The organism is Streptomyces sp. NPDC004752 (genome assembly GCF_053601275.1).
In genome coordinates this window covers 1-51428 of sequence record NZ_JBSGBN010000068.1, presented here as the reverse complement: position 1 = coordinate 51428, position 51428 = coordinate 1, and the positions used below count along the sequence as shown (strand labels likewise).

The window sequence follows — 51428 nt, the reverse complement described above, 5'->3', positions numbered from 1 at the left end:
CGCCGCGGACCGGAGCGCCCTTGGGCAGCGGCCCAACCTGCCCTCGTCCGCCCGGAGTCGGCGGCCTTCTTCACCCTGCTAGCCGAGGGCGGAGAAGGCGGGCGCCTGGCTGCCCGGGTTCGCCGCGGCCCGCGGCGTGGACGAGGGCCGGGCCCGCCGGTACCGGCCGCTGCGCGGCTGCCGGCCCTGTCCGGCCTGCGTCGCCCGGCTCGCCCGCAACGCCGGACCGCCGGGGTCGCGCTCGCGCTGACCGCCAACTTCGCGGTTCGGGCCGGGTATTGCGCCCGGATCGCGGACTCGCCGCGCCGTCCCCACGGCTTGCGCGCGCAGGCCCGCGCCTGCCTCGGGTTCTCCGCGCAGCCGTCCCCGGACCCCGACGCGCGGGCGACCCAAGCGGTGCGGGCGGTCGCGGATGTGCGGGATGCCGTGCGGAGGGGCGCGCCCGCAGCCGCGGGCGCCGGCTCCCGGCGTACGAGGCGAGACCCTGGGCCGTGTGGGCCCATGCGTCGTGAGTGGGGCGGCGGGAGTCGCGTGGGCGGCGGCGGACCGCTGCCGGTGTCGGACCGTTCCTGCTACGGTGCTCCGCTGCCGGTGCCGGACCGTTCCTGCTACGGTGCTCCGCTGCCGGTGCCGGACCGTTCCCGCTACGGTGCTCCGCTGCTGTGGGCGATGCAGGCCACATCGATGCGGTCGGCCAGCTTCGCGAGTTCGATCGTCAGCGCGGCCACCGTGTCCTCGTCCAGCCCGTCCTGCCCGGCCTCGACGAGCCGCAGCCACCGGCCGCCCACCGTGCGGAGCAGCTTGCTCACGTCGGCCGCCGCCACCTGCAAGGCACCGCGGTCGTCGACGATCAGAGGCAGAGTCACTTCGCGGTTCACAGATCGGATCGTAGCCCCGGAAGCGTCACGCGCCCTGCCACACCGTGGTGATGTTGCAGAACTCGCGGATCCCGTGCCCGGACAGCTCACGCCCGTACCCGGACCGCTTGACCCCGCCGAAGGGGAATGCCGGATGGGACGCGGTCATCCCGTTCACATACACGCTGCCCGCCTCCAGGTCCCGCACGAACCGGTCGATCTCGGCCTCGTCCCGCGTCCACACGTTCGAGCTGAGCCCGAACGGCGTGTCGTTGGCGATGAGCACCGCTTCGTCGAGTCCGTCGGCCCGGTACAGCGTGGCGACCGGTCCGAACGCCTCCTCGCGGTGGATGCGCATCTCGCGGGTGACCCGCGCGAGTACGGTCGGCAGGTAGTACCAGCCGGGTCCCTCCGGGCGGTGACCGCCGCACAGCACCATCGCCCCGCCGCGCCGGGCGTCGTCGACGAGTTCCTCCAGGCCGGCCCGCCCCTGTTCGGTGGAGAGCGGGCCGACGTCGGTGTCCCGCGCCATCGGGTCGCCGACCGTCAGCGCCCGCATCCCGGCGACGAACCGTTCGGCGAAGGCGTCGTAGACGTCCGTGTGCACGATGAACCGCTTGGCGGCGATGCACGACTGCCCGTTGTTCTGCACCCGCGCGGTCACCGCGACCCGCGCGGCCCGGTCGAGGTCAGCCGACGGCATGACCACGTACGGATCGCTGCCGCCCAGCTCCAGCACCGTCTTCTTCACCAGGTCCCCGGCGACGGAGGCGACGGCCCGGCCGGCGGGTTCGCTGCCGGTCAGGGTGGCCGCCTTTACCCGCTCGTCGCGCAGCACGTCCGCGACCGCCCCGGAGCCGATGAGCAGCGTCTGGAAGCAGCCGTCGGTGAAGCCCGCCCGGTGGAAGAGATCCTCCAGGTAGAGGGCGGTCTGCGGCACGTTGGAGGCGTGCTTGAGCAGGCCGACGTTGCCCGCCATCAGGGCTGGGGCGGCGAACCGGATCACCTGCCACAACGGGAAGTTCCACGGCATCACCGCGAGCACCGGCCCGAGCGGCCGGTAGCGCACCCGCACGCGTGCCGCGCCGGAGTCCCGCACTTCGGAGTCGGCTGGCTCCTCGTCGGCCAGCAGCTCCTCGGCGTGCTCGGCGTACCAACGCATCGCCCTGGCGCACTTCGCCGCCTCCGCGCGGGCCTGCTCGACCGGCTTGCCCATCTCGGTGGTCATGGTCCGCGCGATGTCCTCCCGGTCCTCGTCCAGCAGGTGTGCGGCCTGGAGCAGCAGCCGCCCGCGGTCCGTGAAGCCGCTCGACCGGTAGGTACGGAACGTGGCCTCGGCGAGCTGGAGCCGGCGCTCGATCTCCTCCTCGCCCATGGGCTCGTACGTCTTGAGCGTCTCGCCGTTCGCCGGGTTCACCGTCGCGATGGGCATGGCCGACCTCCCTCGGAACGGGCTGTGCTACGACCTTCCCGCGCGCCGGAGGGCTCCGCAACGCGTGCGGCCTGGTACCGGACCGCCACCCCGCGGGGCGGTGCTCGGGGGTCTTGGCGTTGTTCCCGGGGTACCGGCGCCCGGCGCCCGGCGCCCGGGGCCCGAGGGAGGGCCGCCGCTCACCGGCCGGCCGTGTGCTCCGCCAGCCGGTCGAGGAACGCGGCCTGCGCCGTCACGATCAGCCGCCCGGCCCGGTCGAGCCCGAACCACTCCACCCGGTCCAGCTCCGGGAACTCCCGGACCTGTCCCGAGCGTGGCGGCCACTGCATCCGGAAGGTGCCGGGTACGACGGCCGCCGGGTCCAGATCCGCCTCCACCGCCCACGCCGTGACGACCTTGCCGCCCGTCTGCCTGACCTCGCCGAGCGGCACGGCCGCACCGTCCGGCGGCGGCAGGCCCAGCTCCTCCCGGAACTCGCGCCGGGCCGCGTCCCAGGCGCTCTCGTCGGACCCGTACTCGCCCTTCGGGATGGTCCACGCCCCGGCGTCCTGCCGGGCGAAGAAGGGGCCGCCCAGGTGACCGAGCAGCACCTGCCAGCCGTCCTCGGCGTGCCGGAACAGGAGCAGGCCCGCGCTCCGCCGGCCCGTCACGGCCGGACCTCGGGGTGCGCGGCGAGCAGCGACTCGACGGTGTCGGCCTGCTCCGGCCGCTTGTCCTCGCGGTAACGGACCACACGGGCGAAGCGCAGGGTGACGCCGGCCGGATAGCGGGAGGACCGCTGCAGGCCGTCGTAGGCGATCTCGACGACGAGTTCGGGGCGTACGGTGACCACCCAGCCGTCGTCCGTGACGGCCAGCTCCCGCAGCCGCTCGGTCTGCCGGCGAAGCATCGCATCGGTCATGCCCTTGAACGTCTTGCCGAGCATGACGAAGCCGCCGTCCGGGCCGCGCGCGCCCAGATGCAGGTTGGAGAGCCTGCCGGTGCGGCGGCCATGTCCCCATTCGGCGGCCAGGACCACCAGGTCCAGGGTGTGCACGGGCTTGACCTTCAGCCAGGACGCCCCGCGCCGGCCCGCGTTGTAGGGCGCGTCCAGGGCCTTCACCACGACGCCCTCGTGGCCGCGCTCCAGCGTCTCGGCGAGGAACCGCTCCGCCTCCCGGACGTCCTCGGGTCCGGACACCAGGGTCCGGCGCACCCGCAGCGGCGCGGGCACCAGCCGGGCCAGCTCCGCGTGCCGTTCGGCGAACGGCAGGTCCAGCAGGTCACGGTCGCCGACCGCGAGGGCGTCGAAGAACACCGGGGAGAGGGGGACCTCCCGGGCCGCCCGTGCCACGTCCACCCGGGAGCCGACCCGCCCGGCCGTCTCCTGGAAGGACCGGGGCCGACCCGCCGGGCCGAAGGCGATCACCTCGCCGTCCAGGATGAACCGCTCGCCCGTCAGCTCCAGAGCGGCGGCCGTCACCTCGGGCAGCCGGTCGGTGATGTCGTCGAGCGTACGGGTGTGGACGCGCACCGAGTCGCCGTCCCGGTGCAGTTGGACGCGGATGCCGTCGAGCTTCTCCTCGACCGCGCAGGCGCCCAGCTTCTCGACCGCCGCCGTGACCGAGGCGGCGGTCCGCGCCAGCATCGGCTGCACCGGGCGGCCGACGGTGAGCCGGAAACGGTCCAGCGCCCCGGGGCCGTCCGCGAGCAGCGCCGCGGCGACCGCCTGGAGCGACCCGGCGAGCATCACCGCCCGCCGGACCTCCGCCGGGTCCGCCCCGGTCGCCTGAGCGAGCCCTTCCACGGCGACGGCGTCCAGGGCGCCCTGCCGCACCTCGCCGGTGAGCAGTCCGAGCAGGAAGCGCTGCTCGTCCTCGGTGGCCGCGCCGAGCAGCGCACCTACCAGCCGGATCCGCTCCGCCTGCGAGCCGGGTCCGGAGAGCTTGCCCAGCTCGGTGAGGCGGGCGTCCACCTCGCGCACGGTGAGGGACGGCTCGGCGGCCGGGGGCACATGCCGGGCGAGCACCTTCCAGCCGACGCCGAGCCGGCCCTGCGGCAGCCGGCCCGCCAGACAGGGGATGACGATCGGTACGTCGTCCGGCTCCGTGTTCCGGAGCAAGTCGGCGAGCAGGGCGGTCTTCCGGGACCGGGCCGCGGTCGCGGCGACCTCCCGGGACACCTGGGCGAGCCGGGCCAACAGCATGCAGCCATGGTGCAACGAGGGCGCCGGGACCACACCCCGACGGCCGCGTCGAGATCGGCGAGGAGCGGGTACCCGTTGATCGCCGCGCCCGCCCGGTGACCGCGGCTCGCCGCGTCACCGTGGACGTTCATCGGGGACGTGGCGAGCGCGCCGAACGCCCCACGCTTCCCCGCCATGGCAGTGCGTGTAGTACAAGCAGTGCGATGCGTCGCGGCCGAAGCGCTCGGCGAGCCCGTCGACCGCGCCCGCGTACTGCCGCATTGGCAAGCGTGTTTGCCCAAACTGCAAGGGCCCATGAGTATGAACCCATGAGTGGCGCGAACGACCATGTGCAGGACCGTGCGGGCGACGACACGGACGAGGTGCTCGCCGAGGTCGGCCCGCGGCTGCGGCGGATCCGCAAGGAGCGGGGTGCCACGCTCGCCGGGCTCTCGGTGGCGACCGGCATCTCGGTGAGCACCCTGTCGCGGCTGGAGGCGGGCCTGCGCAAGCCCTCCCTGGAGCTGCTGCTGCCGATCGCGCGGGCGCACCAGGTGCCGCTGGACGAGCTGGTGGGCGCCCCGCCCGTCGGGGACCCGCGGGTGGGGGCGACCGAGCCGATCGTGCGGTTCGGGCGCAAGCACTGGCCGCTGACCCGCCAACCGGGCGGGCTGCAGGCGTTCAAGGTGCTCGAACCGCGGCGCCGCCAGGAGCCCGACCCGCGCACGCACGAGGGCTATGAGTGGCTCTATGTGCTGTCCGGGCGGCTGCGGCTGGTGCTCGGCGAGCACGACGTGGTGCTCGACGCGGGGGAGGCGGCGGAGTTCGACACCCGGGTCCCGCACTGGTTCGGGTCGACGGGGGAGGGGCCGGTGGAGTTCCTCAGCCTCTTCGGGCCGCAGGGCGAGCGGATGCATGTGCGGGCGCGGCCGTCCCGGCGCGCCGCGGACGGCTGAGACGGCTGACGGCGGCTGTTCCCTGCTGGGCAAGCGACTGCTTAGTATGTGATCGAGTCCGGTCAGGCGACGCAGTTCCGTGGAGGCCCCGCATGCAGGCATGGCAAGTGCACTCGCTCGGCGAACCGAGCGAGGTGATGCGGCTGACGGAGACGGAGCGGCCCACGCCCGGCGAGGGCCAGGTCCTGCTGCGGGTGCGGGCCGCGAACGTCAACTTCCCGGACGCGCTGATGTGCCGCGGCCAGTACCAGGTCCGCCCGCCGCTGCCGTTCACCCCGGGGGTGGAGATCTGTGGCCAGACCGCGGACGGCCGACGGGTGATCGCCAGCCCGGCGCTGCCGCACGGCGGCTTCGCCGAGTACGCCGTCGCCGACGCCGCCGCCCTGCTGCCCGCGCCCGACGCGCTGGACGACGCCGAGGCCGCAGCGCTGCACATCGGCTACCAGACGGGCTGGTTCGGCCTGCACCGCCGGGCCTGCCTGCGGTCCGGCGAGACGCTGCTCGTGCACGCCGCCGCGGGCGGGGTCGGCAGCGCGGCCGTACAGCTCGGCAAGGCGGCCGGGGCCACGGTCATCGGCGTCGTGGGCGGCGCCGACAAGGCCGCCGTCGCCCGGGAACTGGGCTGCGACACGGTCGTCGACCGGCACGCCGACGATGTCGTCGCCGCGGTCAAGCAGGTCACCGGCGGCCGGGGCGCCGACGTGGTCTACGACCCGGTCGGCGGGGACGCGTACACCCAGTCCGCGAAGACCGTCGCCTTCGAGGGCCGCATCCTCGTCGTCGGCTTCGCGAGCGGCACCGTCCCGAGCCCCGCGCTCCACCACGCCCTGGTGAAGAACTACTCGATCCTCGGCCTGCACTGGGGCCTGTACCGCACCAGGAACCCCCAGCTGGTCCGGCACTGCCACGAACAGCTCACCGAACTGGCCGCGCGGGGCGCGATCCGGCCGCTGGTGAGCGCGCGGGTGCCGCTGGACGAGGCCGCGGCGGCCGTCCAGCGGGTCGCCGACGGGGTGACCACCGGCCGGGTCGCCGTCGTACCGACACCGGAGAACAGCGCCGTCGCATGACCACGAGCACTCAACCGGTACCCGCGGAAAGGACGGTGGACCAGTGACCGACGCCGCGCAGCCGCGCCACCGTACCCGCGCGGCGACGGCCGAACCGGTCGACCTGCGCGGCCCCTGACCCGGCCCGGCGGCACCCGGCGGCAGCCCGTCCCACCGGGGCGGGCCGTCCCGCGTGTCCCATCGCGGCGAAGTGAACGCACGACGGCGGTCCGGCCAACTCCCCGCAGGGACAGGTCACTCGGGCCACGACGGCACGCATACTCCCTTCGGTCCCACCCGGCCCTACCAGGGAGGCAGAGCATGGCCCTCACCACCCGCCGCAGAGCCCTCACGACCCTCGGTGCCGCCCTCACGGGCGCGGTCGCCCTGCCCGCCGCACAGGCGTGGGCGGGCGACGCCTCGCGCGGCCCGCGCCCGTTGTGGCACGCCCACGCCCACAACGACTACGAGCATCCGCGCCCCCTCTTCGACGCCCTCGACCACCGCTTCGGCAGCGTCGAGGCCGACATCTTCCTCGTCGGCGACCAACTCCTCATCGGCCACGACGTGACCGATCTCGACCCGTCCCGCACCCTCGAATCCCTCTACCTCGACCCGCTCGCCGCCCGCGTCCGGGCCAACCACGGCGCGGTGTACCGGGGCGCGCGGGGGCCGCTGCAACTCCTCATCGACATCAAGACCGAGGGCTCCTCGACCTATCTCGAACTCGACCGTCATCTGCGGCGCTACAAGCACCTGTTCACCACCTACGCGCACGGGCGCGTGCACCCCGGGCCGGTCACCGCGGTGATCTCCGGCGACCGTGCCGCCCGTACGCCGATGGCGGCCCAGAGCGAGCGCCACGCGTTCTACGACGGCCGGCTGGCCGATCTCGGCAGCTCGGCACCGGCCTCCTTCATCCCGCTGATCAGCGACAACTGGACGCTCAACTTCAGCTGGTCGGGCGTGGGCCCGTTCCCGGACGCCGAGCGGCAGAAGCTGCGCGGCATCGTGGGGGCGGCACACGCGCGCGGACAGCAGATCCGCTTCTGGGCCACCCCGGACGCGGCGGGCCCGGCCCGGGACGCGCTGTGGGCCGAACTGCTCGCCGCCGGCGTCGACTACCTCAACACCGACGACCTCGCGGGGCTCGAAGCGTTCCTGGACGCCCACGCCGGGGCGTAGCGGCACCTGGAGCACCACTCGATCGGGGGACATGTCAGCCGCCCGGACGAACCCTCCGCTACGCCACACTTGCGGCCGAATGCCGCGAACTGGCGTGGCGGAGGAGGTTCGCGATGGCCGTTTCCATCTCTGTGGTGCTGCTGCTCCTGATCCTGGCCGTGGTCTTCCTGCGCAATGGCGCGTTGAAGATCTCCCACGCCCTGGTCTGTGTGCTGCTCGGTTTCTACCTGGCCAGCACGAGCATGGCCCCGACCATCCAGAGCGGGCTCACCGCGACCGCGGACCTGGTGAGCGGCCTGCGGCCGTGACCTTCTGACGCGTGACCCGCCGGCGCTTGAGCCGCGCAGCAGGCCGGGGTGCTCGTCGGGCACAGACACCGTGCGCGCGCCGGGCACCCGGCGACCGGTGCCGTCGAACCGCCGCCCTCCGGGCTGAACGCGCCGACCGCGCCCAACCTCCTCATCCCGTCCGCCACTTCGGCGATGGTCGGGCCGCCGCGGTGCCGCTGTGGTGCCGCTGCGGTGAGCAGCGGCAGGCGCCGTACGCCGTCCGCGATGCCGACGGCGGTACGCACCGCGGCGGTGGCACCGTCGAGGCCCGGCAGCGGCCGCTCCGCGCCGTAGGCCGCGATCGTGGCGAGGTCGCGGCGGCAGACGGCGCGAGCGTGGCGGGCCCGGACCACGCGGGCGTGGGCGCGCAGCGGCGCGACCATCGCCCGGGGCCGGGAGCCGGACGCTGTGCAGCGCCGCTGTCGGTCGCAGAGCGGGGAACCACCGCGCTGGACGCCGAGGCGCTGCGGGGGATGGTGTTCCGGGGGCCGTGTCGTGCCCGCCCTGCCTCGGTGGTACCGCCCGTGCAATGCCGCGCTGGATGCCGTCCGGCCGGAGGTCGACCGCTGTGACGCCGGACTGTGTGCCCTGTACGGGCGGGACGGACCCGGCCGTACGGCCGAGGCGCTGCGGGGGTTGGCGTGCTGGGAGCCGTGACGTCCACGCCCCCGCCCGCCGGCGGGCCCGCGTCGGCGGATGCGGGTCTGCCACCGGCAGAGAGACCATGGACGTAGCGTCACGTCGGCCATCGCCCGGGGCCGGGAGTCGGACGCTGTGCAGCGCCATCCGCTGCCGGACGGAGGGAGAGACCGGGATGACTGCCGAATCCTTCCGGGCCGACGGCATTCTGCGGAGCGCCGGATCGCGCCAGCGGTACGGGCTCCTCGACGTCCTCGGCGTCGCCGCGGTGGTACTGGACTCCGACGGCCGCATCGTGTTCTGGAGCGGCCCCGCCGAGGAGCTGTTCGGCTACGGCGCCGAGGAGGCGCTCGGCGAGTACGCGACCCGGCTGTTCGTGCACGAGGCGGACCCGGACCTGGTGAAGGCCCTGTTCACCGAGGTGATGGAGACGGGTGTCAGCTGGGCCGGAGCCTTCCCGATCCGGCACAAGGACGGCAGCACCCGGCTGGTCGAGTTCCGCAACATGCGGTTGCTGGACCGCCTGGGAAACGTCTACGCCCTGGGCATCGCCGCCGACCACGACGCCCTCCAGCGGGTCGAGACCGACCTGGCCCTGTCCGAGCGCCTGGTGTCCCAGTCCCCGATCGGGCTGTCCATCAGCGACACGGACCTGCGGTACCTGACCGTGAACCCGGCGCTGGAGCGGATCAACGGCGTCCCCGCCGAGTCCTGCATCGGCCGTCCACTGCGCGACGTCCTGCCGGAGCTGGACGTCGACGCCATCGAAGCCGCCCTGCACCGGGTGCTGGACACCGGCCACCCGTTCATCGAGCGGTACACGGTCGGCCGCACGCCCGCCGACCCCGACCACGACCACGCCTGGTCCGTCTCCTACTTCCGGCTGGAGGACTCCGGCGGGCGGGTGCTCGGGGTCGCCGGGGCCATCGTGGACATCACCGAACGCCACCGCGCCGCCCTGGAGGCCGAGCGGGCGCACAAGCGCCTCGCCCTGATCGCCGAAGCTTCCACACGGGTCGGCACCACCCTGGACGTCAACCAGACCGCCCGTGAACTCGCCGAGGTCACCGTGCCCGAACTCGCGGACATCGCGGCGGTCGACGTCCTCGACTCGGTCCTGTCCTGCCATCCCACCGCGCACACCGGCGGCCCCGCGCTGTTCCGCGCCCTCGCCCTGGTCGCCGGCTACCCGACCGGCGCCACCCTGGCCGCCGACCCGCCCGGGGAACTGGCCGCCTACGCCGCCGACCGGCTGGTCAGCGAGTGCGTCCGCACCGCCCGGCCGGTCCTGGTGCCGCATGTGACCGACCGCGACCTGACGCGCATCGGCCGCGACCCCGACACCGTCACGCTGCTCGCCCGGGCCGGTGTGCACTCCTACCTCGCGGTGCCGCTGATCGCCCGCGGCGAGGTGCTCGGGGCCCTGGACCTCAAACGGGCCCGCAACCCGCTGCCGTTCGGCGAGGACGATGTCGTACTGGCCGGGGAACTGGCCGCCCGCGCCGCGGTCAGCATCGACAACGCCCGCTGGTTCCAGTGCGTGCGCAACACCGCAGTCACCCTCCAGCGCAGCCTGCTGCCCGAGGACCCGCCGCGGCTGGTGGGCCTGGAGGTCGCCGCCCGCTACCGCCCCGCCTACGCCGCCAGCGAGGTGGGCGGCGACTGGTTCGACGCCATCGCCCTCGGCGACGGCAGGACCGTGCTGGTCGTCGGTGACGTGATGGGCAGCGGCATCGACGCGGCGGCCACCATGGGTCGGCTGCGCACCGCCGCCCGCACGCTGGCCGACCTCGACTTCGACCCGGCGCAGGTGCTCCAGCACCTGGACCAGACCGCCAGCGGTCTTGAGCACTACATCGCGACCTGCCTCTACGCCGTCTACGACCCCGACCGTGGGGAGTGCCATCTCGCCAACGCCGGACACCTGCCGCCCGTCCTGGTACGCGCCGGCGGCCCTCCGCAGCTGCTGGACCTGCCCACCGGTGCGCCGCTGGGCGTCGGCGGGGTCACGTTCCTCAGCAGCACCGTCGACCTCGACCCCGGTGATCTGCTCGTCCTCTACACCGACGGCCTGGTCGAAACCCGCCATGACGCCATCGACGACCGCCTCGACGCCCTGCTCGGAGTCCTGGACGGCCCCGACCGCTCCCTGGAGGACACCTGCGACCGGCTGCTCGACGCGCTGCGCGCCCCGGACTGCCGGGACGACGCCACCCTGCTCATCGCCCGGACGCGCGCTGCCGAATAGTGCCCCAACAGGATCATATTGTCGTACTGAGGATGGGATAGATGGCATCTGGGCGAAACGGTTCCGAAGCGCCTCCGACCGCAGGGCCGCGCGATCTCTTCGACGCGTCCAACGACGCGGTGGCGGTGATCTCCGCGCGGGGCACCGTCGTCGGGTGGACCAGCGGCGCACAGGCGCTGCTCGGCTATGCCGCCCCGGAGGTCGTCGGCCGCTCCGGCGCCCGTCTGCTGGCCCTGGCCGGGGATCCGCTGCGGCTTGCCGGGATCGTGGAGCGGTGCCGCGAGGGCATGGGCTGGAACGGCCTGATCGCGCTGCGCCACCGGGACGGTCACCGCATGGAGGCCGACCTGCGGGTGTCGGCGTCGTTTCGGATCGGCGAGGACGAGTGCTTCCTGGTCTCGTCCCGGGAACAGCTGCCGCAGTGGACGATGGGCCAGTCCGTCCTCGACGGCTTCCTGACCCGCTCCCCGGTCGGCATGGCCGTGATGGACCCCGAGCTGCGCTACCTCTGGCTCAACGACACCCTGGAGCGGTTCGGCGGTGTGCCCCGTGAGCAGCGGCTCGGCAAGCGGCTGAGCGAGCTGCTGCCCGGTCTGCAGGCGGAGACGCTGGAAGGTCTGATGCGCAAGGTGATGGCGACCGGGATCCCGGTCACCGACTATGAGTACGAGGGCTGGAGCTGGGCCGATCCGCACCGCCGGCACGCCTACTCCTCGTCGTTCTTCCCGCTGGTCGACGGCGGCGGCTCGGTCGCCGGCGTCTGCTACCTGGTCCTGGACATCACCGAGCGCTGGCACGCGCGCCGGCTCCTGTCGATGGTCAACGAGGCCGGGAGCAGCGTCGGCAGGACCCTCGACGTGATGCGCACCGCGCAGGAACTGGCCGACTTCGCCGTCCCCCGCTTCGCCGACTTCGTCGCCGTCGACCTGCTGGAGCCCGTGCTGAGCACCCAGGGGCACGGGGCGTGGCTGTCCGATGCCGGACCGGCCACCGCGCGGCCCGTGATGCGCCGGGCCGGCATGAGTTCGGTGCGGGACGGCTGCCCGGAGGCGGTCGCGCAGATCGCGGAGCGGGCGGACGTCCTCCCCCCGCCCCACGACGTGAACCTGCTCGTCGACGGCGACCCGATCTTCATCCCCGTCCTCGACCCCGCCGACCCGCTGTGGGCGTGCGGGGCGCCCGCCCGCGCGGCCCGGATGCGCGAGTACGGACTGCACTCCATGATCGCCGTGCCGATGCGGGCCCGGAACACCGTCCTGGGCCTCACGACGTTCATGCGCTCGCTCAACCCGGTCTCCTTCCACCCGGACGATGTCCTGCTGGCCCGGGAGCTGGTCGCGCGGGCCGCGCTCTGTGTCGACAACGCCCGCCGCTACAGCCGGGAGCACACGGCGGCGGTCACGCTGCAGCGCAGTCTGCTGCCGCACGTCCTGACCGGCGGCACGGCCATGGAGGTGGCCTCCTCCTATCTGCCGGCCAACGCGACCGGCGGGGTCGGCGGTGACTGGTTCGACGTGATCCCGCTCTCCGGCGCGCGGGTGGGCCTCGTCGTCGGCGACGTCGTCGGGCACGGCATCGCCGCCGCCGCGACCATGGGCCGGCTGCGCACCGCCGTGCAGACCCTCGCCGACATGGAGATGCCGCCCGACGAGCTGCTGGCCCACCTGGACGACCTGGTGCTGCGACTGAGCGAGGAGGAACCCGACGACGAGGCGTCCCAGCAGACCGTGACGACGTTCCTCGGGGCGACCTGCCTGTACGCCGTCTACGATCCGGTGACCCGGCGGTGCGCGATGGCCCGCGCGGGCCATCCGCCCCCGGTGGTGGTCACCCCCGACGGTCAGGTCTCCTTTCCGGAGCTGCCCGCGGGCCCGCCGCTCGGACTGGGCGGGGTGGCCTTCGAGGCGACGGAGATCGAACTCGCCGAGGACAGTCTGCTCGGCCTGTACACCGACGGCCTGGTCGACGGACCGGCCCGCGACATGGGCGTGGGCATGGCCCGGCTCGGCCGGCTGCTGTCCCGGCCCGGGCTCGACATCGACACCCTGTGCCGCGGCGCCGTGCAGCAGCTGGTCCCCAACCCGCAACTCGACGACATCGCGCTGCTGCTGGCGCGCACGCACGGGCTGGGCGACGACCGGGTCGCCTCCTGGGAGGTGCCCCTCGACCCGGCGGCCGTCGCTGACCTGCGCACCCGTGCCACCCGGCAGGTGACCCGGTGGGGCTGCCCGGAACTGGCCATGACGACCGAACTCATCGTCAGTGAGCTGGTCACCAACGCGATCCGCTACGGCTCACCGCCCGTGCGCCTGCGGCTGATCCGCGACTCCCGGCTGACCTGCGAGGTCGCCGACGGCAGCAGCACCGCCCCGCGGCTGCGGCACGCCCGCAGCATGGACGAGGGCGGCCGGGGCCTGTTCCTGGTGGCCCAGCTCGCCCATCGATGGGGCGCCCGGTACGCGGCCGACGGCAAGATCATCTGGGCCGAGCAGGAGATCCCGCAGCCTCTCTGAGACCACCGAAGGCATGGCGAACTCGTGAAGAATTGACGGGAGTTGTGAAAGGTGACAAGAATTTGACTACTTCGCTGTGACGGAAGTGAGCGAAGGGGCGCGAGTGGCCAGGCGGCGTCCTCGCGCCCGCCACCTCCCCCGCATCGCTGCCGCAGAGGCTCATCCTGTTGCGTCCGCATCGCCCGACAACGCCTCCCTGCCACGGACGGAGGCGGGGTAGGAGTGCACCGGTCGGTCCGATCGTCGGGCGCCGCGACCCCGGAGCTGATCATTCGGGTGCGGCGAATCGGTTCGATCGCCGGGCGCCGCGGCCTCGGAGCTGATCATTCGTTGCGATCTGGAGAGGGTCGCCGCTCGGGGCGTACCGGAACGCCTTGTGGTGGCGTCCGCGGCTTGCTGGTGTGTGGTGTGGGGCCCCGTTCGGGTTGTGCGCCCGTGGGGGTGTCGGGGCCGAGCGGCGTCTCGCGGCGGACGGGGCCGTGCTGGTGGTGGACGGGGGGATGGTCGTCCTGGACGGTGGCACCGCGTGCCCGGAGTGGCCAGGGCACCGCGCGGCCGGCGGATCACCGTGCCGCCCCTGTCGCTGCCCGCGATCGACGCGTTCGCCGAACGGTCCCGGCCGGACCACCCTCCTCGTACCGGCCGGGCACCCCGCGTCCCGGCGAGGGGGCCTTTACCGGACGGCCGACCCTGGCCTCGCTCGCGCCTCCCCGTTTCGACACCGCCACCCCCGGCTGCTGCGGCCTGACCGCCGGGCAGGGGCTGACCGCGTACGACCTCGACGTCGCCGTCGAGCAGGCCGCGATCCAGGCGGTGCGGTGCAGCACAGTCGTGGCCGATGGGGCCGAGCCGTCCCGCACCGCCCATGCCTTCGTGGCGCCGGACGCCGCCCTCGGCAGCCTGGTCACCGACGTCACGGCCCCGCGGGCCGAGAGCGCGGCACTCGGCGCCGCCGGAGTGCCCCCGCGCACCGGGAGACCCGCCGAACTGCCGCCACGCACAACGAAGTTGATGTGAAAGGCTGGCGTCGGCCGACCACGGGCAAGGAGGCCGTGGCGGTCGCCGAGAGGAGAACGCAGCGTGAGACAGGACGGCTTCCGCGCCGAGGAGATCGACACCAGCAGGCCGCACCCCGCCCGGATCTACGACTATCTGCTGGGCGGTAAGGACAACTACCTGGTGGATCGCGACGCGGGCGACGCACTCGCCGCCGCGGCGCCCGAGGTGCGCATCGGCGTACAGGCCAACCGCGCCTTCCTGAGCCGGGCCGTCCGGTACGTCGTCGGCAGCGGAGTCCGCCAGATCCTGGACATCGGCACCGGGCTGCCCACCTCGCCCAACGTGCATGAGACGGCCCGGGAACTGGCCCCGGACGTCCGGGTCGCGTATGTCGACAACGATCCGATCGTGCACACGCACGCGGGCGCACTGCTCGGCGACTCCGGCGGGACCGGCGTCGTACTCGGGGACCTGCGCGACCCGCGGGCCATCGTGGACCACCCCGACGTCCGCCGGGTCATCGACTTCGACCAGCCCGTCGCCGTACTTCTGGTGGCCGTACTGCACTTCCTCACCGACGAGGAGAAGCCGGGGGAGGTCGTCGCCATCCTGCGGGACGCGCTCCCGGCCGGCAGTTGCCTGGTGCTCTCGCACGCCACAGGCGACTTCGCCGACCGCAGCGCCGCCCAGGCCGTCTACAGCAGGGCCAGCGCCACCCTGAACCTGCGCCCCCACGCCGCGGTCGAGCGGTTCTTCGACGGCTTCGAACTCGTCGAACCAGGCCTCGCCCAGGTCCCGTTCTGGCGTCCGGACGCCCCGCCGCCGACCGGCTCCGACGCGATCGGCTTCTACGGCGGCGTGGCCCGCAAGGCCGCCTGAACGGCCACCGAGTGCCGTCTTCTCGGCCACAATTGGCTGAAAATCGATGGCCTCTCGGACATGGAAGGTGGTCGAGGTGACGACCTATGGCCAGAGGAATGTGGAGCAACTGCTGTGAAATCTTGTACTTTTGGGGCAAATAGCCGATTGTCCACCAAGCGAACGCCCTAACACATGTTTCAGCTCGGGTGGCCAAATCCCGACGAAGTTCACTCCTGGGCGGAGTGTGTAGTTTGTCCGGCTTCTGTGGTCTGCGGGATGGCTAGCATGAGCCGGGTGCCGTCCGGACGGCCTCACTCCATCTGTGGAGCCGTCCCGACCTGCGGTCGATACATGTCGATCGACCTTGCCCAGCTCTCAAGGACCAGAGGGACCGCGGAATGTCAGTGCCTGCTCCCACCAGCCAGCCCCGGACCGCCAAGGCGTCCCGCACCGCACGAGCCGTACCTCCGGCCGTGCTGCTGGTGACCGCCGCGGCGGCCGGCGGCGTCGCGGCGGCGGCGCCCCAGGCCGCCCAGGGCTGGACACTGGCGGTGGCCGGGGCCTCCTGGGTCTGTGTGTCCTGCGCCGTCCTGGTCGCATCCCGGCTCTCGCGGCGCGCCCGCCGCACCGCCGACCAGCAGGCGGCACAGATCGGCGCCCTCAACGCCCAACTGGCCCAGCAGCACGCGGCCACCCTGCATGTGGCGAACGTCGCTCTGCCGACCGTGGCCAAGCAACTGCTGGACGGGGCGGGCGCCGACGAGGCCCTGGCCAACGCCGCCTCCGTCGCCGAACCCGAACTGCGGCGCATCACGCACACCTTCGCCGCCCTCCTGGAGGACGCCGTACGGCAGGCCGCCGCGATCCGGTCCGAGCACCACGAGGTCGATCGCGAGAGGGCGCTGGCCCTGGCGGAGCTGGAACAGCTGACGCGGCAGACGCTGCCCGCGGCGATCACCCGGCTGCGCGAGGGCGCCTCGGCGGACGTCGTGCTGGCCGAACTGGAGTGGCCGAGCCTGCCGTTGCTGCGCACGCCCGCGGAGGTGTTCGTACGGGAGATGGCCCTCAGCGAGCGGCGCGCCGCCGCCGCGCAGGCCGCCTCCGCCAAGGCCCTGAGCCGAGTCCAGGCCAAGGCCGTCAGCATGCTCGCCGACCTCCGCGAGATGCAGGAACGGCACGGGGAGGAGGTCTTCGGCGACCTGCTGCGCCTCGACCACAGCACCTCCCAGCTCGGCCTCATGACCGACCGCCTCGCCCTGCTCATGGGCGGGCGCTCCAGCCGCGCCTGGAACAAGCCCATCGTGATGGAGAGCATCCTGCGGGGCGCGGTCGGCCGGATCGCCGCCTACCAGCGGGTCCGCCTGCACTGCCCCACCACGGCCGCGATCTCCGGCTACGCGGCCGAGGGCGTCATGCACCTGCTCGCCGAACTGATGGACAACGCCGCCAACTTCTCGCCGCCCATCGACGAGGTCCACGTCTATGTGGAGGAACGTACCGCCGGAATCGTCGTGACCATCGAGGACAGCGGTCTGAAGATGGCCGATGCCGCGATGCGGCACGCCGAGAAGGCGGTGGCGGGGCAGACGGCCGACCTCGCCTCGCTCCAGGGCACCCGCCTCGGCCTCGCCGTGGTCGGCCGACTGGCCGCCAAGTACCGCGTCAGCGTCAATTTCCGGCCATCGTCGCGCGGTGGCACAGGCGTCGTCGTCCTGCTGCCGCCCCAACTGCTCGCCCAGCAGCGCGACCCCGCCCCCACCACGCCCGAACGCCGCGTGGAAGCGGTGATCCCCACCCCCGGACCCGCTCCCGCCGTGGAGAACGACCTGCTCGGTACGGACCGCCCGGACACCCCGCCCGCGACCGAACCGGAGCCGTTCTTGCCGCGCCCCGCCGATTCCACGCCCAACGGCCTGCCGGTGCGCGCCCCCGGCCGCACCATGGCCGAGGCCGAACTCGAACGCCGACAGCGCAAGGCGGCCGACGACGCCGCCGCGCGCGACGAGTCCCGCCCGGGCGCCCGCGACACCTCGCGGGACGCGGGCGCACGGTTCGGCGCCTTCCACCGTGGACGCCGGGCCGGCGCGGGCGGCGGCACCCCGTCCGGCGAGCCGGACTCGGAGCAGTCCGCCCCGGAGTAGAACCACGGCGTCTTCCGCACGGCGCCCAGAGCTTTGGCATCCCTGCCCCCTGTTCGCAAGATTGGAGGAACGGGCCGGTGACCGGACAACCGGGCACCACCGTCCCATCACCTGCCATGCAGACCACCGACAACAGCCTGACCTGGCTTCTGCAGAACCTCCTGGAACGCACCCCCGGGACGCGTCACTCCCTGGTGCTGTCCCGGGACGGCCTGAAGCTCTGCTGGACCGAGAACCTGACGCTGGATCAGGCCGACCAACTCTCCGCGATCTGTTCGGGCATCCAGGCCCTCGCCCAGGGCGCCTCCGTGGAGTTCGGCGACGGCACCGGCGGCGTCCGCCACTCCATGACCGAGTTCCACGGCGGGCTGCTGTTCATCGTGGAAGCGGGCGAGGGCGCGCACCTGGCCGTGGTGGCGGACGAGGACGCCGACCCGGGCGTGGTCGGCAACCAGATGACCGAACTCGTCGAGCAGATCGGCGAGCACCTGCGGGCCGAACCCCGCACACCCGTGGCAGGGAGTACCACCTCGTGATCCGCAGGCCGGTGGACACCGGTGATCCGGATCGGCTCTACACGGTCACGGGCGGGCGCAGCCGCACCGACGATTCCTTCGACCTGGTCACCCTGGTGGTCAGCGAGTGCGAGCCCACCGCCGGCATGCAGTCGGAACACGTCAGGATTCTCGAACTGTGCCGGCATCCCACGGCCGTGGTCGAGATCGCCGCGGAACTGAAACTGCCGATCACCGTGGTACGCATCCTGCTCGGCGACCTGCTGGCCACCAGCCGGATCACCGCACGCCACCCGCGCGCGGCGCAATCCTTCGCTTCGCTTCCCGAAACCGCCCTTCTCAAGGAGGTGCTCAATGGGCTCCGCAATCTCTGAGCTGCCTTCCAGCCGCGCGCCCTTGGCCGATGCCGCTGAGATCGGACTAAAGATCGTCGTCGTGGGCGGATTCGGGGTCGGAAAGACCACCTTGGTCCGCTCGGTGAGCGAGATCCGGCCGCTGAACACCGAGGAGGTCATGACGCAGGCCGGTGTCGGCGTCGACGAGATCAGCGGGGTGCGGGCGAAGACCACCACCACCGTGGCCTTCGACTTCGGCCGGATCAGCCTCAACGACCGCATGGTCCTGTACTTGTTCGGCGCCCCCGGACAGGAGCGCTTCTGGTTCCTGTGGGACCGGCTCTTCTCCGGCACGCTCGGCGCGGTCGTCCTGGTCGACACCCGGCGGATGGACGACTCCTGGTACGCGATCGACCGTCTCGAACAGCACAAGACGCCCTTCCTGGTGGCGGTCAACCGCTTCGACGACGACCAGGCCCGATACTCGCTGGACGAGATACGCCAGGCGCTCGCGCTGCCCGAACATGTGCCGCTGATCGAATGCGACGCGCGGGTACGGGCCTCGGGCAAGGACGTGCTGATCACCCTCGTGGATCACCTCTACCAGATGGCCGCGGTCAAGGAGAGCGCATCGTGACCGACAACGGATCCGACCCCACACCGCCCCCGGGCTGCCCCGCCCACGAGGGCGCGGTGCCGCTGGCAGGTCTCGAATACCAGCAGTCTCCGGAACAGATGTACCGGAGCCTGCGCCGCGAGCACGGCGCCGTCGCACCGGTGCTGCTGGACGGCGACATACCCGCCTGGCTCGTGCTCGGCTACACCGAGGTCAGCTATGTGACCAGCCATGACGAGCTGTTCGCCCGGGACTCGCGGCGCTGGAACCAGTGGCCGGCCATTCCCGAGGACTGGCCGCTGCTGCCCTTCGTCGGCTACCAGCCTTCGGTGCTGTTCACGGAGGGCGAGGAGCACCGGCGCCGGGCGGGCGTGATCACCCATGCGCTGGAGGGCATCGACCAGTTCGAACTCGCCCGTGACTGCCAGGTCATCGCCGACCGGCTCATCGCCTCGTTCGCCGGCAGCGGTCAGGCCGAGCTGATGAGCGCCTACGCACACGCCCTGCCGATGCGGGCCGCGGTGCAGATGTGCGGGATGCCGCACGAGGGCACCGACACCCAGCAACTCGTCGACGACCTGCGGATCTCGCTCGACGCCGCGGAGGGCGACGACCCGGTCGCGGCCTATGTCCGGGTGGGCGAACGCATCCAGCGGCTGGTCAAGGAGAAGCGGGACAAGCCGGGCCCGGACGTCACCTCCCGGATGCTCCTCGACCCGGCGGGACTGACCGACGAGGAGATCGTCCAGGACCTGATCTCCGTGATCGCCGCGGCCCAGCAGCCGACCGGCAACTGGATCGGCAACACGCTGCGGCTGCTGCTCACCGACGAGCGGTTCGCCCTGAACGTCTCGGGCGGCAGGCTCAGCGTCGGCGAGGCACTGAACGAGGTTCTCTGGCTGGACACGCCGACCCAGAACTTCATCGGCCGCTGGGCCGTACGGGACACCCAGCTCGGCGGACGGCAGATCCGGGCGGGTGACTGTGTCGTGCTGGGGCTGGCCGCGGCCAACACCGATCCGCAGATCTGGCCCGAATCCCATGTCGGCGCCGAGAACTCCGCCCATCTGTCGTTCAGCAACGGCGAGCACCGCTGCCCCTACCCGGCCCCGCTGCTCGCCGATGTCATCGCCCGTACGGCGGTCGAGACACTGCTGGAGCGGCTGCCGGACCTGGTGCTGGCGGTGGAACCGGAGGAGCTGACCTGGCGTCCATCCATCTGGATGCGCGGCCTGACGACCCTGCCGGCCCTCTTCACCCCGGTGGTGCAGTAGCGCACCGGCCCAAGGTAGTAGCGCACCCGCCCAAGGCAGTGGCGCACCCGCCCGAGACGGTGGCGCACCGGCCCGGGAGGGGGCGGCACGGCGGACCGGGTCACGACGGGCAGGTCGTGACCCGATCCGGCCGCGCGTCGGCCCGCCGACCCGGGCGGCGCGCAGCGTGAACCGGCGTCGGCTCGGGCGGCATACGGCCCGAACCGGAGGCGGCCCAGCGGCGTGCGGCTTGGTTCGGGCGGACTCAGGCGGCGGACGGTGTGAACCGCACCGGCAGCGACTGCGGCCCGCGGGTGAACACGCCCTGCTCCACCGGGTCGAACCCGTCGGCCAGCCGGGCATCGGGCATCGCGTCCAGCAACTGGTCCACGCCGACCTCGACCTCGGCCTTGGCCAGCAGCGCACCCACGCAGAAGTGCCGGCCGAGAGCGAAGGCCAGATGGTCGGCCGCGGCGGAGAAGGCGGTCGTCGTGGTCAGGTCCTCGCGGAAGATGTCGAACCGGTCGGGGTCGGCGTAGCGGCTCTCGTCGCGGTTGGCGGCGCCGATCAGACAGGTGACGGTCGCGCCCGCCGGTATGGTGCCACCGCTGAGCGTGACCTCGGCCGCCGACTGCCGCATGATCATGTGGACGGGCGGCGTGTACCGCAGCGTCTCGGCGAAGGCACGGGGGATCAGGCCGCGGTCCGCGCGGACGGCCGCCAACTGCTCGGGGTGCGCGAGCAGATTGGCGAAGATGCTGGCGATCGCCTTGTCGGTGGTCTCGCCGCCCGCGGCGAGCAGCAGGCTGCAGAAGGCCTTGATGTCGTCGTCGCTCATCCGCACGCCGTCGACCTCGGCGGCGCACAGCGTGGACAGCAGGTCGTCTCCGAGGTTCTCGCGGCGCTCCCGGATGATCGGGATCATGTACTCGGCGAACTCCACCCGGGTGCGCTCACCGGCCGCCGCGACCTCCGGGTCACCGGACAGGTTGCCCAGGAAGGCGATGACCGACGTGTACCAGCCGTGGAACCGCTCGTGGTCGCTCTTGTCCAGGCCCAGCATCTCCGCGATGACGTTGATCGGGAAACGGGACGCGTAGTCGTGGACCAGGTCAGCGGTGCCCGTGTGCCGGAAGGTGTCTATCAGTGCACGGGAGTTGCGCTCGATGACGGGCAGGAACTTCTCCTGTAGATCGCTGCCGCGGAAGGCCGGCGCGACCAGGGCCCGCCGTACGGAGTGCTCGCGACCGCTCAACTGCAGGATCGTCTTGCCGTGTACGGGCTCGAGCTGCCAGTCGTAGTTCTCGGTGGTGAACTCGCCGTTCTTGTCCTTGAAGACGCGCTCTACGTCCTCGTAACGCGAGATGATGTAGCTCTCGGTGACGTCGTGCCAGATGAGGGGCGCGCTCTCCCGCATCGCTTGGTAGGCCGGATAGGGGTTCTCTGCGAACTCGGGCGAGAGTATGTCGGGTACCTGTTGGGCGGTGGACATGGGTCTCCTAGAGTGAGTCGCGGCCTGCGGGCACAAGCTTATTGATCAACTAAGAATTCCCAACAGCCGGGTCTCCGCCTACTGGTGGCCTTACGACCACCTTTGACCGAAAACCGGCCACGGTCGCGCTGCCGGGCGGGCTCAGGAACCGTCGCTGCAGTCCGCGAAGTTTGGTCCGACGCCAACCAAGGGGGCCGGTTCGGCCCGCAGCGACCGAATGCGGGCGTCAACTCCCCTGGCGTTCCCGTGCTGTTTCGGCGACTCGTTCCGCATCGCGTATCAGTCCTTCCATCAGTAGCTTCCTGCTGTTGTGGCAGACCAGACGGGCCCGGAGCAGGGTGTTCAGTTCCCGCCGGGGCAGCGCGCCGGTCCCAGGCGGTGCCACGCCCAGGGCGCGCAGCAGCGCCTCCAACAGCTGTTCGGGACCGGCGGGCGTCTCGTCGTAACCATGGCAGTCCACGAACAGCGCACCGCCCGGGAACCAGCCGCGTCCCCGGGCCGCATGGGCGGGCCGCACCGCCGACGCGGTCTTGCCCACGCCGCCAGGACCGGCCACCGCGGTCACCGCGGCCGGGGTGCCGGCGGCGCCGGCCACCGCCAGCAGGGAAGCGAGTTCGTCCCCGCGGCCCGTGAACTCGGCCACCGCCGGCGGGAGCGCGTCCCCTACGTGCGGCATGGGCCCGTAATGGTGGTGATGTTCCACCTTCTTCCCGATCGCCTCGCCCCGGAAGGTTCCGTTTCTGAAGTCGATCCTGTCGCCGCCGTGGGTGTCCCCGCTCACAGGACTCATCATCACCCCGACCGGGCGCCTTCGCCACAGGTGTGCCGGACGCGTCAACGGCCCGCGGGGCCCCGGTGGTTCAGGCGAAGGTCAGCTCCGCCGTGGCATGGCTCGGTACCGCGTGGGGGTCAGGGCAGGAGCCGGACGACCTGTGGGTCGTGGTCGCTGGCCCGGTCCGCGAACTCGGCGTTGACGTGGACGATGTCATAGTCGTACGAGGACAGCGAGGGGCTGGTCAGGATGTGGTCCAGCACCTGGGAGTTGCCCTGGTACACATACGTGTACCGCTCGCCGGACGGCAGCGTCGCGGGCAGATCGGTGAGTCCGGTGCCCGCGGTCAGGGTGGACAGGGTGCCGGAGAACTCGTAGTCGTTCAGGTCGCCGAGGACCATGACCCGGGCGCTCGGCTGCACCGCCAGGAGCTGCTTCACGAAGGTGTTCACCTGGGCCGCCTGCCGGCCGCGCTGTGTCTCGGAGCCGCGGGTGGGCGGCTGGACGCGGGCGTCCAGGGGCTGGTCGCCGCCCTTGGAGACGAAGTGGTTGGCGATCACGAAGACGGTCCTGCCCTGGAAGGTGAACTCGCCGGCCAGGGGCTTGCGGCTGCCGCTCCACGCGGAGTCGGCGGGGTTGATCCGGCCGGGCGAGTACGACAGGGCCGCGGTGCCGCCGTTGTTCACCACGGACACCGCGTTGCCGGAGGTGCCGCCGGGTCGGTCGGTGAAGCCGACGTGTGCCGGGTTGTAGAGGAAGCCGACCCGGATATTGCCGCCGGGCTCGCCGCCGTCCTGATTGTTGGCCGGGTTGATCTGACGGTAGGAGTACGTCGGGCCGCCGGCCGCGGTGATGGCGTTGATCAGCTTGGTGTAGGTCTGGTCGGCGGCGACCACGCCGTTGTTGGTGGCGCCGTTGTTGTCCTGGACCTCCTCCAGCGCCACGATGTCCGGGGCGGACAGATTGGTGACGATGCCGGCCGCGAGCCGGTCGAACTTGGCCTGCGGGTCGGTCGGGTCCAGGTTCTCCACGTTGTAGGTGGCGACGGCCAGTTCGCCTGCGCTCTGCGCCCGGGTGGTCTCATGGGCGAGGTTGTTGTCGCTGAGCGTGCCCAGCGTGGTGGCCTGGACGGTGTAGCCGCCGAAGCCGTCGTAGTCGAGTGGGCCCGCGGTGCTGCCGCCGAGGACGTCGCCCACGTCCGCGGTCGGGAAGGAGCCGGTCAGCGACATGACCTTGACGCGTCCGGTGTTCTGCGAGGTGTACGAGCCGTAGACGGTGCCGCCGCGGGGACTCGGGTGCTCGGTCGGCTTCGTGGTGACGAACAGCTCGTCGTAGTCGTTGCTCGCGCCGACGACGCGCGCGTTGTCGATCTGGACGCGCATGCCCTCCAGCGACTCGTACAGATCGAGCGCGTAGCGGGCGGGGTCCAGGGGGAGGCTTTCGAGGCTGCCGCCGGGGGCGTAGGCGGCGGGGACCGAGGCGGCGTCGAGTACGACGGGGGCCGGCAGCGGGTTGCCGGTGGAGGCGGTCGACTGGATCTGCGGCTGGGTCAGTTCGGTCAGGGACTGACCACCGGCCGAGGAGCCGCCCGGGTAGTACTCGGAGACCCTGCCCCGCACCGTGACCTTGTTGCCGACCTTGGTGGCGGGGGTGGTGGATCCCGTGTAGGCGAAGACGGCCTCGCTGGTGGCCGGGTTGCCGTCGCCGACGGGGTCCTGGATCCAGTAGCCGCGCGAGGATCCGGTGGAGCGGATCGCGGTGACGATCCCGCTGACCGTCACATCCTGGCCGCTGTACGGCGACTTGCGCATGCCGCCCTGAACGGCGGCGATGGTGACGGTGGCGGCCGACGCCGGTGTGGGCAGGGCGAGCAGTGTGGCAGTCAGTGCGCTGGTGAGCGCGGTGGCCGTGAGCAGGATGACGCGCGAGGGACGGTGAGTTCTGAGGCGGGACTTCATGACGGTGCCTTTCGCGATCGGAGCGGACGGGTCGCGAGCACCGCGTCAGGAGCGCCTGGGGGAACGCGCTGCGGCGGCAGGGAAGTTGTAGGCCCGCCAGGTGTCTCGGCGGCAACCGTCAGGTGTTCTCCCCATGTTGCTTCCACGCGCGTCGGCTCAGGGTGTGTCCGGCGGGTGTACGTCCGCTGAAGCGGACACCCGGGACACTCACGTCACCCCGCTCGGCACGGACGACGCCGGAAAGCCCGCTCCGCCGGGTCGGGCCGGAGTCCGGAATTCACCGGGGCCTGGTGTCCCGTACCCCCCGCCGCCAGGCTCCTGTTCACTCACCGTTCGGCTCCGTGTCGGCCGTTGGTCCGCGACCGACCCCGCCGCGTTCTGGATCAGCGGATTACCATGCGTATGCGATGGTGAGCGGCGCATGGGGGAGGCGTGATTGTCCGGCAGCTCGCGTGAAGGTGTGTCAGGCATGACGGCCCCTGGCATACGGGCCGTGGAAGACGGCCGGGGAGGGCTGGGGAGGCTGCCGCGCGGTGTGCGGCTGTACCGGCTGCGCTCCGACGGCTCCGTCGTCCTCGGCGACCGTGACGGCGCCCGGCAACTGGGGCCGGAGCGGGACCTGCTCCGGTTCATCGACGACGGGCAGTTCGCCCACTATCTCGTCGGGGACGCCACCACGTCCCCCGAGCGCCCCTCCAACGCCACCGTCAAACTCGGCATCGTAGGCCCGCGCAGCGCCTTCACCCCGCATGCGCACGGCGGGGAGCACTTCGTCCTCAGTCTGGGATACGCGGCCTGCGGCCTGTACGACGACGAGCGCGGCCGGGTCACCGAAGTCCCGCTCGCCCCCGGTGAGTTGATCAGGATCCCGGAGATGATGCCGCACTCCTTCGCCAACCGGGACACCACCCCGCTGACCATCCTGGCCGCCAACACCGGCTATGGCATCGACCACGAGGACTACGCGATCACCGCCCCCGAGGCGGAGCGCAGGGCAGCCGGGCCGTCGTACGGCACCCCCACGACCGCCGGGCCGCACACAGGCACCGGCACCCTCGCCCGTACCGACTATCTGGAACTCGCCGCCGCCCTGCGCGACATCGAGCGGGTCCAGCGGATACAGGGGCCGGGCGTCACCACCGTGCGGGAGCGGCTGGCCGCCCGGCTGCGTCGGCTCGCACAGCAACTGGAGGGCCGTCGATGATCTGCCCGCACTGCGAGAAGTCCCTGCTGCAAAAAGAACGCCCCGGCAACCGCTGTAGCAAGTGCGGACGTACCTACGCCCTGGACCCCAAGACCAACCCGCTGCGCCTGAGCGACCTCCGGGTCCGTCGGATCGTCGCCGGCCTCACCCAGGACGGTCAACTTCCCTGCACGACTGGGCAGTTGTGGTACGCGCTGTCCCGAAAGTCGCTGCGGGACACCCAGGTCGACACGGGCTGTGCCATCGTGTCGGCCGTCTTCGGCTCGATCGCCCTGTTCATCGCGCTCGGCTCGGAGATCGTGGCCTTCGGCGTCGTCGGCGGCTTGCTGCTGCTCACGGCGCTCGGCTTCGTGGCCGCGCGGGTCATGGGCGTCGGCCGGGGCCGTCCCCGGCTCACCCGGGTGGCCTTCCGCACCGGCCCGCTGGAGGAATGGAAGCGCGTCTACGGCTCGCTGCCGCCCGGGGTGATCGACGACAGCCGCTACCCGTCCCCGGGCGTCCACCCGACGCACGGCGGCGCGGCCCCGGCAGCGGCCCCGGCGACCCCGGCCGACGGGCTCGTGCTGGTCTGCCCCGACCGCTCCGTCGCCGTCTTTCTCGACGCGGCGGGTCTGACCACCCGGTACGGGCTCACTCTCGTCCCCGACGCGGCCGCCCTGCTCGCCGCACCCGGCGCCGGGCCCGTACTGGTGCTGCACGACGCCGACGCCCGCGGCCTGCTGCTCGCCCACCGCGTCCGCACCGCGCAGCCGGGGCGCCGGGTCATCGACATCGGTCTCCCGCTCGGCGCCGTGCACGGTCTCGCGCGGGCGGTGCCCGTGCGCGGCGAACCACCGGGGTCGAGCGTCATGGGGCCGCTCCGCACCAGCGGGGAGTTCAGCCGTGACCAACTGACGTGGCTGGCCAGGGGGTGGGGGTTCCCGCTCGTCGGAGTACCGCCCGCCAAGCTGCTGGCCGTCGTCACCCGGGCCGTCGAGCGGACCGGCGCGGCGGCCGACTCGCGGCGGCGGGCCGCCTCCGTCGGATTTCTCACCTGGCCCGAGGAACGCGGATGATCTGCCCGTCCTGCCGGGCCGCCCTGCCGCGCAAGGAACGCACGGGCAGCGTCTGCGCCAGCTGCGGGCGCGCCTTCGCCCTCGATCCCAAGGTGCACGGCCGCGGCATGCACGACACACGGATCCGGCGCATCGCCGAGAAGGCCACCGACCGGGGGCGACGGCGGGTCACCGTCACCCAGCTCTGCTACCTGGCCCGGACCGCCAACCGCACCTGGACGGCGGCTCCCGCGAGCGGACGCCCGGCGTGGATCGGCCGCTGGGTCGGGGTGGTCCTCATCGCCGGGCTGGTGGCGCTCGCGTTCCTCATCGGGGAAGGGCGCTTCGCCGGCCTCCTCTGGTGGGCGAGCGCGGCCGTCGCCGCCGTCGTGTACAAGGTGGCGAAGGGCAAGCCGCACCGTCCCGCGCGCCGCGCCGGTGCCTATCTGGCGCCCTCGCCACCGGACTTCCGGTCGATGATCTGCGGGCGCTGGGTCGCGGCGTACGGAAGCCTGCCGCCCGGGATCATCGACGACGAGAAGGTCCAGGTGGCGGGCGAGGGCACGGTGCGGCCCGCCGAAGCGGAACCGGGGCCGGCGACGGTCGGGCTGCTCTGCCCGGACCGGGCGGTCCGCGTCTTCCTGGCGGCGAACGGAATGCACCGGCGGCTGAACCTGACCCTCGCCGCCGAGTTGGAAGAACTCTCCGCCACCGAACCCGTCGTCGTGCTGCACGACGCGAGCGTGCGCGGCCTGCAGTTGGTCGCCGACGCCCGCGCGAGCCGGCCGCGACGGGTGGTCGTGGACGCCGGGCTGCCGGTACGGGCGGTCATCGGCAACAGCACGGCCGTGACGCTCCACGAGGAACCGCCCGCGAGTGTGCTGCGGGAACAGCCGCCCTGGCTGGCACGGATCGCCCGGGTCGCCCCCGCGGAGGCCGAATGGCTGATCCGGGGCTGGCGCAGTCCCGTCGCCGCGACCCCTCCCGCCCTGCTGGCCTCGGCCGTCGAGCGGGCCGTCCGAGAGGCCCGCGGCGATCTTGACCGGGAGCGGCAACTGGCTGCCACGGTCGGCTTCATGAGCTGGCCGCAGCCTCCGGAACCAGCGGCGACGAACGACGGGACCTGACATGCCGACCTCCACGCGATCCATGAGCCCGGTCGGCCGGCTGTTGCTGGAGCGGGCGATCACCGTCGCGGCCCGCCGCGCCGCCGCCCCCGGCGGCCTTCGCTTCACCGAGCGGCAGCTGTACTACGAGACCTGCCGCGTGCTGCGCCCGACACCCGCGCCGGTGCGGCGCATCCCGTACAGCCCGGCCCCGCCGCTGAGGCTGTCCCGGTTCACCGAGGTGCTGCGCGGCACAGAACCGGCCGGACTGCTGCCCGCTCCGGCCGCCGCCCCGACGATCGGCGGGCCCGCGAGCGAGCCCGACCTGTACGCGTACGGGCTGCCCCGGCTGTTGATCTGCCAGGACCGTGCCATCGCCCGGATGCTGCTGGCCAACCAGGTGCACCTGGAGGCGGGCTGCCCCGTGCTGAGCGCCGAGGACGATCTGCCGCTCGACCCCCGGCTGACGGCGGCCCTGGAGCAGGCCGGGGAGGCCACCGTGCACGTCCTGCACGACGCGAGCCCCGCCGGGATCGCTCTGCCCGCCAGGGTGCGCGAAGCGCTGGGTCCGGTGCCCGTCCGGGTCGCCTCGCTCGGGCTGGTGCCCCGGCACGCCCAGGCGCTGCGCCTGGTGTCCGGACGCAGACCCGGCCCGGTGCCGCCGCTCGGACCCGTGCCGCGCGGGCTCCGACCCTCGGAGGTCGACTGGCTCGCCGACGGCCGGTTCGCCGAAGTCGCCGCCGTGCCGCCCGCCCGGCTGCTGCGCGCCGTGCTGCGGCTCACCCGCGGGCCCCGGCCGGCCCGCCACACCGTCTGGAGCGATCTGCGCGATCTGCGCACCGCCGGCTTTCTGACTTGGCCCGATGTGTGACCGGGCCCGACGCATGACCCGGCCGACGCATGCCCCGGCCCGACGTATGACCTGCCCCCGCCCCCGCCCCGAGGACCGTATGCCCGAGCACCGCAGACCGAAGGACCGAAGCGCATGATCCGCCCACGCGAAATCGGCTACACGGACGAACTGCTCGCCGACGGCAGCGTCCACCGCACCTACGAGGACGGTCGGCAGGAATGGCGTCGGCGCGGCCCGGCCGGCCAGGTGCACTGGCGCGACGACCAGGGCGGCACGGGCACCGACGAACTGCTGGGCGACAAGATCGTCAAGCGTACGCACGCCGACGGCACGGTGACCTACGGGCGGGACATCGGCTACGGCCGGACCCTCTGGGGGCGCGGTGAAACCCTCATGATCAACCGGACCTCGTTCGGCGGCCGGATGGGGGCCGTCCTCGTCGGCCTCGGCGTGGCGGGACTCGCCGTCACCGCCGCCCAGCTTCCGCCGCTCAGCCTCACCCCGGACGAGGAGGAGGAACTGCGCCAGCAGGCGCGGGCCTCGTCTTCCGCAGGGGGCGACGGCGGCGGCGGTGACGGCGGCGGCAGCGACGGCGGTAGCGACGACGACTGGGACGGCGGGGACTGGAGCGACGACGGCGGCGGCTGGAGCGACGACGACTTCGGCTGACCTACGGCCCCTTTGGTCGGTGAAACGACTGGCCGGTGAAACGACGCGCGTACCCGGGCATCCGGGTACGCGGCAACAGGAAAGGACCCTCCGATGGCGCGCTTCTGCGTCTGTCTCGCGTCGGCACCCGGGCCCGCCGACGGTCGGCCCGGCGCGGCCGACCTGCACCTCGCCGCCATGGGAGCCTCGGCCGTCGCGCCGGGACTGGCGCTCGTGCGGGACGAACCCGGGCACGCCCGGGGACCGTTCGACGCGCACGGGATGCGAGCCGTCGGAGAGGTCACCCTGCACAACCGGGCCGAACTCCTCGCCGCCCTCACGGCCGACGGCGCCCCCGCCCCGCCCGACGCTGCCGACGGCGAGCTGCTGCTGCGCTGCTGGGCCCGGCTCGGCGCACCGGGAATCGCGCTGGCCGAGGGCATGTTCGCGCTCGCCGTCCTCGATGGCGACGACCTCGTGCTGATCCGCGACCACGTCGGCGCCCGCACCCTCTTCTACGCCCGTGCCGCAGGCGCCTGGGCGGCCACCACCTCCCTGCGCGCCCTGCGCCGCTGGCCCGCGCTGGGCACCCGCATGAACCTGTCCGCCGTACGCTCCTTCCTCACCTTCGCCTATCTGCCCGGCGACGAGACCCTGCTGGAGGGCGTACGCGAAGTGCTTCCCGGCCGGGTGCTGCGGCTCGCGGCCGACGGGACCGTGACCGAGACGGTCCACTGGGAACCCCGGGAGCGGCTCGACGGGCCGCCCGGGGAATCCGACGACCACGTCCTCACCCTGCGCGCCCTCCTCGAAGAGGCCACCGCACGGCGGCTGCCCGACGCCGAGGCCGTCGGCGTGCTGCTGTCCGGCGGGATCGACAGCTCGCTCGTCACCGCGCTCGCCGCGAAGCTGCACAGCCACCCGGTGCACACCTACTCCATCAGCTTCGGCGACGAACTCCCCAACGAACTCGGCTACTCGGGCCTGGTCGCCGCCCACTGCCACACCCGGCACCGGGTGCTGACGGTCTCCGGCACGGCGGTCGCCGCCCGGCTCGCCGACACGGCCGCCCTGCTCGACAGCCCGGTCGGCGACCCCCTGACGGTGCCGAACCTGATGCTCGCCGAGGCGGTCGCCGACGACGGGCTGCGCACCGTCCTCAACGGGGAGGGCGGAGACCCGGTGTTCGGCGGGCCGAAGAACCTCCCCATGCTGGTCCAGGAGATGCACGCCGGGACGCCGGGCACGGCCGGGTCGCCCTGGTACGAGGACCGGGCCACCGCCTATCTGCGGTCCTACCGCAAGTGCTGGACCGACCTCCCGGACCTGCTGACCGCCGACGCGCTGTCCGCGCTGGAGTCGGCGCCGCCCCCGCAACGCTTCGTCGAGCCCTACCTCACGGGCCCGGACCGGATGCCCCACCTCCTCAACCAACTGCTCCACTGCAATCTGCGGACCAAGGGCGCCCATCACATCCTCACCAAGGTGGAACGGCTGACCGCCTCCCAGGGGCTCCAGGGCCGTGCCCCGCTCTTCGACCGACGCGTGGTGGACCACGCCTTCGCCACCCCGCCCGCGCTCAAACTCCGGGGCACGGCCGAGAAGTGGGTGCTGAAGGAAGCCGTTCGGGACCTGCTGCCCGCCACCGTCGTGGACCGGCCCAAGAGCGGGATGCGGGTCCCGGTGCAGCAGTGGCTGAGCGGGCCGCTGCGCGAACTGGGCGGCGACCTGCTGCTCGGCCGGGCCGCACGACGACGGGGGCTGTTCCGGCCGGACACCGTACGGACCTGGATGCGTGGAGAGGGCACGCTGCTGCCCCGTCAGGGCGGCAAGCTGTGGCTGGTGCTCACCCTGGAGCTGTGGCTGCGGGCGTACGACCTGTGAACTTCCGCGAACGGACCGAGGAGACGAGCCACTCGTGAACACCACACTCATCGACCCCCGCACCGGCCGGGACCGGGGCACCGCCCCCGTGGCGCGCGAGAGCGAGGTGCGGTCGGCGGTCGAGGCCGCCCGCGCGGCCCTGCCCGGCTGGCGCCGCCTCACCCCCAGGGAACGGTCCCGCCGACTGGAACGGCTGGCCGCACTGGTGGAGGAACACGCCGACGCCTATGTCGCCCGGGAAGCCGCCGGGACCGGCAAGCCGGACACCGAGACGACGGGCGAGGTGGCACAGGTCGCGGACCTCTTCCGGTTCTACGCCTCCGCCGTCCGCGCCCAGTCGGCACCGGCCGCCGGACGGCTGGTCGACGGCCATGAGAGCTGGGTGCGCTGGGAACCCCTCGGGGTCGTGGGCGTCGTCGTGCCCTGGAACTACCCGCTGATGATGGCCGCCTGGCGGTGCGCCCCGGCCCTCGCCGCGGGCAACACGGTGGTGGCCAAACCCGCCGAGACCACCCCCGACACCCTGCGGCTCCTCGCCGAGCACGCCGCCGAGGCGCTCGGCCCTGCCGTCCTCGGCGTTCTTCCCGGCGACCGGCAGACCGGCCGGCTGCTGGTCGCGGCCGATGTGGACATGGTCGCGTTCACCGGCAGCGCGGCGGCCGGGGCCGAGGTGGCGGCGCGTGCCGCCGGGCGCCGGGTCAGTCTCGAACTCGGCGGCAACGCCCCCGCGCTCGTCCTGCCCGACGCGCCCGACGACACCTGGACCCAACTGGCCCGCGCCTGCGTCTACAACGCCGGGCAGAGCTGCGCCGCCCCCGCCCGGGTCATCACGCTGCGCGAGAACTACGAGCACACGGTGGAGCAACTGGCCGTCGCGGCACGGGAGTGCCTCGCGGGCCGTGACTTCGGCCCGCTCAACAACCCGGACCAGCTGGCCCGTTACGACGGCATCGTCAAGGCATCCGCCGCCGGGCGGCACATCGCCGCCGACATCGCGCCGCGGCCCGGCGAGGAGAACGGCTTCTGGCGGCCCGCCCGGATCCTGGCCGACCTCCCCGACGACGACCCGGCCGTGGTGGAGGAGGTCTTCGGCCCGCTGCTCACCGTGCAGTGGGCAAGCGACCTGGACGCGGCCGTGGCGCTGGCCGGCTCCGTCCCGCAGGCGCTGGCCGCGAGCGTGTGGACCGGCGACCTGGCCACCGGCCTGGATCTCGCCGGCTGGCTGAACGCGGGGGAGACCTGGCTCAACTGCCACCTGGTGCAGACCGCCGAACTCCCGCACGGCGGCCGGGGCGCCTCGGGCCACGGCACCGACCTGAGCACGCTGGCCCTGCACGAGTACCAGCGCCCCAAGACGATCACCGCCCGGCTGACCTCCGGACGCTGACGACGACGGCCCGGACGTGCACACCGGAAGCCATCGCGGAGAAAGGCTTCTGGCGGTCGGCGCTCCGCTCCCCGCGCGAGCGGGCACCGAGAAGGGCACCGCCGGACCGGCGGAAGCCGACCGTCGGCCCGGTCACCGCAGGCCGCCGCTGCCGTAGGGGGCGTACAGGTCCAGCAGCCGGGTGCGGGACGAGCGCAGACGGTGGGCGAGGACCTCGCCCACCCACTGGGCGACGCTCACACCGAGTGCGGGATCGTCCCTGCACATCGAGCGGACCGCGGTGGCGTCGAACTCATAAGCGCGCACCGGGCTGGTCGCCTCGGCACCCAGATGCCAGCAGTGCGGTGCGAACAGCCAGGACCAGCCGACGAGTTCGTTGTGCCGAAGCGTCTCGATGACGGCGGCGCTGCGGCCGGGCACGCGCATGTCGAGGTCGACGCTGCCGGTACGGATGACCCAGAACCGGTCGGCGCGGTAGCCCTCCTCCAAGAGACGGGTGCCCTGCGGGAACGACACCTCCCGGGCCAGCCGCATCAGCCGATGACGATGCTCGGCCGGCAACGCCTGAAGCATGCCGGCCGTGGCGGGAGCGTTCATGACGTGCCTCCAGTTCAGGGCGTACGAACCTGCGACCTCCAGCGTGCTCCTCTGCACCGTGTCGGACGAGGGGCCACCCGGCCCCGGGGCCGGGCCGCCCGGCACCGGCGCATGGGCAAGCCCGCCGGGATGCCGACCGGCCTCGGACCGAGGGACGTTCGGCCTGCCGTCCGGGCCCTGCGGGCCCTCTGCCGGGCGTCGACGACGCGGGACATTGAAGGAGCAACGAAAGCCGACCACATCCTGCGTGACACACCCTTCGGAAGGGACGAGCACCATGGCAGTGCACGATCACCCCCACTCGCACCGGGTACTCCGCTTCCCGTCCCCGCGCCGGGCCAGAACGGCTCCCGCCGGCACCGACGAGACGACCGCCGACGTGACGACCGCCGCCGACCTGACGAGCGCCGCCGCGTCGACGACCCGCGCATACGCGTTCGCCGGCCTCCGCATCCTGACGGGGTTCGTCTTCCTGTGGGCGTTCCTGGACAAGACGTTCGGCTTTGGTTACGCGACCCCGTCCGGCAAGGGCTGGATCGACGGCGGCTCACCCGCCAAGGGATTCCTCAGCGGTGTCGCCGCCGGACCGATGAGGTCCACCTTCCACGACTGGGCCGGGGCCGCCTGGGTGGACTGGCTGTTCATGCTCGGCCTGCTCGGCCTCGGCCTTGCCCTGATCGCGGGCATCGGCCTGCGGCTCGCCGCGGTCGCCGGCACCCTCATGATGGCGCTGATGTGGATCGCGGAGTGGCCGCCGGCCAAGCACCTGTCCGACGGCTCGGCGAGCATGTCGACCAACCCGTTCGCCGACTACCACGTGATCTACGCCGTCGTCCTGATAGCCCTCGCGGCCGCGGGCGCCGGCGCCACCTGGGGCCTGGGGAGGGCCTGGGCGCGACTGCCCTTCGTCAGCCGTAACCGCTGGCTGCTGTGACGGCCGCAGGTCCTTTCCACCGGGGCACCTCCGCTCGTGGGCGGAGATGCCCCGGACGCCGTACGGCTACGTGAGGCTGCTCCAGTACGGCCAGAAACGGGTGAGGACGAGCAGTGCGATCACGCCGTACCAGGCCGCCAGCAGCATCCAATGCGTGTCCCGCAGAACCTCCAGGACACCACGGGGCACGCGGACGACGCCCCGTTCCAGGCAGTGCAGGGTCACGCACCAGAACAGGCCGATGGTGACGACCCAGACGACCGCGCAGTAGGGGCAGATCTTGTTGAGCGCGTAGAGCGACTGCCCGATCAGCCAGTGGACGAACACCACACCCGCCAACGCCCCGGCACCCAGCGCGCGCCACAGTCCGCGGTGCAGGCGCGCACCCGTGAGCACGGCGACGCCCAAGGCGGCCACCACGGCGAACGCCCCCAGCCCGAGCAGCATGTTGGGGAAACCGAACAGGCGGCCCTGCCAACTGGACATGACCCCACCACAGTTGACGACGGGGCTGATGTTGCACGGCGGTTGATACGCGGGATCGCGAAGGAGCCGCCAGTCGTCCACGGTGAGTCGGAGGGAGACGAGCCAGCCGACGGTCCCGGTGAGAACCATCGCCCAGCCCGTTCGACGGCTCGCGCCCACTACCCGCGCGGGCCGGGCGCTCGTCACGTCCGCCGCGAGCGCGGGTTCGTGGCTCATGCGGCGTGCCGGACGCCGAAGACCGATCGGGTCCGGTGCGCGGCCGCCCGGGCCGCGGCCGGTGCAGCGCGCCGCCGGTAGACCGGGTAGGGGCGGACGAGGCAGCCGATCGGGAGGCTCCACACGTGGCCGAGGCGGGTGGCGGGCCGGGCGGCGAAGAGCAGGCACGCGGTCAGGACGTGCAGCCGGAACAGCAACGGGACGACGACCTTGAGCGGCCTCTCGTCACCGGTCTCGCCGAGGACGCGTTCGCGCATGTACGAGCGCAGCGCGGTGAGTTGCGTCAGTACCGCGATGACGACATCGATGTCCTCGGCGGTGAACACGGCGCGTCCGTCCGCGAACACCCCGCGGCGGGTGAGCAGCTCGCGGGCGGTCGGCGGCCAGTCCTCACCCGTGCGTGGCGCTGGACATCGTGTTTTCCGTTCGTTCTGCATGGCCCGGAACGTTAGAAGCCGCGGGCCGTGGCGAGCCTGGGGCGTGCGGTCCCCGCCGGACGGCTTTCCGGCCCCATCGGACCGGCCGCACAAGGGCCCAATGGTCCCCGTGGCGGGGCCCGGTCGGCCGGAGAGCCGGGTGTACCGGCGCTGCATGCTGGGCGGTGATCGGAATGCTTGGCGGTGATCGGACCGTAGATGTCCGTCCGTGTCATCGCACGCGGTCCCCGGGATCCTTCGGCCGCGGCTCGGTCGCCGCCGGCCCGAAGGCCACCTCCAACAGTCCAGCGGCGCACGGTCATTGCTCAAGTGGCCGTGCCCGCAGGCGCATCAGGAAAGAAGGACAACACGTCATGGACGGATCACACCGTCGAGCCGGCACCCTGCTCGGGACGGTCGGCATGGCATTGGGCGTCGCCGGACCGGTCATGGTGCTGCGCGGCCGCAGCGGCAGGAAGGAGATCCGTACCGAACTGGCCGCTCAGAAGATCACCTTCCCCGACCGCGGGCTGCCCGTGGAGCTCGCCGCCTACGCCGGCCGGCGCGTGGAAACCGGTTCCGACGCACACGCCTACGCCGAGTTCATCAAGGGCAACCTCGCCCGTGCGACCGGCGGTCGCACCTATGCCGAGATCACCGCTGAACTCCACGCCGGCGACGGCGAGGACGAGAAGCTCGCCAGGCTGCGCCAGAACGCGTTCATGGGCCAGTCCCTGCGCGCCGCACTGATGTCCGCCTCCCAGGCATGGCATCTCACGACCCTGGTCACCGGCCTGGGAGCCGCACTGACCGGCCTGGGTGTCGCCCTGGTGGCCACCGCGGACGCCCTCAACTCCCGCTCCCCGAACCGCTCCTGAACCGGCCCCGTGGAAGCGGACCATTTCCGCGACGAAGAGATCGCGACGAAGAGATCGCGACGAAGAGATCGCGACGAAGAGATCGCGACGAAGAGATCGCGACGAAGAGATCGCGACGAAGAGACCGCGACGAAGAGACCGCGACGAAGAAACAGGACGAAGAAAGAGGCGACCTCATGCGTACCCGAGCCGTGCTGGACCCTGCCACCGTGGAGTCGCTGCTGGCGGCCGCCGTCACGGCGCCGTCGATCCACAACACACAGCCCTGGCGCTTCCGCCTTGACCCCGACGGCCAGGTGCTGGAGGTCCGTTCGGTGCCGCAGCGCACACTGCCGCTGACCGATCCGACGCACCGCGCCCAGTATCTGTCCGTGGGCGCGGCGGTCTTCAACCTCCGGCTCGCCGCCGTACACCTGGGCCATCGAGCGGAGGTGAGGCTGCTGCCGGACCCGCACGAACCCGGCCTGCTGGCCGCCGTACGACTGTCCGGCCCGCTCGGCACGAACGACGAACCGCCGGACCCGGGTCTCCACGAGGCCATCGCACGGCGGCACACGAGCCGTCTGCCGTTCACCGGACGCCCGGTGCCCGAGCGGATCGTGACGGAGATGGCGGCGGCCGCGCACGCCGCCGCCGCACGCCTGCACATCCCGGATATCGCCGGTACGCGGCGGCTGCTGCGCCTGACCGCCGCGGCCGAAGCGCGCAACCAGGCCCACCCGGCACGTACAGCCGAAACCCTCGCCTGGATCACCGCGCCGGGAGCAACCACCCCCTACGGCATTCCCCTCACCGCCCTCGGCCCGCCCGACGCGGGCCGGCGGATACCGATGCGGGACTTCACCGGCCCGCTGCCCGTCGTCCGCCGGCCCGCCCTGTGGTTCGAACGCCATGTGCAGCTGGCCCTGCTGTGGACACCCCACGACCGGAGGGAGGACTGGCTGCGCGCAGGTCAGGCGCTGCAGTACGTGCTGCTCACGGCGACCGCCCACGGTCTGCGCACCTCACTGTTGCACCAGGCCATGGAATGGCCCGCGCTGCGGGCCGCGATGGCTCCGCCGCACCACAAGCGGTGCCATCCGCACATGCTGATCCGGTTCGGGTACGGCCCGGACGGCACCGGCACACCACGAGGTTCCGGGCAGGCCACTTTCGCCGTGGCCTGAAGTGGGCCCGTTGGACCCCATTCGAGGGCCGATCCGGGGCTGTTCGGCCCTATCTGCCCCAGGTACCGCTGCGGCGATCATGAGGCGGCGGCTGGGAAGGCCGGGTTCATACCCGCCCCCATGGCACTTCCCGGTTCGTCGCTCAATGGCAGAAGGGGAGGACACCGTCCGGTGGACGAGACGCAGCAACCGCAGGTGGAGACCGAGAGGCCGAGGGACAGGGCGGTGATCTCCGCGGCTGTGGGGACTTCCGGCCGCGGAGAGGAGGCGCCGCGCGCACGGCCGTCCTGGACGGACTGGCTGACGACCACCGACCACAAGAAGATCGGGACGTTGTATCTGGTCAGCGCGTTCGTGTTCTTCATCGTCGGCGGGGTGATGGCGCTGCTGATGCGCGCCGAGCTGGCCCGGCCGGGCCTGCAGTTCATGTCGAACGAGCAGTTCAACCAGGCATTCACGATGCATGGCTCGATCATGCTGCTGATGTTCGCGATGCCGCTGTTCACCGGCTTCGCCAACTGGATCATGCCGTTGCAGATCGGCGCGCCGGACGTCGCCTTTCCGCGGCTGAACATGCTGGCCTTCTGGTTCTTCCTGTTCGGCTCGTCGATCGCCGCCTTCGGCTTCCTCACCCCGGGCGGTGCCGCCGACTTCGGCTGGTTCCTCTACGCCCCGCTGTCGGACGCCGTCCACTCACCGGGCCTCGGTGCCGACCTGTGGATCATGGGCGTGGCGCTGTCCGGCTTCGGCTCGATCCTTGGCGCGGTCAACTTCATCACCACGATCGTGTGCATGCGCGCGCCGGGCATGACGATGTTCCGGATGCCGATCTTCGTGTGGAACGTCCTGCTGACCGCCCTGCTGATCCTGATCGTGTTCCCGGTCCTGGCCGCGGCGCTGTTCGCGCTCGAGTGCGACCGCAAGTTCGGCAGCCACGTCTTCGACGCGGCCAACGGCGGTGCGCTGCTGTGGCAGCACCTGTTCTGGTTCTTCGGCCATCCGGAGGTGTACATCCTGGCGTTGCCGTTCTTCGGCATCGTCTCCGAGGTCATCCCGGTCTTCAGCCGGAAGCCGATGTTCGGTTATTTGGGCCTGATCGCCGCGACCATCGCCATCGCCGGCCTGTCCGTGACGGTGTGGGCGCACCACATGTACGTCACCGGCGGCGTTCTGCTGCCGTTCTTCTCCTTCATGACGTTCCTGATCGCCGTGCCGACCGGCGTGAAGTTCTTCAACTGGATCGGCACCATGTGGAAGGGCTCACTGTCCTTCGAGACACCGATGCTGTGGACCACGGGCTTCCTGATCACGTTCGTCTTCGGTGGTCTGACCGGAGTGATCCTGGCGTCACCGCCGATGGACTTCCACGTCTCCGACTCGTACTTCGTCGTCGCACACTTCCACTACACCGTCTTCGGCACGGTCGTGTACGCGATGTTCGCCGGATTCCATTTCTGGTGGCCCAAGTTCACCGGCAAGATGCTCGACGAGCGCCTCGGGAAGATCACGTTCTGGACCCTCACGGTGGGCTTCCACCTCACGTTCCTGGTGCAGCACTGGCTGGGCGCCGAGGGCATGCCCCGCCGGTACGCCGACTATCTGGCGGCCGACGGCTTCACCGCACTCAACACCCTTTCCACGATAGGGGCGTTCCTGCTCGGCCTGTCGATCCTGCCCTTCTTCTACAACGTCTGGAAGACCGCGAAGTACGGCAAGCCGGTCGAGGTCGACGACCCCTGGGGCTACGGCCGTTCGCTGGAGTGGGCGACCTCCTGCCCGCCGCCGCGCCACAACTTCGCCCGACTCCCTCGTATCCGCAGCGAGTCCCCGGCATTCGACCTTCACCACCCCGAGATCGCCGCGTTCGATCAGCACCACCCCGAGATCGCCGCGTTCGAGGAGGCGAGGTAGACCATGCCCCAAGCGGTGCTCGCCCTGGGACTCGCGACGGTGACCGTGTCGGGCTCCGTCTGGTACCTGCCGGCTCTCGCGGACCTGCGCGCGGGAGCCGACCGGCCCGTCTCCCGGCGCGGCGCCGCGGCTGCCTGCCTCAGCGGCTGGACCACGAGCGGGCTCGTCGCGGTACTGCTGCTCGTCTCGAAGAACTGGTGGATACCGTGCGCGGCGGCAATGGCCGGTGCCGTCGCCACGGTGGGCCTGCGGGCCGGCGCGGCCGTCCAGCGCCGCCGCGAGACGCGTGAAACCGCCCGGGACTGGGCGGAGTTGGGCCGCACCGGGCAACCACCCGCCACGGCACGGGCCCGGACCGTCGTCGCCGCGCTGATCGGCTTCGGGCCGGTCGCCACCGTGGCGGCCCTCGGAGCGGTCGCACAGCCCGAGCACGGAACGGACCGGTGGGCCGTCGCCGTCCTGCCCGCCGCGGTGGTCGGGCTGTCGCTCGCCACCGCCGCCGCATACCTCCGGCTGACCCGGCGTACGAACCGCTGCCGCGCCGACGCGGTCGGCCGCCGCCGATGAACGGCACGGCACCGCGCTGGAGACCGGGAAGCCGACGGCCGGCGGTTCAGGGTGGCGCGCCGTCCGTGCGGCGGGCATGCGCAGAGCGGCGCGGGTACGCGAAGAACGGCGGGCATGTGCAGAGCGGCGGGCCGTGTCTCACCGCGTGGCGCGCGTTGCCCTGAGTTCGCGTCCGGTGACCATCTCGGACTCTCCGTACGAACACCGGTTCATGCAGGGGCATCCAGGACGACGGCCCGATCTGCGACAGACGCTCGTTCTCGACGGGATCGGTCACCACGGTGGCCCGTCCGGTGACGACCACGCTCCAGCCGGACCGGGTGGGCGCATCGAACTCGTCCGCCTCGAAGGCGACCACGACGCCGTCGATGGCGCGTACGAGGTCCGAGTCCGGCGAGCTGCTCAGGATGACGGAGGCGTCCGTGTCCAGGGAGAAGTTGACGGGGAGGACCGCGGGCAGCGCCTGCCGGGTGTAGACCACGCGACCGACCGGCACCTTGGCGAGCAGGCGCAGGGATTCCCGCCGGTCGAGTGCGCGAAAGGTGTCGTTCTGGAACATCGGTCCATCGTCGCCGCGGTCGTCGTGTCGGGGGTAGGGCCGACCGGCCCTACCCCCACACCGCGCAGGGTGGTCGATCGCGGCCGTTCCAGCACCGATGACAAGCGGGCCGCCGCGGAACGACGACCCGCTGATCCGGCGCGCATACGCCCACATCCGGTGCGCATACGTCCGCATGCGGTGCTCGGCGTCCCACTGACGCCCGCGCGGCCCGCGCAGTCGGCTCGGGGCAGCCGTGACCGACCAGTGGCCGGTCACGGCTGCCCCACGCGCGGGCCGACTACGCCGACCTGGTGCAACTCGGCTTCGACGTGGTCACTGCACGCCGGCTCCCTTGGCCACCTCGCCCAGCTCAATGCAGTTGGTGGGTTTGAAGTCGAGTTCGCACAGCTTCGCTCCGGCGAGGTCCTCGTCCGTGCTCAACACGGCCTCCCACGTGGAGTAGTAGTCCGTTCCGGCCTCCAGCGGGTCACCGGGGCCCACTCCCCCCACGCCCGGCCCCTGCCCGTTCTCGTCCACCTCGCTCTCGGAGAAGAAACGGGTGGCGTTGTCGAAGTAGCCGCTCATACAGTCGGACGTTGCGCATGCGCTGGGCACGACGCTCACCACCTGCTCGGCGGGGGCGAGAACGTTCCGGACGGGGTCCTTCGACCGGACCACCACCTGAAGCTGCAGGGCGTTCTCATCCGTGTCGAGCGCCGCGTTCTCCAACCTCTTGGTGGTGAGCACGGCGGAGACCACCCGCATCTCAAAAACGCCGATGCCGTCCCCACGGTCGATCGTCAGTGCGGGGCCGCGCGGCTCAGGCGGCTTCGGCGACTCAGCCGACGGCGTGACCTCCGCGGCGCTCGTCGACTCCTGCACCGGATCCGCACTGCCCCCGCCCCCTCCGCCGTCTCCGCAAGCGGTGGCGACGACGCACAGGAGTGCGACGCACCCCAGGGCAGACCACTTTCTCAACACTGACATGTCGGATGTTCCCCCATGTATCCATGATCTGGATACGCACCGGCGCGGCGGGGCTCGACGGCCCCGGCCGGTGAGACGAAGCCTACCGATCATGATGTGCCCGCCGGACAACGATCGCGGTTCGCGCTGTGTGTGCCGGGCCCTGTTCACATCACGTGAACAGGGCGATCAGGACCTGCCCGAGGGAAAGGGCCCCTGCACAGAACGCGACGACGCCGAGCGTGAGTTGTGCCCAGCCGCGTGCACCTTCGAAGCTGACCACACAGCCGATCTGAATTCGCAGGTCATGCGGCCCGACGGGGGCGCGGTGTCAGGTCTGCGCCGGGTGTGTGCCGGGTGTGTGACAGGTAGGGAACGGCTGTGCCACGTGATCGTCACCTGGTTGTCCGGTCACGCCGGTTACCACTTAGCATCACGGCGGACGCATGGTGGACCGGGGATTCCAGGGGGACTTGTGGTCGTAGTCAGGGAAACGGTGCGCCTCGGTTGCGCCGTCACGGTGTGCGGCTTGGTGCTCGTCGGCTGTACCTCCGGTGAAGGCGAGCCGTCCGCATCGACGCCTGCGACGAAGACCGGTGCCACGACGACCGCCGGCCCGTCGCCGACCACCCTCGTGGACAGCGATCCTGCCAAACTGCCGACGACGACGGCCCAGGCCACCGCCCTGATCCGGGACGTCATCCCGGACCCCGCCGCCTTCGGCCCCGGCGCCGTACGCCGGACCCCGTACGAGAGCGACCCGCGGCGCTGGGCGGTCCTCGGCGACGACTGTGTCTGGCACCAGCAGACGCTCCCGAAGGACATCGTCGCCACCCTGACCCGCTCCTACGAGATACCGGCGAGCGGCGCCAAGGGTCCGCTGCGGCTGAGCGCCGTCGTCACGGTACACCGCACCGCCGAGCAGGCCGACTGGGAGAACGCCGAGGTCCTGGAGGAGATGATGCGCTGCCCCACGCAGCAACTGCGCTCCGACGAGGTGATCACGTCCCTGAACGATGTCCCGAACTCCTTCGGTGAGTCCGGGAACGAGTACGCCGAGGACTCCCTCACCGAGCTCGGCAGCTACACGGGCGCCGAAGTCGGCGGCCCCCACCCCTACCTCTGGGAGCAGACCCGCATCGGCCAGTTCACCCTCGCCGTCTCCGCCAAGGGCGCCAAGGGCTGGGACCGGTCCGATCTGTTCGACCGGCTGCGGGATCCGCACGTCGGCATGCGCACCCGCCTCAGAGCCGCGATCGAACGCAACACGTCGGAGCCCGGCGTCGGCACGAAGGGCGACCGCTGATGACCGAGAAGCTCACCCCCTCCGACCCGGCCCGCATCGGCGGCCACCGTCTGCTGGCCCGGCTCGGCGCCGGAGGCATGGGCGTCGTCTATCTCGGGCGGGCCGAGTCGGGGGAGCTGGCCGCCGTCAAGGTGATCCTGCCCGAGTACGCCGACCAGGCCGAGTTCCGGGCGCGCTTCCGCCGTGAGGTCGCCGCCGCCCGGCGCGTGGACAGCCCCTGGGCGGTGCCGGTCACCGGCGCCGACCCGGACGCGGCCGCACCCTGGCTCGCCACCGCGTTCGTGCCCGGCCCCTCGCTCGCCGAGGCCGTCGCCGCCTGCGGTCCGCTGCCGTCGCGCGCCGTACGCGTCCTCGGCCGGATGCTGGCCCGCGCCCTGACCGCCGTACACGACGCGGGACTCGTCCACCGTGACGTCAAACCCGGCAACGTGCTGCTCGCCGTCGACGGCCCGCGCCTGATCGACTTCGGCATCGCCCGTGCCACCGAAGAGACGGCGCTCACCTCGGCCGACATGGTCGTGGGCACACCCGGCTTCCTCGCCCCGGAGCAGGCCCAGGCGCAGCCCGCCTCGCCCGCCAGTGATGTCTTCGCCCTCGGCTGTCTCCTCTCCTATGCCGCCACCGGGCGCCCGCCCTTCGGCAACGCTGCCGTGGACGCCCTCCTCTACCGCACGGTGCACGACGAGCCCGACCTCGACGGTGTCCCCGACGACACACGCGCGCTCCTGGAACGCTGCCTCGCCAAGGATCCGGCCGCCCGGCCCACCGCCCGCGAGGTGGACGAGACGCTGGCCGAGGACACACCCCACGACCCCGTCGACTGGCTGCCCGACGCGGTCGTACGACTGATCGCGGACCGCTCCGCCGCGATGCTCGCCCTCCCGGACATCGAGGCGACGGTTCTCGAAGCGACAACGGATGAACAGCAGACGGAAGTTCCCGCAGACGCACCGGAAACGCGCAGCCCCTCCGGCCGCCGCCGTTTCCTGCTGCTCGGCGGTGCGGCCCTGCTCGCGGCCGGTGGCGGTGCCGCCCTGTGGGCCGCACGGCGCGACGACGACACCGCGTCGGCCGCCTCCTCCCGTGCCCGCCGCTGGACCCTCGGCGTCCAGGCCGATCTGACGGGGCCGCAGAAAACTCTCGGACAGGCCCAGGAACGCGGGATACGGCTGGCCGTCGAGCAGTTCAACTCCCACGAGAGCAAGCCCTTCACGCTCACCCTCAAGACGGTCGACGACCGGGGCGACGCGACCCGGGCCGCCGAGGTGGCCTGCACCCTCGCCGCCGACCGCGACCTGCTAGCCGTCATCGGCTCGACCGGCGACGAGACCACCGGGGCGAGCCTCGACAGCTACGACGAACAGCTTGTCCCCCAGCTCACGGCCTCCTCCGCGCAGTCCGTGTACGGCACCCGGGAGCCTCGCCACTTCCTCCAGGCCGTCCCCGGCTACACGAGCCTGCCCGTCACGGCCGCCCTCTCCCTCCAGGCCCAGGGCGCCCGGCGGGTGAGCGTGCTGATCGACCGCGACGGCGGCATCCCGGCCTGGGAGCTCGGCCACACGATGTTCCAGAGCCTCAGCTACCTCAAGATCGCCGACAAGCCACGTGTCGTACCGCGGCTGGCCGAGCACCTCGCCCCGCTGGTCGCCGAGATGGTCGCGCACCAGCCGGACGGCTTCGTCTACACGGGCACCCCCGCCCGCGCCGCGACCGTCGCACGCGCCCTCGCGCTGACGGACTTCAACGGCCTGCGCGTCCTCGGCCACCCGGCCGCCGCACCGGAGTTCCTGTCCGCCGCGGGCACCGCCGCCGACGGCTGGCAGATCTTCGCCCCATACATCGACCCGTCGGCCGCCCCCGTCCGCGCCTTCGCCACCGCCTACCGAAAACGCTACGGCTCCGCACCCCCGTACTGGGCGGCCGAGGCGTACGACGTGACCCGGATGGTCATCACCCGCCTCACCGAGGCCGGCGGACGGCCCTCCAGAAACAGGCTGTACGACCTGCTGACGAAGGGCACGTACAAGGGACTCGTGCGGACATACGCGTTCGACAAGCAAAACCGCTGGTGGCTCAAGGGGGACGAGACCTTCCGGTACGAGGTGAAGGACGGCCGGTACTCCTACGCGGGCAAGGTCGCCTTCTGATGCAGCCCCTGACGGCCGACGACCCCGAGGACATCGGCGGGCACCGGCTGCTGGCCAGGCTCGGCGCCGGCGGCATGGGCATCGTCTACCTCGCCCGCACGGCAGGCGGGGCACTCGTCGCGCTCAAGACGATCCGCGCCGAACATGCGGCGGACCCGTCCTTCCGCACCCGGTTCCGGCGCGAGGTGACGGCGGTCCGCGGCCTGACCGGGCACTGGCTGGTGCCGGTCGTGGCCGCCGACACGGAGGCCCGGGAGCCCTGGCTGGCCACGGAGTTCATCCCCGGACCGTCGCTGGTGGAGGCGGTCGACGGCTTCGGCCCGCTGCCCGTCGCCGGCGTACGGACCCTGGGAATCCGGCTGGCCGACGCACTCACCGCCGTACACGCGGTGGGAGTTGTGCACCGCGATGTCAAACCGGGCAACGTCCTGCTCGCCCTGGACGGCCCCCGCCTCATCGACTTCGGTATCGCCCGCGCCGCGGGCGCCACCGCGCTCACCGCACCTGACGCCGTCGTCGGCACGCCCGGTTTCCTCGCGCCGGAGCAGGCGCAGGCCCGCGCAGCGGAGGTCGGCCCGCCCAGCGACGTCTTCGCGCTGGGCTGTGTCCTGGCCTACACGGCCTCGGGCCGCCGCCCGTTCGGCACCGGATACGCGGCGGGCGTCCTCTTCCGCACGGTGCACGCGGAGCCGGAACTGACGGACGTCCCCGGCGAGTTCCAGGCTCTGATCGGGGCCTGCCTGGCCAAGGAACCGGCCGAGCGGCCGACGGCCGCCGAGGTCGCGGCGGCGCTCCGTGACCCGCGGGTCTCACTTGCGCGGGACACGCCCGAGGCCACGAAGGAGCACTGGCTGCCGCCCGCGGTGCTCCGGGTGGTCGCCGAACGCTCCGCACGAGCGCTGGACGTGCCCACCCCCCGACGCCCCACACGGCAACCGCCGTCCGACGACCCGGCGCCCTCGCACCCGCGGGACGCCCGCCCGCCGACCCGACGGCGCGTGCTGCTGATGGGGAGCGCGGCGGCCTCCGTGGTCGCCGTCGGCGGCGGCGTCACCGCCTATCTGACGGCCGGGGGAGGGGGCGCGGACGGCTCGGGCGGTGCCCTTCCCGTGCACACCCTCGGCTTCCAGGCCGACCTCAGCGGTGCGAACAAGGCGGACGGCGTGGCGCAGGAGCGCGGGGCGCGGCTCGCCGTGGAGCAGCACAACGCGCGCGCGGACATCACCTTCCGCCTCGCCCTCGACACCGTCGACGACCGGGGCGAGGCGGCCCGCGCCGAGCAGGCGGCCCGGCGCCTCACCGAGGCCGGGGTGAGCGCGGTCCTCGGCCCCGGGACGGCGACCGCCGCGCTCGCCGCCGGCCCGCTCTACCAGGACGCCCGCACGGCCATGGTGCTGATCTCCGTCGACGACGACAGACTCACGTCGTCGCAGCTGCGCACCCTGCGCGTCACCCGGGCACCCGAGTCCTTCCTGGCGTTGCCGCTGACCACCTATCTGACCTCGGTACGACCGGCCGACCGCACCGCCGTCATCGACGACCGGGCGGCAGGCCGGACGGGATCGGATCTCACCAACTGGCTCTCGCTGAAACCGCCCCATGAGGGCACGACAAGCGTCCACCCCGTGGCGGCCGACAGCGACGCCTTCGCACCCGCCGTCCGCGCCGCCCTTGCCGCCAAGGCGCAGGCCGTCGTCTTCAGCGGCACCTCGCCCGAGCGCGCCGCGCGCTGCGCCCGCGCACTCGCCGACGAGGGCTTCACAGGACTGTGCCTGGGCACCTGGCACATCATGCGTCCGGCCTTCCTCCAGCAGGCCGGAACCGCGGGCCGGAACTGGCTGTTCGGCACCCCCTTCACCGACCCCGGCAGCGTGTCCCGCACCTTCAGGACCGCCTACCGCGCCAGATTCGGCACGGCACCCGGGCGCTGGTCCCCGGAGGCGTACGACGCCGTGGGACTGGTCACGCGCACCCTGGAGAGACTGGGCAAGACGGCCGACATCGAAGCGGGGGCCGTGGCCCAGCGCCTGTTCGACGTCACATACCAGGGACTCGCCAAAACCCTCCGCTTCACCACCGACGGCACCAACTCCCTGGACCCGAAGGCGGCCGGGCTGTACTTCCTGTTCCAGGTGAAGGGGAACACCTTCCGCTTCCTGGGACGCCACGACCAGGTCAAGTGAGCCCGAAGGGTCCTGAACGAAGCGTTCGCCGGGATCTGCCCGCCGCAGATCCAGGTGCCGCTGTTCCGGGTGCCGCTGTGACCGAGGTCCTCGCCCACTCCGGGAAGGCTGCGGCGGGTATCCGCCCACTGGCCGGCCGAGGTCCGGCATGGGGACGGCACAAGCACGGCTGCCGCTTCCTCATCCGGCAACGAAGCCGCCTCACGCCCCGCGCGGCCCCTCCTCGGCCAGGTCGGACGAGACAGTGCGCGCACCGATCGCGGTCAGTTCCACCAGCATGTCCGGCCGGGCCGGCTCTGCGACACCGACGGCGCAACGCACTGGCACGCGCTCCCCGAAGTACCGCCGATAGGCCGCGTCGAAGGCGGGCCGGTGTCGGGCGAGGCCGGTGAGGTAGATCGTGAGGTGGAGGACGTGGTCGAGGTCGGATCCAGCGCGAAGCAGTTCCGCCCGCAGACAGCGCAGGACCTGCTCGCTCTGCTCTTCGATCGTCTCCCCGACCAACTCGCCGTCCGCGCCGACCGGAATGACGGTCGTGAAGACCAGTTCGGCCGCCCGGATCGAGTCGCTGGACAGGGCTGCCGGCTCGGGCTGTGCGGGGAACCTCTCGATCGCCGTCACCGCGACGCCTCGATGAGGCCGAAGGTCGCGTCGCACCTCGGAGGTCACCTCGCGGGCACTCGTCACACCGCAGAACCTCATCGCCTGCGTGAACTCATCGGCGAAGATTCCCAGCAGCCGCGACACCGCCTGCTCACCGCCCGCCGCCAGCGCGTACACCGCGGACCGGCCGAGCCCCGCCGCAGTGGCCCCGCCGCTGAGGTGGGCGAGCGCGTCCGCACCACGAGTGACGGCCCCGTCGCAGTAGACCTCGCACCGCCCGTCGACGGCCTGTACGACCTCTTGGAGAACGCTGATGGTCGACGGCTGCCGATCGAACTGGCGCCCGCCGTGGTTCGACACATAGATGGCGTCGGCGCCGTGGTCCAGCGCGATCCACGCGTCCTCGGCGCACATGATGCCCTTGATCACGATCTTTCCGGGCCACTCTGCGCGCACCCGGATGACGTCGCTCCACGTGATGCTCATGTCCTCGTTCTGGGCCATCCAGGGCTTCATCCGCGACATCCGCAGCGGTCGTCCGTTCTCCAGGTAATTGCCGTAGGTGACCTTGCGGCGGAACAGAACGTTCGACACCCACCGCGGGCGCACGGCACAGGACAGCAGGTCGGGCAGAGAGAGCGCCGGAGGCAGCCGGTTGAGGCCATGGTGCAGATCGTGCTCCCGCTTGTCGCCCAGAACGCAGTCACCGGGCAGGACGAGCACGTCGATGCCCAGGTCGCGCGCTTGGGCGAGGTGCCGCTCGGTGTGTGCGCGCTCCTTCCAGAAGTTCACCTGCGACCACACGTGCCCCGGAGCGGCAGCGGCTACTTCGGGCAGGGACACACCCGACCAGGCACTGTGGATGAAGACGGCGCCGGCCCGGTGGGCCGCGCGGGCGACGTCGACATCGGCGTCCGGGTGCATGAGGCCGAGCATGCCCATCGGGGCGATGAAGAACGGCACCTCGCAGCGTTGGCCCAGCATGGATACATCGGTCTGCAGAGCACTCACCGAGGGGAATGCCCGCTGCTTGAACTCGACCCCCCGCACGTCGCGGATGTTGCGTTCATTTGTCAGCTCGTCGAGCACCGCCCCTTCGAGGAAGTCAAAGGCCATCCGGGGCAGCCGTCGGCGTGCTACGCGCTTGTAGTCGGCGGCATTCACGATACGAGAAGCGCGCATCACCGTTCCTGGTCCGTGGCGGTGGCTAGCGGTGGGGCGCCGGTCCGGTCCGGCTCGGCGACGCCGACAGGTGCGGTGATGGAGCTCACCGCATCGGCGCCGATGACGATTGCACGCGGCATGATGGATTCCTGGTTCTAGAGGACCTTGTTGAGGAACGCTTGGGTGCGCTCGTGCTGAGGGGAGTTCAGGACGGCGGACGGCTTGCCCGATTCGACGACAACGCCGCCGTCCATGAAGACGAGTGAGTCACCGACCTCGCGGGCGAAGCCCATCTCGTGGGTGACGACGATCATCGTCATGCCGTCCTCGGCGAGCTGGCGCATCACGTCCAGCACCTCGCCGACGAGTTCGGGGTCGAGTGCGGACGTCGGCTCGTCAAAGAGCATCAGGTCGGGTTGCATGGCCAGGGCACGGGCGATCGCCACGCGCTGCTGCTGGCCGCCGGAGAGCTGGGACGGATAGCTGTCGGCCTTGTCGGCAAGCCCGACCCGGGCGAGGAGCGCCTCGGCACGTGCGACGGCGTCCTTCTTCGTCACCTCTTTGACCTGGACGGCGCTTCCGTGATGTTTTCGAGCGCCGTCATGTGCGGGAAGAGGTTGAAGCGCTGGAAGACCATGCCGATGTCCTGGCGCTGCCTGGCGATCTGCTGGGGGTTCAGTTCATGGATCCGCCCGGCACGCTCCTCGTAGCCGACGAGCCTGCCGTGTACGTACAGGCGGCCGGCATCCACGCGTTCCAGGTGATTGATGCAGCGCAGGAAGGTGGACTTGCCGGAGCCGGACGGGCCGATCAGACACATCACCTCGCCGGGTTCGACGGTCAGGTCGATGCCTTTGAGGACTTCGGTGGATCCAAAACGCTTGTGGACGCCCTGGGCGTTGACGATGGTCACTGCGCTCCTTCGGCGGGGGCGATGGCCGCGCGCAGCCGCTGCAGTGCGCCGGGGGGACGGGTGTGGCCGGCACCGCGGAGGAACCGGCGTTCCAGGTAGTGCTGACCGATGTAGAGCACCGATGTCACCAGCAGATACCAGGCGCAGGCGACGGTGAGGAGCGGCACCTGCTGGAAGTTGTGCGAGTAGATGCCCTGGATGGAGGTGAGCAGTTCGGGGACGGCGATGGCGAAGACCAGGGACGTGGTCTTGAGCATGGAGATGACCTGGTTGCCGGTCGGCGGGATGATGACACGCAGGGCCTGCGGCAGAACGATCCGCCGCATCGTCTGGGCGCGGGTCATGCCGAGTGCGTCGGCGGCCTCGGTCTGGCCGGAGTCCACCGAGGCGATGCCGGCCCGGACGATCTCGGCCATGTACGCGGCCTCGTTCAGTCCGAGTCCGAGCAGGGCCGCGGTCATCTGGCCGATCAGCTGGTTGGTACTGAACTGCACGAACGTCGGGCCCCGGGGGATGCCCAGGCCGATCTGCGGCACGATCGCTGACAGGAAGTACCAGAACAGCAGTTGGACCAGGAGCGGGGTCCCGCGGAAGGCCCAGATGTAGATGCCGCTCAGCGACGACAGGACCGGGTTGGCGGACATCCGCAGCACGGCGAGCAGGATGCCGCCGATGGCCATGCTGATCACGGTGAGCCACAGCGTGGTGCCCAGGCCGCTCAGCACAGTGGGGTCGAACAGGTAGGTGCCGTCCGTCGACCACTGCATGCGCGGGTTGGCGGTCCACCCCTGGACCAGGAACACGACCAGGAACAGCAACACTGCCGAGGCGACCCAGCGTCCGGGATGGCGCAGCGGGACCGCGTCGAGGTCGGACTGCTTGGCGGCGACGCCGGGTGCGAGAGCGGAGACAGGAGTGTGCGTCATCTCGCGCCACCGCCGTTCACGGTCGCGCGGCCGATGTTGCCGGACTCGACGCTCCACTGCTTGAGGATCTTGGTGTACGAGCCGTTGTCGATGAGTTGCTGCAGAGCCTTCTGCACAGCCTGAACCAGTTGGGTGTCGCTCTTGTCGACCAGGATTCCGTAGCGCAGGAAGCGATAGGGCTTCCCGACCGCCTTCATCTGGCCGTTGGACTGCTGTGCCTGGTAGGCGATGGTGGGCGTACCGCCGACGAAGGCGTCCGCCCGGCCGGTGGACACGGCTTGGAAACCGGCCGCCGAGTTGGGGAAGACCAGTGTGTGGGCGGCGGTCTTGCCTGCCTTGGAACACTTGGCGGACTGCTCTTTGACGTCGTCGACCTGGGCGGTGCCCTGCTCGACGGCGACGTTCAGGCCGCACACATCGGCCAGCGAACCGACGGCTGAGGCACGGGACTTGGTCACCAGGATCGAGCTGGAGGTCTTGAAGCAGTCGACGAAGGTGACGAACTTCTGACGCTCCGGCGTGTCCAGCATCGCCTGAATGGCGAGGTTGTAGCGGTGGGCCTGGACGCCGGCGACCATGCTGTCGAAGCTGGCCTTGGTCAACTTCACTTTGACGCCGAGCACTTCGCCGATGGCGTTCATCAGGTCGGGCTCCATGCCGGTGATCGTCTTGTTGTCGGAGCCGAGCATTTCCAGGGGCGGCTAGGTTCTGTTTCTCGGATCTCCTGACAGCGCCTGGCTTGCGGTCCAGGCTGTGTTGTGTGACTGGTCGTGGGGCTTTGACGAATGCGGAGTGGGAGCGGCTTGAGCCGTTCCTGCCTCGTGGTGGGACTCGTGGTGGCCGGTGGAGCGATCACCGCAGAGTGATCGACGGTGTCCTCTTCCGTGTGCGGACGGGTGTTCAGTGGCGTGACCTGCCGGAGCGGTTCGGCCCGTGGCAGACGGTGTACAAGCGGCATCGGCGCTGGTCGGCCGATGGGACCTGGGAGCGCCTGCTGGCTCGGGTCCAGGCGGAACAGGACGCTGTCGGCGGGATCGACTGGGACGTGTCGGTCGATTCCACGACCGTGCGCGCTCAC

General features: G+C 71.8%; 45 protein-coding genes and 2 pseudogenes. 29 read left to right on the top strand and 18 right to left on the bottom strand.

The features are described 5' to 3' along the window. Positions 1-644 precede the first annotated feature (644 nt). The 4 genes from ACWEKM_RS26360 to ACWEKM_RS26345 all read right to left on the bottom strand — a co-directional run bounded on the left by ACWEKM_RS26360 (position 645) and on the right by ACWEKM_RS26345 (position 4474). Positions 645-878 carry a DUF6213 family protein gene (locus ACWEKM_RS26360; RefSeq protein ID WP_451623707.1) on the bottom strand — a complete coding sequence of 78 codons (234 nt, stop codon included), beginning with the start codon at positions 876-878 and terminating at the stop codon, positions 645-647. Between the two features lie 25 nt (positions 879-903). Next, entirely contained in the window at positions 904-2289 is a 1386-nt protein-coding gene (locus ACWEKM_RS26355) for an NADP-dependent succinic semialdehyde dehydrogenase (protein WP_451623706.1), read from the bottom strand. Positions 2290-2468: 179 nt separating this feature from the next. Then, complete coding sequence (locus ACWEKM_RS26350) at positions 2469-2939, bottom strand: NUDIX domain-containing protein (protein ID WP_451623705.1); 471 nt, start codon at positions 2937-2939, stop codon at positions 2469-2471. Continuing rightward, complete coding sequence (locus ACWEKM_RS26345) at positions 2936-4474, bottom strand: ATP-dependent DNA ligase (RefSeq protein ID WP_451623704.1); 1539 nt, start codon at positions 4472-4474, stop codon at positions 2936-2938. The genes ACWEKM_RS26350 and ACWEKM_RS26345 overlap by 4 nt, the downstream gene beginning before the upstream one ends. Positions 4475-4782: 308 nt before the next feature. Here ACWEKM_RS26345 and ACWEKM_RS26340 point away from each other — a divergent pair, with 308 nt between their 5' ends. From ACWEKM_RS26340 to ACWEKM_RS26325, 4 genes are all read left to right on the top strand, one after another. After that, entirely contained in the window at positions 4783-5409 is a 627-nt protein-coding gene (locus ACWEKM_RS26340; protein WP_451623703.1) for a helix-turn-helix domain-containing protein, read from the top strand. 92 nt (positions 5410-5501) lie between these two features. Then, on the top strand, positions 5502-6479 hold the full coding sequence (locus tag ACWEKM_RS26335) for an NADPH:quinone oxidoreductase family protein (protein ID WP_451623702.1): 978 nt from the start codon (positions 5502-5504) through the stop codon (positions 6477-6479). A gap of 300 nt (positions 6480-6779) precedes the next feature. Next, the gene (locus ACWEKM_RS26330; RefSeq protein WP_451623701.1) at positions 6780-7643 is read left to right on the top strand and encodes a phosphatidylinositol-specific phospholipase C/glycerophosphodiester phosphodiesterase family protein; all 864 of its coding nucleotides are present in this window, start codon (positions 6780-6782) and stop codon (positions 7641-7643) included. A 113-nt stretch (positions 7644-7756) separates the two neighbouring features. Then, positions 7757-7951 carry a hypothetical protein gene (locus ACWEKM_RS26325; protein ID WP_404038644.1) on the top strand — a complete coding sequence of 65 codons (195 nt, stop codon included), beginning with the start codon at positions 7757-7759 and terminating at the stop codon, positions 7949-7951. Here the strand turns inward: ACWEKM_RS26325 and ACWEKM_RS26320 are convergent. Continuing rightward, the gene (locus ACWEKM_RS26320) at positions 7867-8355 is read right to left on the bottom strand and encodes a phosphodiester glycosidase family protein (protein WP_451623700.1); all 489 of its coding nucleotides are present in this window, start codon (positions 8353-8355) and stop codon (positions 7867-7869) included. The two genes, ACWEKM_RS26325 and ACWEKM_RS26320, sit on opposite strands and share 85 nt — an antisense overlap. A gap of 431 nt (positions 8356-8786) precedes the next feature. Here ACWEKM_RS26320 and ACWEKM_RS26315 point away from each other — a divergent pair, with 431 nt between their 5' ends. From ACWEKM_RS26315 to ACWEKM_RS26275, 9 genes are all read left to right on the top strand, one after another. Then, complete coding sequence (locus ACWEKM_RS26315; protein ID WP_451623699.1) at positions 8787-10859, top strand: SpoIIE family protein phosphatase; 2073 nt, start codon at positions 8787-8789, stop codon at positions 10857-10859. A 41-nt stretch (positions 10860-10900) separates the two neighbouring features. Beyond that, positions 10901-13372 (top strand): SpoIIE family protein phosphatase, encoded by a 2472-nt coding sequence (locus tag ACWEKM_RS26310; protein ID WP_451623698.1) that lies wholly within the window; start codon positions 10901-10903, stop codon positions 13370-13372. Positions 13373-13888: 516 nt separating this feature from the next. Next, positions 13889-14389, top strand: a complete 501-nt coding sequence (locus ACWEKM_RS26305; protein WP_451623697.1) for a hypothetical protein — start codon at positions 13889-13891, stop codon at positions 14387-14389. A gap of 63 nt (positions 14390-14452) precedes the next feature. Further along, the gene (locus ACWEKM_RS26300; protein ID WP_451623696.1) at positions 14453-15250 is read left to right on the top strand and encodes an SAM-dependent methyltransferase; all 798 of its coding nucleotides are present in this window, start codon (positions 14453-14455) and stop codon (positions 15248-15250) included. A gap of 380 nt (positions 15251-15630) precedes the next feature. After that, on the top strand, positions 15631-17373 hold the full coding sequence (locus ACWEKM_RS26295; protein ID WP_451623695.1) for a sensor histidine kinase: 1743 nt from the start codon (positions 15631-15633) through the stop codon (positions 17371-17373). A 116-nt stretch (positions 17374-17489) separates the two neighbouring features. After that, positions 17490-17909 (top strand): roadblock/LC7 domain-containing protein, encoded by a 420-nt coding sequence (locus tag ACWEKM_RS26290; RefSeq protein WP_451623694.1) that lies wholly within the window; start codon positions 17490-17492, stop codon positions 17907-17909. Further along, entirely contained in the window at positions 17906-18262 is a 357-nt protein-coding gene (locus ACWEKM_RS26285; protein WP_451623693.1) for a DUF742 domain-containing protein, read from the top strand. The genes ACWEKM_RS26290 and ACWEKM_RS26285 overlap by 4 nt, the downstream gene beginning before the upstream one ends. Next, positions 18243-18860, top strand: a complete 618-nt coding sequence (locus tag ACWEKM_RS26280) for a GTP-binding protein (protein WP_451623692.1) — start codon at positions 18243-18245, stop codon at positions 18858-18860. Before ACWEKM_RS26285 ends, ACWEKM_RS26280 begins: the two co-directional genes overlap by 20 nt. Next, positions 18857-20113, top strand: coding sequence for a cytochrome P450 (locus ACWEKM_RS26275; protein WP_451623691.1), 1257 nt, complete (start codon positions 18857-18859; stop codon positions 20111-20113). Before ACWEKM_RS26280 ends, ACWEKM_RS26275 begins: the two co-directional genes overlap by 4 nt. Positions 20114-20357: 244 nt before the next feature. Here the strand turns inward: ACWEKM_RS26275 and ACWEKM_RS26270 are convergent, their stop codons facing one another. From ACWEKM_RS26270 to ACWEKM_RS26260, 3 genes are all read right to left on the bottom strand, one after another. Continuing rightward, a complete protein-coding gene (locus ACWEKM_RS26270) occupies positions 20358-21584 on the bottom strand; it encodes a cytochrome P450 (protein ID WP_451623690.1) in 1227 nt (408 codons plus the stop codon). Between the two features lie 226 nt (positions 21585-21810). After that, the gene (locus ACWEKM_RS26265; protein WP_451623689.1) at positions 21811-22365 is read right to left on the bottom strand and encodes a hypothetical protein; all 555 of its coding nucleotides are present in this window, start codon (positions 22363-22365) and stop codon (positions 21811-21813) included. Positions 22366-22493: 128 nt separating this feature from the next. Beyond that, positions 22494-24314: an endonuclease/exonuclease/phosphatase family protein gene (locus ACWEKM_RS26260; protein ID WP_451623688.1), complete on the bottom strand. Its 1821-nt coding sequence runs from the start codon at positions 24312-24314 to the stop codon at positions 22494-22496. Positions 24315-24783: 469 nt separating this feature from the next. Here ACWEKM_RS26260 and ACWEKM_RS26255 point away from each other — a divergent pair, with 469 nt between their 5' ends. The 7 genes from ACWEKM_RS26255 (at position 24784) to ACWEKM_RS26225 (ending at position 32430) form a co-directional block, all read left to right on the top strand. After that, positions 24784-25518, top strand: a complete 735-nt coding sequence (locus ACWEKM_RS26255) for a cupin domain-containing protein (RefSeq protein ID WP_451623687.1) — start codon at positions 24784-24786, stop codon at positions 25516-25518. After that, the gene (locus tag ACWEKM_RS26250; RefSeq protein ID WP_451623686.1) at positions 25515-26573 is read left to right on the top strand and encodes a hypothetical protein; all 1059 of its coding nucleotides are present in this window, start codon (positions 25515-25517) and stop codon (positions 26571-26573) included. The genes ACWEKM_RS26255 and ACWEKM_RS26250 overlap by 4 nt, the downstream gene beginning before the upstream one ends. Next, the gene (locus ACWEKM_RS26245) at positions 26570-27679 is read left to right on the top strand and encodes a hypothetical protein (RefSeq protein ID WP_451623685.1); all 1110 of its coding nucleotides are present in this window, start codon (positions 26570-26572) and stop codon (positions 27677-27679) included. The genes ACWEKM_RS26250 and ACWEKM_RS26245 overlap by 4 nt, the downstream gene beginning before the upstream one ends. Before the next feature lies 1 nt (position 27680). Then, positions 27681-28529: a hypothetical protein gene (locus tag ACWEKM_RS26240; RefSeq protein ID WP_451623684.1), complete on the top strand. Its 849-nt coding sequence runs from the start codon at positions 27681-27683 to the stop codon at positions 28527-28529. 114 nt (positions 28530-28643) lie between these two features. After that, a complete protein-coding gene (locus ACWEKM_RS26235) occupies positions 28644-29180 on the top strand; it encodes a hypothetical protein (RefSeq protein ID WP_451623683.1) in 537 nt (178 codons plus the stop codon). A gap of 93 nt (positions 29181-29273) precedes the next feature. Next, complete coding sequence (locus ACWEKM_RS26230; RefSeq protein WP_451623682.1) at positions 29274-31043, top strand: asparagine synthetase B family protein; 1770 nt, start codon at positions 29274-29276, stop codon at positions 31041-31043. A gap of 34 nt (positions 31044-31077) precedes the next feature. After that, the gene (locus ACWEKM_RS26225) at positions 31078-32430 is read left to right on the top strand and encodes an aldehyde dehydrogenase family protein (protein ID WP_451623681.1); all 1353 of its coding nucleotides are present in this window, start codon (positions 31078-31080) and stop codon (positions 32428-32430) included. 132 nt (positions 32431-32562) lie between these two features. Here ACWEKM_RS26225 and ACWEKM_RS26220 read toward each other — a convergent pair whose 3' ends face one another. Then, positions 32563-33027 (bottom strand): cyclic nucleotide-binding domain-containing protein, encoded by a 465-nt coding sequence (locus ACWEKM_RS26220; RefSeq protein WP_451623680.1) that lies wholly within the window; start codon positions 33025-33027, stop codon positions 32563-32565. Between the two features lie 277 nt (positions 33028-33304). On the opposite strand from ACWEKM_RS26220, the gene ACWEKM_RS26215 reads away from it, so the two are divergent. Further along, positions 33305-33961 (top strand): hypothetical protein, encoded by a 657-nt coding sequence (locus ACWEKM_RS26215; protein ID WP_451623679.1) that lies wholly within the window; start codon positions 33305-33307, stop codon positions 33959-33961. A 66-nt stretch (positions 33962-34027) separates the two neighbouring features. Here ACWEKM_RS26215 and ACWEKM_RS26210 read toward each other — a convergent pair whose 3' ends face one another. Continuing rightward, a complete protein-coding gene (locus tag ACWEKM_RS26210) occupies positions 34028-34663 on the bottom strand; it encodes a vitamin K epoxide reductase family protein (RefSeq protein ID WP_451623678.1) in 636 nt (211 codons plus the stop codon). Then, positions 34660-35100, bottom strand: a complete 441-nt coding sequence (locus ACWEKM_RS26205; RefSeq protein WP_451623677.1) for a respiratory nitrate reductase subunit gamma — start codon at positions 35098-35100, stop codon at positions 34660-34662. Before ACWEKM_RS26205 ends, ACWEKM_RS26210 begins: the two co-directional genes overlap by 4 nt. A 353-nt stretch (positions 35101-35453) precedes the next feature. Here ACWEKM_RS26205 and ACWEKM_RS26200 point away from each other — a divergent pair, with 353 nt between their 5' ends. From ACWEKM_RS26200 to ACWEKM_RS26185, 4 genes are all read left to right on the top strand, one after another. Next, positions 35454-35957, top strand: coding sequence for a hypothetical protein (locus tag ACWEKM_RS26200; protein WP_451623676.1), 504 nt, complete (start codon positions 35454-35456; stop codon positions 35955-35957). Between the two features lie 176 nt (positions 35958-36133). After that, the gene (locus tag ACWEKM_RS26195; RefSeq protein ID WP_451623675.1) at positions 36134-37123 is read left to right on the top strand and encodes an Acg family FMN-binding oxidoreductase; all 990 of its coding nucleotides are present in this window, start codon (positions 36134-36136) and stop codon (positions 37121-37123) included. 171 nt (positions 37124-37294) lie between these two features. Beyond that, positions 37295-39034: an aa3-type cytochrome oxidase subunit I gene (gene ctaD, locus ACWEKM_RS26190; RefSeq protein WP_451623674.1), complete on the top strand. Its 1740-nt coding sequence runs from the start codon at positions 37295-37297 to the stop codon at positions 39032-39034. A gap of 3 nt (positions 39035-39037) precedes the next feature. After that, on the top strand, positions 39038-39601 hold the full coding sequence (locus ACWEKM_RS26185) for a hypothetical protein (protein ID WP_451623673.1): 564 nt from the start codon (positions 39038-39040) through the stop codon (positions 39599-39601). A gap of 138 nt (positions 39602-39739) precedes the next feature. Here ACWEKM_RS26185 and ACWEKM_RS26180 read toward each other — a convergent pair. Further along, positions 39740-40160, bottom strand: a pseudogene (locus tag ACWEKM_RS26180) (pyridoxamine 5'-phosphate oxidase family protein). 315 nt (positions 40161-40475) lie between these two features. Next, a complete protein-coding gene (locus tag ACWEKM_RS26175) occupies positions 40476-41024 on the bottom strand; it encodes a hypothetical protein (RefSeq protein ID WP_451623672.1) in 549 nt (182 codons plus the stop codon). 616 nt (positions 41025-41640) lie between these two features. Here ACWEKM_RS26175 and ACWEKM_RS26170 point away from each other — a divergent pair. From ACWEKM_RS26170 to ACWEKM_RS26160, 3 genes are read left to right on the top strand one after another with little or no spacing between them, the layout of a single operon-like run. Beyond that, a complete protein-coding gene (locus ACWEKM_RS26170) occupies positions 41641-42414 on the top strand; it encodes a hypothetical protein (protein WP_451623708.1) in 774 nt (257 codons plus the stop codon). Further along, on the top strand, positions 42414-44561 hold the full coding sequence (locus ACWEKM_RS26165; protein ID WP_451623671.1) for a bifunctional serine/threonine-protein kinase/ABC transporter substrate-binding protein: 2148 nt from the start codon (positions 42414-42416) through the stop codon (positions 44559-44561). Before ACWEKM_RS26170 ends, ACWEKM_RS26165 begins: the two co-directional genes overlap by 1 nt. Beyond that, a complete protein-coding gene (locus ACWEKM_RS26160) occupies positions 44561-46744 on the top strand; it encodes a bifunctional serine/threonine-protein kinase/ABC transporter substrate-binding protein (RefSeq protein ID WP_451623670.1) in 2184 nt (727 codons plus the stop codon). Before ACWEKM_RS26165 ends, ACWEKM_RS26160 begins: the two co-directional genes overlap by 1 nt. A gap of 201 nt (positions 46745-46945) precedes the next feature. Here ACWEKM_RS26160 and ACWEKM_RS26155 read toward each other — a convergent pair whose 3' ends face one another. The 5 genes and pseudogenes from ACWEKM_RS26155 to ACWEKM_RS26135 all read right to left on the bottom strand — a co-directional run bounded on the left by ACWEKM_RS26155 (position 46946) and on the right by ACWEKM_RS26135 (position 51039). Beyond that, the gene (locus tag ACWEKM_RS26155) at positions 46946-48529 is read right to left on the bottom strand and encodes an alpha-hydroxy-acid oxidizing protein (RefSeq protein ID WP_451623669.1); all 1584 of its coding nucleotides are present in this window, start codon (positions 48527-48529) and stop codon (positions 46946-46948) included. Continuing rightward, a complete protein-coding gene (locus tag ACWEKM_RS26150) occupies positions 48529-48651 on the bottom strand; it encodes a hypothetical protein (protein ID WP_451623668.1) in 123 nt (40 codons plus the stop codon). Before ACWEKM_RS26150 ends, ACWEKM_RS26155 begins: the two co-directional genes overlap by 1 nt. A 15-nt stretch (positions 48652-48666) precedes the next feature. After that, positions 48667-49418: pseudogene (locus ACWEKM_RS26145) on the bottom strand (amino acid ABC transporter ATP-binding protein). Between the two features lie 2 nt (positions 49419-49420). Next, positions 49421-50350, bottom strand: coding sequence for an amino acid ABC transporter permease (locus tag ACWEKM_RS26140; protein ID WP_451623667.1), 930 nt, complete (start codon positions 50348-50350; stop codon positions 49421-49423). Then, on the bottom strand, positions 50347-51039 hold the full coding sequence (locus ACWEKM_RS26135; protein WP_451623666.1) for an ABC transporter substrate-binding protein: 693 nt from the start codon (positions 51037-51039) through the stop codon (positions 50347-50349). The genes ACWEKM_RS26140 and ACWEKM_RS26135 overlap by 4 nt, the downstream gene beginning before the upstream one ends. A gap of 71 nt (positions 51040-51110) precedes the next feature. Between ACWEKM_RS26135 and ACWEKM_RS26130 the strand changes: the two genes are divergently transcribed. After that, positions 51111-51428, top strand: a 318-nt coding sequence (locus ACWEKM_RS26130) for an IS5 family transposase (RefSeq protein ID WP_451623665.1), incomplete at its 3' end; no start/stop codon positions are given.

Excerpts from the sequence above, each read along its gene's own strand:
- ACWEKM_RS26355 (WP_451623706.1), bottom strand. The coding sequence starts at position 2,289 with ATGCCCATCGCGACGGTGAACCCGGCGAACGGCGAGACGCTCAAGACG.
- ACWEKM_RS26345 (WP_451623704.1), bottom strand. The coding sequence starts at position 4,474 with ATGCTGTTGGCCCGGCTCGCCCAGGTGTCCCGGGAGGTCGCCGCGACC.
- ACWEKM_RS26340 (WP_451623703.1), top strand. The coding sequence starts at position 4,783 with ATGAGTGGCGCGAACGACCATGTGCAGGACCGTGCGGGCGACGACACG.
- ACWEKM_RS26335 (WP_451623702.1), top strand. The coding sequence starts at position 5,502 with ATGCAGGCATGGCAAGTGCACTCGCTCGGCGAACCGAGCGAGGTGATG.
- ACWEKM_RS26330 (WP_451623701.1), top strand. The coding sequence starts at position 6,780 with ATGGCCCTCACCACCCGCCGCAGAGCCCTCACGACCCTCGGTGCCGCC.
- ACWEKM_RS26325 (WP_404038644.1), top strand. The coding sequence starts at position 7,757 with ATGGCCGTTTCCATCTCTGTGGTGCTGCTGCTCCTGATCCTGGCCGTG.
- ACWEKM_RS26320 (WP_451623700.1), bottom strand. The coding sequence starts at position 8,355 with ATGGTCGCGCCGCTGCGCGCCCACGCCCGCGTGGTCCGGGCCCGCCAC.
- ACWEKM_RS26315 (WP_451623699.1), top strand. The coding sequence starts at position 8,787 with ATGACTGCCGAATCCTTCCGGGCCGACGGCATTCTGCGGAGCGCCGGA.
- ACWEKM_RS26310 (WP_451623698.1), top strand. The coding sequence starts at position 10,901 with ATGGCATCTGGGCGAAACGGTTCCGAAGCGCCTCCGACCGCAGGGCCG.
- ACWEKM_RS26295 (WP_451623695.1), top strand. The coding sequence starts at position 15,631 with ATGTCAGTGCCTGCTCCCACCAGCCAGCCCCGGACCGCCAAGGCGTCC.
- ACWEKM_RS26290 (WP_451623694.1), top strand. The coding sequence starts at position 17,490 with ATGCAGACCACCGACAACAGCCTGACCTGGCTTCTGCAGAACCTCCTG.
- ACWEKM_RS26280 (WP_451623692.1), top strand. The coding sequence starts at position 18,243 with ATGGGCTCCGCAATCTCTGAGCTGCCTTCCAGCCGCGCGCCCTTGGCC.
- ACWEKM_RS26270 (WP_451623690.1), bottom strand. The coding sequence starts at position 21,584 with ATGTCCACCGCCCAACAGGTACCCGACATACTCTCGCCCGAGTTCGCA.
- ACWEKM_RS26260 (WP_451623688.1), bottom strand. The coding sequence starts at position 24,314 with ATGAAGTCCCGCCTCAGAACTCACCGTCCCTCGCGCGTCATCCTGCTC.
- ACWEKM_RS26255 (WP_451623687.1), top strand. The coding sequence starts at position 24,784 with ATGACGGCCCCTGGCATACGGGCCGTGGAAGACGGCCGGGGAGGGCTG.
- ACWEKM_RS26250 (WP_451623686.1), top strand. The coding sequence starts at position 25,515 with ATGATCTGCCCGCACTGCGAGAAGTCCCTGCTGCAAAAAGAACGCCCC.
- ACWEKM_RS26245 (WP_451623685.1), top strand. The coding sequence starts at position 26,570 with ATGATCTGCCCGTCCTGCCGGGCCGCCCTGCCGCGCAAGGAACGCACG.
- ACWEKM_RS26240 (WP_451623684.1), top strand. The coding sequence starts at position 27,681 with ATGCCGACCTCCACGCGATCCATGAGCCCGGTCGGCCGGCTGTTGCTG.
- ACWEKM_RS26235 (WP_451623683.1), top strand. The coding sequence starts at position 28,644 with ATGATCCGCCCACGCGAAATCGGCTACACGGACGAACTGCTCGCCGAC.
- ACWEKM_RS26230 (WP_451623682.1), top strand. The coding sequence starts at position 29,274 with ATGGCGCGCTTCTGCGTCTGTCTCGCGTCGGCACCCGGGCCCGCCGAC.
- ACWEKM_RS26220 (WP_451623680.1), bottom strand. The coding sequence starts at position 33,027 with ATGAACGCTCCCGCCACGGCCGGCATGCTTCAGGCGTTGCCGGCCGAG.
- ACWEKM_RS26215 (WP_451623679.1), top strand. The coding sequence starts at position 33,305 with ATGGCAGTGCACGATCACCCCCACTCGCACCGGGTACTCCGCTTCCCG.
- ACWEKM_RS26210 (WP_451623678.1), bottom strand. The coding sequence starts at position 34,663 with ATGAGCCACGAACCCGCGCTCGCGGCGGACGTGACGAGCGCCCGGCCC.
- ACWEKM_RS26205 (WP_451623677.1), bottom strand. The coding sequence starts at position 35,100 with ATGCAGAACGAACGGAAAACACGATGTCCAGCGCCACGCACGGGTGAG.
- ACWEKM_RS26200 (WP_451623676.1), top strand. The coding sequence starts at position 35,454 with ATGGACGGATCACACCGTCGAGCCGGCACCCTGCTCGGGACGGTCGGC.
- ACWEKM_RS26195 (WP_451623675.1), top strand. The coding sequence starts at position 36,134 with ATGCGTACCCGAGCCGTGCTGGACCCTGCCACCGTGGAGTCGCTGCTG.
- ACWEKM_RS26185 (WP_451623673.1), top strand. The coding sequence starts at position 39,038 with ATGCCCCAAGCGGTGCTCGCCCTGGGACTCGCGACGGTGACCGTGTCG.
- ACWEKM_RS26165 (WP_451623671.1), top strand. The coding sequence starts at position 42,414 with ATGACCGAGAAGCTCACCCCCTCCGACCCGGCCCGCATCGGCGGCCAC.
- ACWEKM_RS26160 (WP_451623670.1), top strand. The coding sequence starts at position 44,561 with ATGCAGCCCCTGACGGCCGACGACCCCGAGGACATCGGCGGGCACCGG.
- ACWEKM_RS26155 (WP_451623669.1), bottom strand. The coding sequence starts at position 48,529 with ATGCGCGCTTCTCGTATCGTGAATGCCGCCGACTACAAGCGCGTAGCA.
- ACWEKM_RS26150 (WP_451623668.1), bottom strand. The coding sequence starts at position 48,651 with ATGCCGCGTGCAATCGTCATCGGCGCCGATGCGGTGAGCTCCATCACC.
- ACWEKM_RS26140 (WP_451623667.1), bottom strand. The coding sequence starts at position 50,350 with ATGACGCACACTCCTGTCTCCGCTCTCGCACCCGGCGTCGCCGCCAAG.
- ACWEKM_RS26135 (WP_451623666.1), bottom strand. The coding sequence starts at position 51,039 with ATGCTCGGCTCCGACAACAAGACGATCACCGGCATGGAGCCCGACCTG.